Below are 54,963 nucleotides of genomic sequence, written 5' to 3'. Positions count from 1 at the left end.
CGCGTCAGCCCGAAGAGATCCGCGAGGTTCATCGCCTCATCGAGCAACGCGCGGCCGCCGCCGCCCGACTGTTCGCGCGCGAACGCGCTGAGCGCCATGATCTCGATGCGCGCCTGCCCCATGCTCATTTCGCGGGCCAGCACGGCGGCTTCGTCGAGCGCCGCGCTCGCGTCGTCCCAGCGGCGCGCGGCCAGCGCGGCACCCGCGTGCGCGGTCGCCTGCAGCAGCACGACGGGGCGCCGCCACAGCGGCCCATGCGATGGAAACTCGGCCGCGGCGATCGCATCGATCCGCTCGACGAGCGCGTGGCAGGTCGCCTCGCGATAGCGCGCCGCGTGAATGCGCACCTGTTCGGCGAGACTCGCGACCGACAGGCGCGGCAGGCGGCGCGCGACGCCCATCGCGTCGAGCGCTTCGAGCAGGTCGATCGCGCGGTGCTCGACGCCGCGCAGCAGCGCGATGCGCGCGGCGGTGCGATAGCCGAGCAGCACCGTGTCGGGCGTGCCGGAATGTTCGAGCACGTCGAGGCGGTTCGCGAGCAGCGCGGCGGCCTGGTCGACGCGGTCGGCTTCATACGCGAGCGCCGCGCACATCGCCGCGAGCATGCACGTCAGCGGATGGCGGCGCCCGAGATCGGCCTCCGCACGCGCCAGTGCCGGCGACAGCGCATCGTCGGCCAGCCGGACCTGGCCTTCGCGCAGGTAGCTCAGGCCCGTGATCAGCTCGCCCCAGCGTGCGACGTAGCCGAACCCGGCCGCCGTCTCGCCGCGCGGCGCGGCGTGCTGGAAGCGGCGCGCCTGCGCCGGTTCGCCGACGATGATCGCGCGCGCCGACAGACGGTTCGCATGCATTTGCGCGAGCCATGTCGCCGCCGGTGGCGTGAAGTCGGCCCACGGTTCGAACAGCTCGACGAAGCGATCGATTTCGTCGGCGTAATACGCGGCCGCACTGAGGATCAGCGCGCATTCGTAGCGCATCGCCGCAGGCGTGCCGGAATCCGCGAGGATACCGGCGATCTGGCGTTGCGCCTCGACATGGCGCTCGCCGAGCGCCAGCGCCCACGCCACCGCGACGCGCAGCGTCGGGCGCTTGTCGAGTTCCGCATCGGGCAGCAGCGCGAGCCAGTCAAGCACGTCGTTGATGCGGCCCTGCTTGATCGCATCCTCGAGACAGCGCTGCGCGAGCGCGTACGCCACCTCGAACTGGCCGGCCGCATACGCGTGACGGGCGGCTTCCTCGGTCATCCCGTGCGTGTCGAGCCACGCGGCCGCACGCGCATGCAGCGCGCTGCGCTCGGCTTCCGGGCCCGCGGCCAGGCGGTCACGCAGCGTGTCGCGCACGAGTGGATGCAGCCGGCACCAGTCCGAATCGTCCGACGCAATGAACAGCGGCGTGTCGCGCGCGAGCCGTGCGAGACGGTCGGGTGCGTCTGCGTCGTCGAGTAGCGCGGCGCACAGCGACGGATGCAGGCGATCGGCGACGCTCGTGCGGGTCAGGAACGCGGTGTCGTCGGCCGACAGGTTCGCGAGCAGCAGCTCGACGAGCCGGTCGCGCGTACCGTCCACGCGAGCGGCGAGCGCGTCGACCGCCTGGCGTGGGTCGGCCGAGCGCGCCATCGCGGCCATCGCGAGCTGCAGGCCGAGCGGCCAGCCGTCGACGCGTTCGAACAGCCGCGCGCACGCGTCGGCGTCGACCCGCTGCGCAAAGCGCGCGCCGACCAGCGCAATCGTCTCGTCGAGCGTGAAACGCAGCCAGTCGGGGCCCGCGAGCGTGCATTGCCCGCCGGCGAGCAGATCGCCGGCCACGTGATCGAGCCCGCGCCGCGCGGCGACCACGACATGCAGGTTTTGCGGCGCGTTGTGCAGCACGTAGGTCAGCGCATCGAGGCCGGCGGGCGGCAGCCGCTCCGCATCGTCGACGATCAGCAGCGCATCGATCGACAACTGCGCGACCTCGGCCAGCCACGCGGTCACGCCCTCCAGCGTACGCGCCGCGTCCGCCGCGCCGACCGCGATCAGGCGCCCGAAGCCGGGCCGCGCGCAGCCGGTCCGCACCGCCTGCACGAGCCCTTGCAGCAGCCGCGCCGCATCGTCGCGCTCGTCGGCCGACAGCCATACGACCGCGCGGCCGAGCGAGAGGGTTTCGCGGCGCCATTGCGCGAGCAGCGACGTCTTGCCGTAGCCGGCCGGCGCCTGCACGAGCGTGACCGGCCGGCCGTCGAAAGCGGGCGCGGCGAGGCTCAGCCGCGCGCGGGCCAGCAACTGCGCCGGCACGCGCGGCGCGGTCGTCTTCAGGACCAGTTCGGTGGGAGGCGCGTCGGCGCGATCGGGTGGGTGGGCCATCGGGGCAGCAGTCGGAATCCGGCGGTGCCGTGCGGGCCAGCGTCCGGGGTGGGTGTGGGGGGAAGGATCGGTCGAACCGCGTTCACCCGTCAATCCCCCCCGCGACGAGTGGGGCCGCACCGGCACCGCATCGATAGCATGGGTTCCGATGCATGACGAACACCACGAGGAGCCCACCCATGAAGATCGTATCGACCGGCACGCGGCGCAGCGCGCCGCTCGCCGGATAAGCGGAGCGGCACGATGTACCGCCATCTGCTCGTGACGGTCGACGGTTCGCCCGGCGGCATCGATGCGATCGGCCATGCGCTCGAGCTGGCGCGTGCGGTCGGCGCCCGGGTCACGTTCATGCTGACCGGCGCCGCGCCGGACTCGCGTTTATCCGGAGCGCGGCTGCCGGAGCACGGTGCGAAAGTGGAAGCCGCCGCGCGGGCGCAGGGGTTGTCCCATGCGATCGCGGGGGCCGGCCAACCGGGGGCCGGCCATCCGGCGGCGGCCGGCGGCGCAGCACCCGGCGTGCTGGCGGCCGAACTCGGCTGCGACCTGATCGGCGTCGCGGCGCTGCCGCACGATGCCGATGCGGCGGCCTGCGCGCAACGGCAGCACCTGCTCGCGACGAGCGGCGTGCCGGTGCTCGTGTGCACGTCGCGGCGAACGCCTGCCGAGGCGCGCGTGATGGCACGTTGCCTCGATGCGCATCGTGCGGTCGAAGGGTGGCTGCATGCGTTGATGGCCTCCGGCGCTGACTCGAACGAGCCGCAGCAGCAGATGATCGACACGCAGGATGCGCTGACATCGCTCGCCGCGCTGCAGCGCGCCCGGGTCGGCACGGCCGCCGAAGCGCGCCTCTTCGCGGCATTGCGCGTCCGTGCGGAGTGCGTCGCGGCCGAACTGGACGAACTCGACCGCCAGCGGCAGCGCGATGCGCAAGCGCTCGATGCGATCCTGCGAATCGCCGCGGAAGGGCTGCCGTCGGCCGCGTTCGACATGGCGCTCGCCCGCTATGCGCACGGCGCGTTCGAGCAGATGGGACGGATGGAAGGCGTGATTTTCCCGGCCGCGCGGCGCTATCTCGGCGACGCGGACTGGGCCGGACTGGATGAATCGCTGGCGGACGGCGCAGCCGCGACGCCGCCACGCGTGAACGAACCGAACGAACCCGACGATGCGCGACGCGCGTCCGACTGACACTTTACGGAGAACACCATGGCACATGCAGTGCGATTCCACGAAACCGGCGGCCCCGAGGTCCTGCGCTGGGAGGAAGTCGACGTCGGCGACCCGGGCCCCGGCCAGGTGCGCCTGCGGCACGACGCGGTCGGCCTGAATTTCGCCGACACGTATTTCCGCAGCGGCCTGTATCCGGTGCCGCTGCCTGCCGGCCTCGGCGTCGAGGCGGCCGGCGTGGTCGAAGCGGTCGGCCCCGGCGTGACGAACGTCGCCGTCGGCGACCGCGTGACCTACACGGGCTTCCTGAACACGCTCGGCGCGTACAGCACCGAACGGCTGATTCCCGCCGCGCCGCTCGTGCGGCTGCCGGCCGGCATTTCATGCGAAACGGCTGCGGCGATGACGATGCGCGGCCTGACGTCGGCCTACCTGCTGCGGCGCATCCATGCGTTCGCACCGGGCGACACGATCCTGCTGCATGCGGCCGCCGGCGGCGTCGGGCTGATCGTGTCGCAATGGGCGAAGCTGCTCGGGCTCACGGTGATCGGCACGGTCTCCAGCGAGCACAAGGCCGGAATCGCCCGCGCGCACGGTTGCGACCATACGATCGACTACAGCCGCGAGGACGTCGCGAAGCGCGTGCGCGAACTGACGGACGGCGCGGGCGTCGACGTCGTGTTCGACAGCGTCGGCAAGGACACCTTCGAAGGCTCGCTCGATTCGCTGAAGCGGCGCGGGCTGATGGTGTGCGTCGGCACCGCGTCGGGCCCGATCCCGCCATTCGATCCGCAGCGCCTCGCGATGAAGGGTTCGCTGTACCTGACGCGCCCGGCGCTGGCCGACTACATCGCCGATCCGGCCGAGAAGAACGACCTGGCCGGCGAACTGTTCGCCCACGTCGCGGCCGGCCGGATCCGGATCGAGATCAACCAGCGCTACGCGCTGCAGGACGCCGCGCAGGCGCACCGCGATCTCGAATCGCGCAAGACGACCGGTTCGTCGGTGTTCATCGTCTGAGGAGACGCGCATGCGAGTCGAACCCCTGACCTGCGCGATCGGCGCGGAACTGCTGGATGTGAGCCTCGCCGACGCCGTGCACGACGACGGCCTGTTCGCCGAGATCCGCGCGCAGCTGCTCCGGCATCGCGTGCTGTTCCTGCGCGACCAGGACATCACGCGCGCCGAGCACGTCGCGTTCGCGCGCCGCTTCGGCGAGCTCGAGGATCATCCGGTGGCCGGCAGCGATCCCGAGCACCCGGGACTCGTGCGGATCTACAAGTCGCCCGACCAGCCGAACGACCGCTACGAGAATGCGTGGCACAGCGATGCGAGCTGGCGCGTGGCGCCGCCGTTCGGCTGTGTGCTGCGCTGCGTCGACGGTCCGCCGGTTGGCGGCGACACGATGTGGGCGAACATGGTGCTCGCATACGAGCGCCTCCCGGAACACGTGAAGCAGCAGATCGACGACTTGCGTGCACGCCACAGCATCGAGGCGAGCTTCGGCGCGGCGATGCCGATCGACAAGCGCCTCGCGCTGAAGGCGCAGTACCCGGACGCCGAGCATCCGGTCGTGCGCACGCATCCCGAAACGGGCGAGAAGGTGCTGTACGTGAATGCGTTCACCACGCATTTCACGAACTTCCACACGCCGGCGCGCGTGCGGGTCGGGCAGGACGCGAATCCCGGCGCCGGCCAGTTGCTGCAATACCTGATCAGCCAGGCCATGATCCCCGAATACCAGGTGCGCTGGCGCTGGAAGAAGAACAGCGTCGCGATCTGGGACAACCGCAGCACCCAGCACTACGCAGTGATGGACTACCCGCCGTGCGTGCGCAAGATGGAGCGCGCGGGCATCGTCGGCGACGTGCCGTTCTGAGCGCGTCGGCCCCGTAACCGGTCCGCACCCCTGAACCACGCGCCGGGCCTGCCGCCCGGCGCGGCGGGATACGCACGCCCGTACGCCCGCAATACAACGATTTCCACTGGAGGACGACATGCAATTTCTCGACGATTCGCTGCACCCGGAAAACCAGGACAAGGTAGTCATCACGGTCGCGCCGTACGGCCCCGAATGGATGCCGGCCGATTTTCCGGAAGACATTCCGGTGACGATGGACGAACACGTACAGAAGGCCGTCGACTGCTACAACGCCGGCGCGACTGTGCTGCACATGCATGTGCGCGAGCTCGACGGCAAGGGCAGCAAGCGGCTGTCGAAGTTCAACGAACTGCTCGGCCGGCTGCGCGAGGCGGTGCCCGACATGATCCTGCAGGTGGGCGGCTCGATCTCGTTCGCGCCGGAAGGCGAGGGGGCTGACGCGAAATGGCTGTCCGACGACACGCGCCACATGCTCGCCGAGCTGACGCCGAAGCCCGACCAGGTGACGGTCGCGATCAACACCGTGCAGATGAACATCACCGAGCTGATGAACCGCCAGGACATTGCCGGCACGTCGTTGAACGAGGCCGCGTACTGGGATGCGTACCGCGAGATGACCGTGCCGGCCGGCCCGGGCTGGGTCGACGAGCACCTGCGCCGCCTGCAGGCGGCCGGCATCCAGCCGCATTTCCAGCTCACCGGCATGCACGCGCTGGAGACGCTCGAACGGATCATCCGCCGCGGCGTCTATCGCGGCCCGCTGAACGTCACGTGGGTCGGCATCGGCGGCGGCTTCGACGGCCCGAATCCGTACAACTTCATGGAATTCGTGCGGCGCTGCCCGGACGGCGCGTGCATCACGTTCGAATCGCTGATGAAGAACGTGCTGCCGATCAACACGGTCGCGATGGCGCTGGGCCTGCATCCGCGCTGCGGGATCGAGGACACGATCATCGACCAGAAGGGCAACCGGATGACGTCGGTGCAGCAGGTCGAGCAGTGCGTGCGGATTGCGCGCGAACTCGGCCGCGACATCGCGACCGGCAAGGAGGCGAAGGCGATCTACAAGATCGGCGTGCAGTACGACGGCATCGACGAGACGCTGGCGCACCTCGGGATGGCGCCGAACCGCCGGCCGGGCCAGGCGAACGTGCCGCTGCGGGCCGCCTGACGCATCGCGCATCCGGGTAAGCGGCCGTGACGGCCGCTGCCCGCCGATCGTTGTGGCGTGGCACCCACCCCTGCGCAGCGCGCGGGAGCGGACTCCGGTCAACGGAGCGGGGCCACGCAAGCCGCGCCGGAGCACGACCTCCGGCGCCGGAGGAGACACGCATGCTGATCCATCATGTCGAGCCGTCGATGCAGGACGTCGCCGCCGCCGGCCGGCGTGCGCCCGCCTATGCGTGGCTCGTGTTCGGGCTGACCGTCGGCCTGCTGCTGTCGGACTACATGTCGCGGCAGGTGCTCAACGCCGTGTTCCCGCTGCTCAAGCACGCGTGGGCGCTGTCGGACACGCAGCTCGGCTCGCTGTCCGGCGTCGTCGCGCTGCTGGTCGGGCTGCTGACGTTTCCGCTGTCGGTGCTCGCCGACCGCTTCGGGCGCGTGCGCAGCATCGTGCTGATGGCCGCGTTGTGGAGCGTCGCGACGCTCGGCTGCGCGCTGTCGACGAACTACGCGGAGATGCTCGTCGCACGCGGCCTCGTCGGGCTTGGTGAGGCCGCGTACGGCAGCGTCGGCGTCGCGCTGATCCTCAGCATCTTTCCGGCACGGCTGCGCGCGACGCTGACCGGCGCATTCATGGCCGGCGGCGCGTTCGGCTCCGTGTTCGGGATGGCGCTCGGCGGGCTGGTCGGCGCGCATCTCGGCTGGCGCTGGTCGTTCGGCGTGATGGCCGCGCTCGGCATCGTGCTGCTCGTCGGGTATCGCTGCGTCGTGACCGAACGGCGGCTCGCCGCGTATCGCATCGAACCGTGCCGGCGCCACGCCGGCGCACCGCGCGACCTGCGCGGCAACGTGCGCGCGCTGATGTCCGGGCTGTTCGCGTCGCGTTCGGTGATCTGCGCGTATCTCGGCAGCGGGCTGCACCTGTTCGTGCCGGGCGCGCTGTTCGCGTGGCTGCCGAGCTACCTGAACCGCTACTACGCGATGGCGCCCGACCGCGCGGCCGTGCTCGCGGCCGGCTTCGTGCTGCTCGCGGGCGTCGGGATGGTCGGCTGCGGGATCGTCACCGACCGCGTCGGCAAGACCGACGGCAAGCGCAAGTGGCTGACCGCGATCGCGTATTGCGTACTCACGGGCGTGTGCCTCGCGATTGCGTTCCGGCTGCCGCCCGGGTCACTGCAACTCGCGCTGATCTGCGCGGGGATGCTGGTCGGCGCGGGCGCATCCGGTGCGTCGGGCGCGATGGTCGCGAACCTGACGCCGGCCGCGATCCACGCGTCGGCGTTCGCAACGCTCACGCTCGCCAACAACCTGCTCGGCATGGCGCCGGGCCCGCTGCTGACGGGGTGGGTCGCCGATCGTGCCGGGCTCGTCGGCGCACTGCAATGGATTCCCGTCGTGCCGTTCATGGCCGCCGTGCTGTTCGCGATCGGACGCGCGAGCTACGTGGCCGATCTCGCGCGCGTCGAACGCGACCGGCGCGCGTCCCACCTTTCCTGAACGCTTCGGAGACTGCATGACCCTGACGACCACCCCCACCATCCTGATCGTGCCCGGCTTGCGCGATCACGTCGAAGACCACTGGCAGACGCACCTCGAACGGCGCCTGCCGAACGCGCGCGCCGTCGCGCCGCTCGAAGCCGACAAGCTGAGCCGCGCCGCGCGCGTCGCGGCGCTCGATGCGGCGCTGGCCGCGATCGACGGCCCCGTGATCCTCGTCGCGCACAGCGCGGGCGTGATGATTACCGTGCACTGGGCGCGCCAGGCCACGCGCAAGATCCACGGCGCGCTGCTCGCGGCGCCGGCCGATCTCGAGTCGCCGATGCCCGCCGGTTATCCGGCGCCCGATGCGATCGCCGCGAACGGCTGGACGCCGGTACCGACCGGACGTCTGCCATTTCCGAGCATCGTCGCCGCGAGCCGCAACGATCCGCTCGCGCGTTTCGAACGCGTCGAGGCGCTGGCGGCCGGGTGGGGCAGCCAGCTCGTCGATCTGGGGGAGGTCGGGCACCTGAACCCGGCGTCGGGATATGGCGAGTGGCAGGATGCCGAACAGCTGATCGGCGAAGTGGCCGCACTCGGCGCCGCCTGACTGACCGAATATTCCCGCCTTCCGCGCGCCGCGTGCCCGGCGCGCGCCCCGTCACCGTCGGGTCGCGACGCGGCCCCGAACCGATTCCATTTCGCTTCCCGCCGAGATACGACGTCTTAACACGCGGCACAATCGACACGGCACGGCTTCCCACCAGTGATTGACACGCAAATCGTCAACAACCGGAAGGTGTTTGTCAGGGAAAGTCCCGCCCCGCACGCCGTGGTTTTTTGTTGACCGACATCGTATAACGCCGTCATGATTTCCTGAAAAGAAAGGTCCCATCCACCGACCGAAGTGAGGAGACATGAACGCCACCACGATCGCTCGCCGTGTCCGCCGGATCACACTCGCCCTGGGCTTCACGCTGTCTGCCGCGGCCGCCGTTGCCGCCCCCGTCTCGTTGAACATCGTCGATGTCGCGGGCAACCTGCAGCTCACGCAGAAGGCCATCGAAGCCTTCAAGGAAAAGAACCCGAATCTCGTCTCGAACGTCACGTTCACCAACGCGCCCGCGCCGCAGTTGCCGGGCAAGATCAAGGCGATGCAGGCGGCGGGGCGTGCCGACATCGACCTCGTGCTGACGGGCACCGACGCGCTGGCCGCCGGCATCGAGCAGAACCTGTGGCAGAAGCTGCTGCCCGACGACGCGGCCGCGTTTCCCGGCGTGCTCGACAAATACGCGCCCGGCCCGCGCAAGATGCAGGATCTCGCGCAGGGCTACGGCCTCGAGGTCACCTACATGCCGGCCGGCCCGCTGCTCGAATACAACCCGGCGAAGGTCAGCGACCCGCCGAAGACGCCCGATCAGTTGCTCGCGTGGTGCAAGGCGCACCCGAACAAGCTGATCTATGCGCGCCCGGCGAACTCGGGCCCCGGCCGCACGTTCCTGATGGGGCTGCCGTACGTGCTCGGCGACAAGAATCCGCAGGATCCGATCAACGGCTGGGACAAGACCTGGGCGTTCCTGAAACAGTTGAACGACTGCGTGCCGTACTACCCGGGCGGCACCTCGGCGGTGATGAAGGAACTCGGCGAGGGCACGCGCGACATGACCGTGACCGTCACCGGCTGGGACCTCAACCCGCGCGCGCTCGGCATCGTGCCGGCCGAATTCAAAATCCAGGCGTTCGACAACATGACGTGGGTCAACGACGCGCACTACATGGTGATCCCGAAGGGCGTGCCGAAGGAAAAGCTCGACGTGCTGTTCAAGCTGATGAGCTTCCTGCTCGAACCGGCGCAACAGTCGATGACCTACGACGACGGCTACTTCTATCCGGGCCCGGCGGTGAAGGGCGTGACGCTCGAGATGGCGCCCGCGCACAGCCAGGAGGTGGTCCGCAAGTTCGGCCGCCCCGAGTACGCGAAGCTGCTCGCGGATCGCCCGCACGTGCAGCCGCTCAGCGCGCAGGCGATGGTCGCCGCGTTCCAGAAGTGGGATCGCGAGATCGGATCGCAGAAGTCGAAGTAACGCATGGACCGGCGGGCGCCGCGGCGCCCGCGTCGATGGAGTTCGCGCAATGAAGCACAGTTTCGAACGACTGCGGCTCGATGGCGTGTGCCGCAGCTTCACCAATGCGGAAGGCGCACAGGTCGCCGCGCTGAACGGGCTCGATCTCGAGATCCGGCGTGGCGAATTCATCGCGCTGCTCGGCCCGTCGGGCTGCGGCAAGTCGACCGCGCTCAACTGCATCGCCGGGCTGCAGCCGCTCACGCGCGGCGGCATCTGGCTGGACGACACGCGCATCGACGTGCTGCCGCCCGAGCGGCGCGGCTTCGGGATGGTGTTCCAGAACTACGCGCTGTTTCCGCACATGTCGGTGCTCGACAACGTCGGCTTCGGCCTCAAGATGCGCGGCGTGCCGAAGCAGGAAACGCGGCGGCGCGCGCAGCAGGCGCTCGAACTCGTGCAACTCGTCGGCCACGAGGGCAAGCTGCCCGGGCAGCTGTCGGGCGGGCAGCAGCAGCGCGTCGCGATTGCGCGCGCGATCGTGATCGAGCCGCCGCTCGTGCTGATGGACGAGCCGCTGTCGAACCTCGATACGAAGCTGCGCATCGAGATGCGCGCCGAGATCCGCCGTATCCACACGCAGCTCGAACGCGCGACGATCTATGTGACGCACGACCAGGACGAGGCGCTGTCGATGGCCGACCGCATCGTCGTGATGAAGGAGGGCGTCGTGCAGCAGGTCGCGACGCCGAAGGACGTCTACACGCGCCCGCACAACCTGCATGTCGCGCGCTTCATGGGCTATCGCAACGTGCTGCCGTTCACACTCGAAGGGATGGCCGGCGATTACGTGAGCGTCGCGGCCGGTGGCGTTCGCGTCACGGGCGTGCCGATGGCCGGCTTCGACGCGAAGGAGGTCGTGGTCGCGCTGCGCCCCGACGACATCGAGCGCGCGGACGAGGGCGGCGACAACACGTTCGACGCGACGGTCGAAACGGTCGAGTACGGCGGCCGCGATTCGCTGATCCGCGCGGTCACGCCGTTCGGCCCGATCTGGGCGCGCGTCGCGGGCGAATTCACGGAAGGCGAGTCGCTGCGGCTGCGCGTTGCGCCGTCACGCACGCTCGTCTACCCGGGAGCGCCGACATGAGCGGCGCAGTCGCGGCGCGGTTACACCAGGAGGCCGCATGAGCACGTTCGCGTCCGGCGGCACGCCGCGCGACGCGAAAGCCTGGCTCGTCACCCCCGCGCTCGCGTTCATCGTCGCGCTGTTCATCTATCCGTTCGCGTACGGCCTCGTGCTGTCGTTCCAGCCGATGAACGGCGGCGGCGCGCTCGCGAACTACGTGCAGTTCTTCACCGACACGGCGATGTGGCCGACCGTGCTCGTCACGCTGAAGCTCGCGGTGCCGGCGACACTGCTCAACGTCGGCATCGCGGTGCCCGTCGCGTTCGCGCTGCGCCGCAACTCGCCGTACCAGAAATTCGTCACGACGCTGCTCGTGATTCCCGTCACGCTCGGCACGGTGCTCGTCGCCGACGGGATGCTCACGTATTTCGGGCCGAACGGCTGGTTTCCGCAGGCGCTGCAGGGGCTGCACCTGTACACCGACGAAGTGCGCCTCACGCACAACTACTGGGGCGTGCTGCTGTCGCTGATCGTGTCGGGTTTTCCGTTCGCGTTCCTGCTTATGCTGTCGTACATCAGCGGCATCGACCCGACGCTCGCGCACGCAGCGGCAACGCTCGGCGCGAACCCGTGGCAGCAGTTCCGGCAGATCTACCTGCCGCTGCTCGTGCCGGGGCTGACGATGGCCGCATGCCTGTCGTTCGTGCAGGCGTTTTCGGTGTTTCCGTCGGCCGTGCTGCTCGGCGCGCCGGCCGGGCCCACGCGCGTGATCTCGATCGCGGCGGCGGAAGCCGCGTTCGAGAGCTACGACTATTCGCTGGCGTCGGCGATCGCGATCGTGATGGGCTTCGTGCAGTTGCTGGTGGTCGCGTCGATGCTGGGCGCGCGCCGCTTCTTCTATACGGGCGCGGTGACGGGAGGCAAGGGCTGATGGCGACCGACAACCATGCCGCGCGCACCTGGCCGCCGAAGCACGACACACCCGACGCGCCCGATGCGCGCCCCGTCGATGCGAGGAAACCGCAGAAGATGACAAGCAATCTCGCCGGCCGCGCATGGAAGGCGCTCGTGTGGGGGCTGATGGCGTTCTTCCTGCTGAACGTGATGCTGCTGATCGCGACCGTCGCGGTGAATTCGATCGCGACCCGCTGGTTCGGCACGCCGCTGCCGCAAGGCTTCACGTTGCACTGGTATGCGAAGGCGTGGGAGGACTTCCAGCTCGCGAGCGTGCTGTGGGTGACCGTCGAGGTCGTCGGCGCGGTCGTGCTGCTGTCGATCGCGCTCGGCGTGCCGGCCGCGTATGCGCTGGCGCGCGTGCAGTTTCGCGGCAAGCGCTTCGCGCTGCTGGTGTTCCTGCTGCCGCTGATGGTGCCGCCCGTCACGTACGGGATCCCGATGGCCACCGTGATGTACAAGGTCGGGCTCGCGGGCACGCTGCCGGGCGTGATCCTCGCGAACCTCGTCCCGGCGCTGCCGTTCGTGATCCTCGTGATGACGCCGTTCATCGAGCAGATCGATCCGAATCTCGAGTCCGCCGCACGCATCTTCGGCGCGAACACGTGGCGCTATTTCCGCTACGTGCTGCTGCCGCTGCTGGTGCCCGGCATGCTCGCCGCCGGGTTGCTCGTGCTGGTGCGCACGATCGGGATGTTCGAGCTGACCTTTTTCACGGCAGGGCCGAGCACGCAGACGCTCGTCGTCGCGCTGTATTACGCGGTGTTCTCGACCGGCGTGCGCGCGCCGCAGTCGATCGACGCGATGGCGATGATCTACATGGCCATCACGCTCGTGTGGGTCGTGATCGCGCTGCAGTTCGTGAGCCCGACGCAGCTCGTCAGCCGCGTGAAGCAGGAGCGGCAGTAGGCGAGGGCGATGCACGGGCACGCGATGCCGCTTGCGCCTCCGTGCAATTGGTTACAAATGGATACCGCGCACCGCGCGCGGACGTTGCAGACTACGCGGCGTTCACCCGATAACGGATACCCATGAAGTTCCATACGCTGCTGACACTCGCCGGTGCATCGACGCTGCTGGCCGCCTGCAACCTGCTCCACGACGGCCCCGGCTCGAGCGACGTCGACGCCGCGGTGCGCCGCGCGCTCGAGGCGGAAAACCACGGCGGCCTGAACGCGCTGTTCGGCCAGCCGCTGCCCGTCTCGGCCGATGTCGTGTCGGCGAAACCCGACGGCGACTGCAAGAAGCTCGGCGATCGCACCTACTCGTGCGATGTCGTGGTCACGTGGCGCAATGCCGACTACAAGCCTTCGCGTGCGAACCTGACCTTCGTGAAGGCCGCCGACGGGTCGTGGCAGACGTCCGGCGTCGACGCCGCGATCGTGACGGGCACCGCGAAATCGCTGGTCGATGAGATCGGCAAGGCATGGCCCGGCAATGCGGCGAGCGGCGCGTCGGCGCCGCAGTAAGTCGGCGGGGACATCGTTCACGCTTTCTCCCTGGCCCGATCACGCCGACACATCGACAAGCCGCCATGGCGACGCGAATCCGCATGTCCGGCCCGTGCGGCGCATTCTCCCGCGTTGAAACCCCGAACTTGCCGAATGCCGTCGCACGGTTTGCCCGCTGCGAAGGCGGGTGCCGCGCTGCGCACACCATGCCCGATCCGGAACGGATGAGCCAGTTCCGGCAACAAAATCGCGCATTGAAAACCGGATCGAAATTCCGCTGACGCGATGCCATGGCGCAACGTTCTCGATCGACGACCTTGCCCAGTCCTGCGGCTTGCAGTGCCAAGGGATGCCACCTATACATATGACTAATCGGGCGCCATATCACGGCAAGGGTGCGGCGTGTCACGGGGGACCATCACCCGTTCGAGCCAACGGGTGCCGAAGGGGGACCCAACATGGGCAAGTGCGTGTCGGCCACGCGGATGTGTTCTGATCCCGGGTCTTCGAAGGGGTTGCACGCATTCGCCCGGTGCGGCTGCAGGCGCGGTTCGCCGGTCGCTCGCCGCGCGAACGCGTTCGCGCAGGGAACGACGGTCCGCTCCGTCGAGTTCGAGCGCGGCTGTCCCGGCAGTCGGCCTATGCGCTGCGCGGGACTCGGGCGAGCGCTGGCGATCATTGCGTGCTTCTTCGCGATGACGGGCCCCGGCGCCAGCGTCGCGGCGGAACCCGGCGTGACTGACGATGCGATCCGCCTTGGCATGGTCAACGCGCAGTCGGGCAATTCCTCGGGCCTGGGACACGGGCTGCTGGTCGGCGCGCAAGCCGTATTCGACGATGCGAACGCGCACGGCGGCGTACATGGCAGGAGGATCGACCTCGTGGTCGCCGACGATCGCTACGAGCCCGACCGGACCGTGGACGACACGCTGGAGATGATCGAGCGGCGCAACGTCCTCGCCCTGTTCGGCTACGTCGGCACGCCGACGACCACCGCGGTGCTGCCGATGATCCGGGATGCGGGCATTCCGCTCATCGGCGTCTTCAGCGGCGCGACGGCACTGCGCAAGCCCGTCATTCCGGAGGTATTCAACATTCGGGCGAGCTATGACGACGAAACGCGCGTGCTGGTCGAGCATTTGATCGCGCACGATCGCGCAAAGCGTTTCGCGGTGTTCTACCAGGACGACGGCTTCGGGCTCGCGGTACTGGCGGGCACGCGGCTCGCGTTGCAGCGCCATGGCCTCGACGTCGTCGCCACGGGCACGTTTCGCCGCGGCACGACCGCGGTCGCCACGGGCCTTGCGGCCGTGCTCGGCGGCCGGCCCGACGTCGTGATCATGGTCGGGCCGTATACGCCGGTGGCCGCATTCATTCGCGCGGTGCATCGGGAAGGCCTCGATGCGCGGCTCGCGGCGGTGTCGTTCGTCGGCACCGACGACCTGTTGCGCCTGATCGGCGACGAAGGCAACGGCACGCTGATCTCGCAGGTCGTGCCGCTGCCGCGGAATGAACGCCCCGTGATCCAGGATTGCGCACGGCTGATCGCGCAGCGCTTTCCGGACGAACAGGTGGGCGTGGTGCACATCGAGGGCTGCCTCGACGCGAAGATCGCGCTGATCGGGCTGGAACGCGCGGGCCCGAAGCCGACCCGGGCAACCCTGAAGCAGGCGCTCGAATCGATTCATCATCTCGATCTGGGCGGCCTGGTGGTCAACCTGGGTGCCGACGATCACCAGGCACTGGACGACGTGTTCCTCACCGAAATCGCACACGGTCGCGTCACACCGCTGGACGCGCCGGCCAGATAACGGACCGGATGGCCGCGGGCAGGCCATCCCGATCCTGGAGGGCTGCATGGACATCAAGGCGAAACTCGTCACCAGCACCGGCCTGATGCTGCTCGGCGCGGTGGCGACTTCCCTGACGAGCCTGACCGCCGTGCACGGCATTGCATCCGGCGTGCGCATGCTGACGACGGAATCGATTCCGCAGCAGGTGCGCAGCAACGAACTGGAGCGTGCGTACGCGGAACTGGCGGTCGATTTCGGCCGGCTCGAACGGGCTCGGGACGCGTCGGAGCGCGAGCAGTCGTCGTCGGAGATCGAAACGCAATTGCAGCGGATCGCCGACATTACGACCGCCGTGCGCGCGATCGACGGGCACGGGATCGACGAGCCGTCCGCCGATATCCGGACGATGCTCGCGTCGATGAACGAAGGCGTCGAGAAGCGCCTGCGGAGCGACGCGCAGCTCGTCGCCGAACGCCAGTTCATCGAACGCGTCCAGGCACGCGGCGCCAGGCTGCTGAGCGAGGTCGCCAAGGAGACCGAGCAGCTCGACCACGAAGCCGATGCCGCGGTGAGCAGTGCGCTTGCGGCCAATTCCGCCTACAACCGGACGATTCATGCGCTCGACCAGGTCCGCCTGAACGTCAAGGACATCATCACCCTTGCCGGTCGCGTCGACGTCGCACCGAACCGATACCGGCTCGCGCCGCTGCGGGAACGCATGCAGGCGTCGCTCGACGGCGCGAGCAATGCACTCTCGACCGCGGCGCCGAACCTCGACGGCACCGCGGCGCAGGGTGCGGCGAACGCGCTCGGGCGCCTGGCGGCCGACATCCTCGACGGCAACGACGGTCTGCTCACGCTGCGCGGCGGCATGTTCGCGGCGCCGTCCGTCGCGGCACGCTACCGCGCGAAAGAGGAGCGGGTCCTGCAGTCGCTCGATGCACTCGACGTGACGCTGGCGGAGATCGCGGATCCGTTCGCGCTGCGAATCGTCGATGCACGACATCGACTCGACGAAGCCGTCGCATTCCAGCGCCGGGCGGTACGGATCGCGTCACTGTCGACCCTCGTCAATGGCGGAATCAAGGAACTCGCGGCCGACCTGCGTGCGGTCGCGCAGAGCGAAGGCACCGACCGCATCGAGCGCGGCGAAGGCGTGCGCAAGAATATCGGCGCGCTCGCCGCATCCGCCGCCGCCTTGCGCGATGCGCTCGTCGCGGACCGGCTCGGCAGCGCGAGCCGCGCACGGGAAGTGGCTGCGCTGGCGACGGAACTGGCCGGATCCGCCCGTCGCATCCTCGCGGTGAAGTCGGACGTGCTGTCCAACGACTTGGCCATGCAGCGCATCGTCGCGGACGTCGACACGACCGCGAATCGCCTCGCGGCCTACTCGGAACAGCAGGCCGTACGCGTCGATCTGCAGCAGCGCGCCGTCGTATCCGACGTCTACCGGGCCGTGACGAGCGCGTTCCTGATGATCGTGGCGGTATCGTTCCTGCTCGCGATCGGCGGCCTCGTGATCAGCCATCGTCTCGGCACGTCGATCGCCCGCCCGCTGTCGAACCTGACGCGCACGATGGCGCGCATCCGCCACGGCAACGATCTGTCGCTGCGCATGGCCCACAAAGGCCGCGACGAAGTCGCGGCCCTGATCGCCGGCTTCAACATGATGCTCGACGAAATCGAGCGGCGCGATGTCGATCTGCAGGCGGCGATCGCGACGGCCGAAGCGGCGAACTCGGCGAAATCGGAATTTCTCGCGAGGATGAGCCACGAGATCCGCACGCCGATGAACGGCGTGCTCGGCATGACCGAACTGCTGCAGCGCACGCGGCTGACGTCGAGGCAACGCAAGTTCGTCGACACCGTGTATCGATCCGGGCAGACGCTGCTCGTCATCATCGACGACATTCTCGATTTTTCGAAGATCGAGGCCGGCAAGCTGACGCTGGAGCGCATCGATTTCAACCTGCATCAATTGCTCGACGATGTCGTCGCCCTGCTGGAGCCGAACGCAGGGCGCAAGGCACTCGCGCTCGTGTACCGGCGCGCCGCCAACGTTCCGGAATGGATGCGCGGCGACCCGGTGCGCCTGCGGCAGGTCCTGACGAACCTGATGGGCAATGCGATCAAGTTCACCGAGCACGGGCACGTCGAGCTGAGCGCATCGTATGCGGAAGACGGTCGCATCGTGTTCGTGATCGCCGACAGCGGCATCGGCATCGCGCCCGATGTGTCCGCGCAGTTGTTCCAGCCGTTCCAGCAGGCCGACAGCTCGATCGCACGCAAATACGGCGGGACCGGCCTGGGGCTCGTGATTGCCCGGCAGCTGGCCGAGATGATGGGCGGCTCGCTCGCGCTCGACTCGACACCGGGAAAGGGCTCGGTATTTACCGTGACGATGCGGTTCGAGCCGGCATCCGGCGGGGGCGGCATCGCGGCCCATGCGAGATCGTCGCTCGCGGGTCTGAAGGTGCTGATCGTGGACGACAGCGAGACCGATCGCAGCGTGTTGCTCGAGCACGCGATCGAATGGCAGCTGTGCGTGGCCACGGCGATCGGCGGCGACGACGCGCTGTCGCAGTTGCGCGCGGCCGTCGCCGACGGTGCGCCGTTCGACCTCGCGATCGTCGACGTCCGGATGCCCGGCATGGACGGCATCTCGCTCGTGCAGCACATCCGCCATGATCCGTCGCTGCGTGCGCTCAGGATCATCACGCTGACCGCGTTCGAGATGATGGACAGCGTCCAGGTCGCGCGCGAACTCGACATCGCCGCGCGACTGACGAAGCCGCTGCATGGCGCCGACCTTTATGCGGCGATCGCATCGACGATGCAGGTGATGCCGCACCGCATGCCGCCGGCGGCCGATGAAGCCGGGCCGGACCCGGACAGGCCACTCGACGCAATCCCCGCGCATGTGCTGCTGGTCGAGGACAACGCGGTCAACCAGCAGATCGCGCTCGCGATGCTGGAGGACACCGACTATCGGGTCGCCGTGGCCGACAACGGCGAGCAGGCGTTGAAAATGCTGGACGACGACGCCTTCGACGTGGTTCTGATGGACTGCCAGATGCCGCTGCTGGACGGCTTCGAGGCCACGCGGCGGCTGCGACGGCGCGAAACCGAAGCCGGCGCGCCGCGCATGCCGGTCATTGCGTTGACGGCCAATGCGCTCAGCGGCGACCGCGAACGCTGCCTGGCCGCCGGCATGGACGACTATCTCGGCAAGCCGTTCCACCGCGATGCGCTGCTGCGGATGCTCGCGCGCCATGTTCGCGCCGACGCAAGCGTGCCGGCCGCCAAGAGCGATGAGGCAGGGGCGCCGGTCGACATCGAAACGGGCACGCAGGCGACGCCCGGCGCGAGCGAGACGGCGGCCGCCGGTCCGGACGATGACGCCGGCGTGATCGACCGCAAGGCGCTCGATGCATTGCGCGCGCTCCAGCGGCCCGGCCGCCCGGATGTGCTGACCCGGATCATCGATCAATTCACGGCCGACGCGCCGCGGCTGATCCGCGACATGCACGCAGCGGTCGAAGCAGGTGACGCCGATGCGCTGAAGCTGGCCGCCCATACGCTGAAATCGAGCAGCGCGAACGTCGGCGCGCACCTGCTGTCAGCCCGCTGCCGCGAGATCGAGCGTCTGGCGCGCGCTGCCGACGTGAGCGCCGCAGAGACGCTCGTCGCCGGCACGGATACGGAATTCGGGCACGCGCACGCCGCGCTGATCGCCGAGCGCGTGGACGGTTGAAGCTTGAACGATCGCCGGCCGGTCGCCGCGGCGATCGCGCGTCGGCGCAAACAGGAGGACGGTCGTGAACCAGGACAATGCCGATTTGCCGGCGATTCTGATCATCGATGACGATGCAATGACGCGCCTGCTGGTCGTGGAAACGCTCGAGCCCGAAGGTTTCCGCGTCGAGGAGGCGACGGGGCCGCAGGAGGGCATCGACGCGTTCCTGCGTTGTCGCCCCGCCGTCGTGCTGCTCGATGTCGAAATGCCCGGCGGCGACGGCTTCGACTGTTGCCGCGCGCTGCGCGCCTTGCCGGAAGGTCGCCGCGTGCCGATCGTGATGCTCACGGGCAACGACGACGACGAATCGATCGCCAGCGCGTTCGATGCCGGCGCGACCGACTTCGTGTCCAAGCCGATGCGGTGGAAGCTGCTGGGCTACCGGATCCGGTATCTGCTGCGCGCCGCCGCTGCCGTCGAAAAACTGGCGACGACCGAGGTCAGCCTCACGCACGCGCAGGCGCTCGCGCACCTGGGCAACTGGGAGTACCAGGCCGGGCGCACGGACGGCTACTGGTCGCCGGAGCTGTACCGGATTCTCGGGCTCGACGCCACACGCGCCCCGCCGACGTTCGAGCGGCTGGTGCAAGCCGTTCCGGCCGACGAGCAGCCGCTGCTCGTGCAGTCGTACACGAGCCTGCGCACCGAGGGTGTCGCATTCTCGCTCGAGCATCGACTGATTCACGAGGACGGCACCGAGCGCTACGTGCTGCACCAGGCGGAGTCCGGGCGCGATCCGAACCACGCGATCATCCTGCGCGGCATCGTTCAGGACATCACCGAGCGCAAGATGCAGCAGGGGCGTATCGAATACCTGGCCAACCACGATGCGCTCACCGGCCTGCCCAACCGCAACCTGCTCGGCGACCGGATGGAGCAGGCGATGTCGCAGGCGAGACGCACCGGGCAGCTGATCGCGGTGATGGTGCTCGACCTGGACCGTTTCAAGCACGTCAACGACAGCTTCGGCCACTCGGTCGGCGACGGGCTGCTGCGGGTCGTCGCCGCGCGCCTGACGAGTTCCGTGCGCGACGGCGACACGGTCGCGCGGCTCGGCGGCGACGAGTTCGTCGTGATGCTGGTCAACCTGTCGACGCCATCGGATGCGGATGTGATCGCCCGCAAGATCCTGGACACCTTCATCGCGCCGTTCGTGCTGGAAGGGCACGATCTGCACGTGACGACCAGCGTCGGCGTCAGCCTCTGTCCGACCGACGGCACGAACGCGGAGGCGCTGCTGAAAACGGCCGATGCCGCGCTGTACTGCGCGAAGGAACACGGGCGCAACTGCTACAGCTTCTATACCCGCGAACTGGGTGCGCGCGTGGAAGAGCAGACCATCCTGGAAAACGCGCTGCACCGGGCCGTCGCAAACGGCGAACTCGAGCTGTACTACCAGCCGAAGGTCGATCTCAAGACCGGCCAGATCAGCGGGGTCGAGGCGCTGATTCGATGGCGACGCCCGGGAATCGGCATCATTCCGCCGGACCGCTTCATCCCGATCGCCGAGGAATCCGGACTGATTCTGCCGATCGGAGAGTGGGTGCTGCGCACCGCGTGCGCACAGGCCGTCGCCTGGCAACAGGACGGGCATCCCCCGATCCGGATCGCCGTCAACCTGTCGGCGTGCCAGTTCCGGCAACAGGACGTGGCCGCCATGGTACGCAAGACGCTCCGGGAAACGGGACTGGCGCCGGCCTCGCTCGAACTCGAGCTGACCGAAAGCGTACTGATGCAGGACTGCAATACGATCGCGCACACGCTGCGCGAACTGAAGGCGCTCGGCGTCGTCCTGTCGCTGGATGATTTCGGCACCGGCTATTCGAGCCTGTCGTACCTGAAAGACTTGCCGATCGATGTCGTCAAGATCGATCGGTCGTTCCTCAGCGACGTCACCACCAGCGCGGAAGGCGCGTCGCTGACGCGCTCGATCATCGCGATGGCGGAGTCGCTGCACATGGAGACGGTGGCCGAAGGCGTCGAAACCGAAGCGCAGCTGTCGTTCCTGAACCGGCACCGCTGCCACTCGATGCAGGGCTACTACTTCAGCCATCCGGTGACCGGCGATGAAATCGCCGGCATGCTGTCGGCCGGCTCGGAACTGCCCGAACACTGCCGGCAGCGCGAACTGCTGCACCGGACGCTGCTGCTGGTGGACGACGATCGCGCCACCCTGCAGATGCTCAGGCAGGCGCTGGGCCGCGACGGCTACGAGATTCTCGACACCACCGACCCCGACGAGGCGCTCGGCCTGCTCGCCCGGCATCGCGTCGGCGTCATCGTGTCCGACTTCCACTTGCCGAGCGCGTCGGGAATCGACCTGCTGCAGCGCGTCAAGGCGTTGTACCCGGACATCGTGCGCATCCTGCTGTCGGGTTACGGCGACGGGCAATCGATCGCCAGCGCATCCGGCGACGGATCGGTCCAGAAGCTCCTGATCAAGCCGTGGGATGTCGCGCTGCTGCGCAAGCACATCGTCGAGTCGTTCCAGCGATTCGAGCACGACTCGCTGCACAACGGGCTCGGCATCGGCGCGGGGCGCCTCGGCGCGCACCGATCGCCGCTCCGGCCCGTCGGCGCGCCGGAACCGCGCGACCGGGCCTGAGCAAGGGCCACGCGAAACGGCGGGGGTGGACGGCCGTCATAAAGGGTACGACCAGGCTGACAAACGGTATGCGGCCCAGGCTATAGGGAAAACCCTTATTTCGAGATATAATCACGGCCTGAGAGATAGGTCGAACCATGCCTGAACGTTTCCAAACCCTTGAAAAATTTGTGTTTTCCCTCGTCGTGATGTCCGCGGTCGTGTGCTCGGCATTCCTCGCGTACGAGCGTCACCCCGAGATCAAGATCGCCCTGCACGAAGGCGAAGCGCTGATGCGCGAGAGCGCCAAGTACTCGGTCATCTGCTCGCCGTCCAAGGTCGATCCTTGCGTCGAGATGTCTGCTTACTGAAATTCGCGTCGATAGCGGTGCGCTGCTATCGAAACGGACGTTTCCAGAATTCGTCCCATTCAGTTTCGGACTCGTCCTATACCGTTGGCCGTCTGGATTCCTTAAAGTAGAGCCCTTCAGGCATTCAGAAACCGGCCGCAAGATAGGGCGGATGCACGAACCCGTAACGTGCCGAGTCGCTGGCGTAAGCAGCCCCCGAATTCAGCCGGCCCCGCTTCGAGCCATCGAGCGGGGCCGTTCTGTTTGCGCGGTTCAAATCACCTTCCGTTACGCCATGCGCCACGCGCGTCACACCACGTGCCGCGGCGCGCCACCCACGAACGCGGCGACGTTTTCCACGAGCTGATCGGCGAGCGCCTGCATCGCTTCGTCGCTCGCCCACGCGACATGCGGCGTCAGGATGAATGCCGGATGCGACAGGATCGCGTGGAACGGATGCGCGGCCGGCAGCGGCTCCTGCGTGACCACGTCGAACCCCGCGCCCGCGATCTGCCCCGACTGCAACGCATCGACGAGCGCGCTTTCATCCACGAGCCCGCCGCGTGCGGTATTGATCAGCAACGGCCGGCGCGCCATCCGCGCGAACGCGGCCGCATCGATCACGTGCCGCGTCGCCGGCGTGAGCGGGCAGTGCAGCGTGATCACGTCGCTGTCGCGCAGCAGCGTGTCGAGCGGCGCGTAGTCGTCTCCTGCCGCATCGCCGTGCGCCGCGAATCGCACCCGCATGTCGAGCGCGCGGGCGATGCCGGCCACCGCGCGTCCGAGCACGCCGTCGCCGACGATCCCGATCGTCGAGCCGGCCAGGTCGCGAATCGGATGATCGAAAAAGCAGAACTGCCCGCTGTCGAGCCAGCGCCCCGCGCGCACCGCGTCGCGGTACGCGACGAGGCTGCGGCGCAGCGCGAAGATCAGCGCGAACGTGTGCTCGGGCACCGTACGGACCGCATACCCGCGAATATTGCTCACGACGATGCCGCGCGCCGCGCACGCGTCGAGATCGACGATGTCGGTGCCCGTCGCGGCGATCGCGATCATCCGCAGGCGCCGTGCGTCGGCGAGCGTTGCCGCGTCGAGCCGCACCTTGTTGGTCACGACGATGTCCGCGTCGCCGATGCGCGCGGCAATCTCGTGCGCGGCCGTCCGGTCGAACGTGCGCAACGCGTGCGGGAACGGAAACGGCTTCAGCACGGTGTGCGGCGACAGCGTCGCGCGATCGAGAAACACGATCGTCGCGGGGGAGGAAACAGAAAACATGGCGGGTCTCGCTGACAGGCGCCCGGCGGGCGCGGAACGGGTTCGATTCTGCCGGCGGCGCGCGTGGCGTCGTTTGACCGTTGCGCGAGCGCGCTTTCCCGGATGGAAAGGCTGACGCAACGCCTGCGCCAAGGGCGTGACGTGCGCCTTTCCGAAACGGAAAGGCTGGTTGAGCATCGATCGATTTTCGCCGGGCGCGAACGTCGTCATGATCGCCTTCATCGACAACACGATTTCATCGGAGACAGCCATGACACGCCCCCTGGATGGCATCCGCGTGCTGGAACTCGGCCAACTGATCGCCGGGCCGTTCGCGGGCCGGATGCTCGCTGAATTCGGCGCCGACGTGCTCAAGGTCGAGCCTCCCGGGCTCGGCGATCCGCTGCGCAAATGGCGGCTGCTGCATGAAGGCACGTCGGTCTGGTGGGCCGCGCAGTCGCGCAACAAGACCTCGCTCACGCTCGACCTGCGCACGCCCGAAGGGCAGGACGTCGTGCGCCGCCTCGTGGCCGAGACCGACGTGCTGATCGAGAACTTCCGGCCCGGCACGCTCGAGGGCTGGGGGCTCGGCTGGGACGCGCTGTCCGCGATCAACCCGGGGCTCGTGATGCTGCGCGTGTCGGGCTTCGGGCAGACGGGCCCGTACCGCGACCACCCCGGCTTCGGCGTGATCGCCGAGGCGATGGGCGGCCTGCGGCACCTGACCGGCGAGCCCGGCCGCACACCGGTGCGCGTCGGTATCTCGCTCGGCGATTCGCTGTCGGCGCTGCACGGCGTGATCGGCGTGCTGCTTGCGCTGCGGCATCGCGAACAGCAGGGCGGCAAGGGGCAGGTCGTCGACGTCGCGCTGTACGAGTCGGTGTTCAACATGATGGAAAGCCTGCTGCCCGAATACTCGGCGTTCGGCGCCGTGCGCGAGGCGGCCGGCAGCAGCCTGCCCGGCATCGCGCCGACCAACGCGTACCGCTGCCGCGACGGCAAGTACGCGCTGATCGCCGGCAATGGCGACAGCATCTTCCGGCGCCTGATGGAGCTGATCGGCCGGCCCGATCTCGGCAACGATCCCGCGCTCGCGCACAACGACGGGCGCGTCGCGCAGGTCGAGCGCATCGACGCGGCAATCGGCGAATGGAGCGCGCGGCACGATCTCGACGCCGTGCTGGCCGCGCTGAACGAAGCACGCATTCCGTCCGGACGCATTTACGACGTGGCCGACATCGCGGCCGACCCGCATTACCGCGCACGCGACATGCTCGTCGATGCCGCGCTGCCCGACGGTACGCCGGTGCTCGTGCCGGGCATCGTGCCGAAGCTCGGTGCGACGCCCGGGCGCATCGAACACGCGGCGCCCGCGCTCGGCGCGGATACCGACGCGGTACTCGAATCGCTCGGTATCGATGCGGCGACGCGCGGCGACTGGCGCGCGCGCGGCGTGATCTGAGAAGCGGATACAGGAGCAGACAACATGAGCGGCCAACGCAAACGCCTCTACCTCCACGAAGTCGCGACCCGCGACGGTTTCCAGAACGAAGCAGCCTTCGTCGACACCGACGACAAGATCGCACTCGTAGACGCGCTGAGCGCGTGCGGCTACGCGAAGATCGAGGTCACGTCGTTCACGTCGCCGAAAGCGATCCCCGCGTTGCGCGACGCGGAGGCCGTGATGCATGGCATCACGCGCGCACCGGGTGTGGTCTATACGGTGCTCGTGCCGAACGTGCGCGGCGCGGAGCGCGCGCTGTCGTGCGGCGTCGACGAAGTGAACCTCGTGATGTCGATGAGCGAAAGCCACAATCGCGCGAACCTGCGGATGACGCGCGAGCAATCGTTCGCGCAGTTGCGCGACGTGATCGACGCAGTACGCGGCACCGGTGTCGCGATCAACGTGTCGCTGTCGACCGCAATGGGCTGCCCGATGGAGGGCGATGTTGCAGCCGAAGGCGTGCTCGCATGGATGCAGCGCTTCGCGGATCTCGGCGTGCACGGCTTCACGCTGTGCGATACGACGGGCATGGCGTTTCCGTCGCAGGTGCGCGACCTGTCGGCACGTGCCCGCGAGCGCTTCGGCGCGCTGCAGCTCACGCTGCACTTCCACAACACGCGCGGGATGGCGCTCGCGAATACACTCGCGGCACTCGACGCCGGGATCGACCGCTTCGACGCGTCGCTCGGCGGGCTCGGCGGCTGCCCGTACGCGCCGGGCGCGACCGGCAACGCGTGCACCGAAGAACTCGCGCACATGCTCGAACTCGACGGCTACGATACGGGCATCGATCTCGCGGCGGTGCTGGCCGCGTCGGCACGGCTGCCGGCGCTGATCGGGCATGACGTGCCGAGCCAGATCCTGAAGGCCGGGCGCCGTTCGGACCTTCATCCGCCGCCGCGCGCGGACGCCGGCGACATGCCCGCGCAGCGCGCGTTCTCATGAACCACGAACAGGAGCGAACCTCATGGCGCTGATCGACCACCTCGACCATCTCGTGCTGACCTGCGTCGATCCCGACCGGACCAGGCATTTCTACACCGAGGTGCTGCAGATGCAGCTCGAAACCTTCGGCGCGGGCCGGATCGCATTCCGCTTCGGCAACCAGAAGATCAACCTGCACGTGCGCGGCGCGGAGTTCGAGCCGAAAGCGCATGTGCCGGTACCCGGCGCGCTCGACCTGTGCTTCATCGCGTCGGTGCCGCTCGACGACGTGATCGCACACCTGAAGCGCGTCGATTGGCCGATCGTCGAAGGGCCCGTCGAGCGCACGGGCGCGACGCAGAAGATCCGGTCGGTCTACGTACGCGATCCCGACCTGAACCTGATCGAGATTTCCGAGTTGATCTGAGTGCCGGCGCACAGCCGCGCCGATCTCCCGCCGAAAACGGACAGCCGGTTTCCGCGCTCGCCGATTCCGGATAGCCGGCCCGTACCGCGCTGCGGATAATGCAGGCATCGGCGACTGAGAAGCCGCCTTCGCACCGGACGCAACGCTTGCGTCCGCGCTTCCGCAACCCGACCCAGGCAATTCACGATGACGATCCTCTATCGCGGCATGGACCGCGCGGCGCTCGACGCCGCCTATCTGAACACGAAGGTAGTGCCCGATTTCCCTGCATTGCTGGCGTCGATGCAGGCGCGCAGCGCAACGCTCTATGAAGCCGCGTCCGTCAGGCGCGACCTGCGTTACGGCGCGCAACCCGCGCAGCGTTTCGACTGGCTGTCGTGTGGTCAGCCCGATGCGCCGCTGTTCGTGTTCATTCATGGCGGCTACTGGCAGCACTGCGCGAAAGAGGATTTCGCCTACGCGGCAAGCGGGCCGCTCGCGCGCGGTTTCGACGTGATACTCGCCGAATACACGCTTGCACCGGTCGCAACGATGACCGACATCGTCGGCGAGATCGGCGCGCTGCTCGACTACCTGGCGAACGACCCCGACGGCCTCGGCACAGCGAAGCGGCCGATTCACCTGAGCGGCCATTCGGCGGGCGGCCACCTGACGGCCGTGCACCGCGCGCATCCGGCCGTCGTGTCGGCGCTTGCGATCAGCCCGCTCGTCGATCTCGAACCGATCTCGCTGTGCTGCCTGAACGACAAGCTGCAGCTCACAGCGCACGAAGTCGAAACGTACAGCCCGCTGCGCCATGTCGGGCCCGGCGCACCGACGGTCGTTGCGGTCGGCGACGCCGAGCTGCCCGAACTCGTCCGGCAGGCACGCGACTACGCAGCGGCGTGCGACGCGGCCGGCGAACGGATCGTCCATGTCGGGCTGCCCGGCATGCAGCACTTCGACGTGCTCGACGATCTCGCGAAGCCGGACGGTGCGATGCTTGCCGCATTACGGTCGATCGCGCCGCGCCAGGCGTGCCGTTTCGCGCTCACGCGGCCGGGCGTATGATCGGCGTCAGGCCGCGGCGCTGACGGCAAGCGCCGGCACGGCACTCCCAGGAAACACGACATGGTGAACCCGCTTCATTTCGATCTGCAGTCGCTGCGCGTGTTCGCGCTCGTCGCCGAGCACGGCAGCCTGACGAAAGCGGCCGAACACGGCCAGCTCACGCTGTCCGCGGTCAGCAAGCGCATCGCCGAGCTCGAAAGCGTGACGGGCAGTGCGCTGTTCGTCCGGCACGCGCGCGGTGTCGAGCTGACGCCCGCGGGCCGCGCGCTGCTCGACCATGCGGCGAAGGTGATCGAGCAGGTCAACCGGATGGCGCACGAGATGAGCGACTACGTCGCCGGCGTGCGCGGCCACATCCACGTGTGGACCAACACGTCCGCGATCGTCCAGTTCCTGCCCGCCGATCTCGCCGCGTTCCTCACCGACAATCCGGGCATCAAGGTCAGCCTCGAAGAGCGGCTGAGCCACGAGATCGTCGACGCACTCGCATCCGGCAAGGCCGATCTCGGCGTGTTCGCCGACAACGTGCCGGCCCCCGGCATCGAACGGCGGCTGTACCGGCGCGACGAGCTCGTGCTGCTCGTGCCACGCACGCACCGGTTCGCCGCGCGAGACAGCATCCGCTTCGCGGATACGCTCGACGAGGACTACGTGGGGCTCAGTGACGGCAGTTCGCTGCTCGCGCGCATGACCGACGCGGCGTTCGCGGTCGAGCGCTCGCTGAAGCTGCGGATCCAGGTATCGAATTTCGACGGCGTGAGCCGGATGATCGAGGCAGGGCTCGGCATCGGCATCCTGCCGCGCGATGCGGTGACCGGCGAGCGCGCGGCGCGGCTCGGGGTCGTGAAGCTCGACGATGCGTGGGCCACACGAACGCTGTGGGTTGGTGTGAAGGCGGGCACCGTGCTGACGACCGATATCGCGAAGCTGTTCGATTTCATGTCGGCACGGTGAGGCGGGGCTGCGTGCGCAAAGCCGGTTCGGCCCGGATTCCGGAAAACACGATCATCGGTCCACGTTCGCACCGCTTTCCAACGTTCTGTCCAATCCCTCAACAACTGGATCCGGGGCCGCTACATGAACGATTTGAACTACCGCCTTATTGTCGGCTTTGTCGTTGTCGCTCACGGCATCGCGATGTCCGCCATCATGGCATTTCGTCCGGAACGGATCTTGGCCTTCCATTGCCGATCGAGGGCCTGGCGATGGTCGTACAAATTCATTTACAACATGTCGACCGAAGATATCATGTCGGCCAGAATGATTCGAATCACCCGATTCCAGGGGTGGGTAGGGCTGGTGTTCTGTACGGTCATTATGTGGGGCTTCCTGTTTCGCTAGTAGCGAGGCGTCACCGGCTCGCGCATTCATGAGCGCCCCTTTGGGGATCGGGCGAACGTGTCACCGCAGATGACTGGCAACATATCGCCCAGGAAATCCAGCAGCCATCGAAAATGATGCGGGCGCACGCTCCCATGCCCCCGCATTCCCCCGCTCAAACCGGATTGATCTCATCCTGGCTGCGCCGCGTAGTCAGCGGCCCGAGCACACGCAGCGTGACGGCAACGATGCCAAGCGCTACCGAAATCACGCCGAACATCGCACCCGCGCCATAACTGCCGAGCACCGGCAACAACACGAACGGCAGCACACCGCTGACGATCCGCGACAGCGCATAGGTACTGCCGATCGCCGTCGAGCGCACCCGCGCCGGGAAAATCTCCGCCTGGTACACGTGATACGCGTTGCTGAACACGTTCGACGCGCAGGTCGTCAGGAATCCGAAGCCGACGATCAACGCGGTATTGCCCGAATACGCGAAGCACAGCCCGAACCCGGCGATCGACAGGATCGACACGATCACGAGCGTGCGACGCTCGATCCAGTTGAGCAGCGGAATCGACAGCAGCGAGCCGACCGGATAGCCGACGAACGACAGCGCGATGAACAGCGTGCTGTCCGTCACGTCGAAGCCGCGACTTTTCACGACCGTGCCGGCCAGCGTACCGAACCCGTAATAGCCGAAGCCCTGAAACAGGTGAAAGATCGCGAGCATCCCGTAGCGCGCGCCGTACGGTTCGCGCCGCAGCAGCGCGATGCGCTCGCCAAGCCCGAGCGGCCGTTGCGGCTCGACCGGCTCCGCGAACTGCTCGGGCACGCGCACACTGGTGCCTTCCGCGAAGCGCCGCAATGCCGCATGCGCGTCGGCGGTGCGACCCTGCGCGAGCAGCCAGCGCGGGCTCTCCGGCAGCCGGTGCTGGACGAGCAGTACGTACACGGCGCCGAGGCTGCCGATCGCGAGAATGATGCGCCAGCCGGCCACGCCGCCCACATGCAACGGGTTCAGCCACAGCGCGAGGAACCCGACGAGCGGCACCGCGACATAGGAAGTCGTATAGGCCCACGCGGCGAGCCGCCCGCGCTTTTCCTTCGGCAGGATCTCGGACAGGAAGCTGTCGGCAACCGGATAGATCGCGCCGACGCCGATGCCGGTCAGGAACCGGCACGCGACGAGCATGTCGGCATTCACCGAAAACGCACCGACCAGCGAGAATGCGCTGTACCACGTGAGCGTCAGCAGGAACGCCTTGCGCCGGCCGATGCGGTCGGCGAGGCTGCCGAGGCACATCGCGCCGAAGAACATGCCGATGAACGCCGAGGCCAGCAGCAACTTGAAATCGGTGCTCTGCCGGCTCAACCCGTATTCGTTCTGCAACGCGGAACCGATCGTGCTGACGAGGAAAATCTCGTACATGTCGAAGAACAGCCCGATGCCGATCACCCAGACGACGAACCGGTGCAACGCGCCGACGGGCAGGTCGTCCATGAAATCGCCGAGCGTGACGCGGCGGGCGGGGAGGGCCGACGCATCGGCGCCGACGCCGGCAGCGGCCGGCGGTCGTGCGGACGCGGGTCCGCCCGCGTTGCCGCCGAGATCGAGGGAATGGCTGTTCATCGTGTCTCCTGATTATCGATACGCCGTGGCGCGAGGCCCGGCCGTTCGCGACCGGCGCGATGCATCCGGTCGCACGACGTGGCGGCAGGCACCGCAAGGCCGGTGAAGGGGCGGACAGGCGGGCTGTACCGATCGTCCGACACATGGTGGGCAAATCCGCGGCACGTGATAATTGCGGATGCCTCAAGCGTCCTTTCCTGCGCAGAAAGGGTGCAGAACACGCGGCAGCCGGCATGCACGCGGCAGGCCCGTGCAGCCTGCCTGGCGCGCGGTCATGCACCGGAGCCGATTGCGCGCTCGCGCAACCGGCAGGCCGGGAAAACCATGAGACCGATGGCCTGGCCGCCGGCGCGAAAACCGCCGGCGGCCAGGCGTTCGTGCTCAGTCAGCCGGCACGAACGCCGCCCCGTAAAACACGCGCACGGGGTTGCCGCGCTCCAGCGCAAAGTGCTGCATCCGCCGCTGCCGGCGCGCATCGGACGCGTGACGGTCGGCTTCCTGCTGCAGTCGAACCTGCAGCAACTGCAGCGCCAGGCGCTTGTTCGCGTGCTGGCTGCGCTCGCTTTCCACGCGCACCGACAGGCCGGTCGCGACATGGGTCGCACGAATCGCGGAGCTCGTCTTGTTCACGTGCTGGCCGCCCGGCCCGCGCGCACGCATCGCTTCGAACCGCACGTCGCCGTCCGGCAGCGGCTGCGCGTCGGCACAGCGCGTGACGCCGATGAACCAGTTCTTGCGCGGATGGCGCAACCGGTACGGGCTCGCGCAAATCCATTGCAGCGTGCCCGTCCAGCGGTCCGCGAGCGCCTGCGCACCTTCGCCGTCGAGGTCGAGCAGCACCGAGCGCAGCGTGCCGGCGCGTTCGCCCGGCTGCGCATCGAGCACGGTGACGACGACGCGCTGCGCATCGGCTTCCGCCTGCAGGCGCCGCAACGCATTGGCCGCGGCCAGCTGGCACTCGAGCGGGCCATGCGCCGAAGAAATCTGCATCAGCATCGGCCAGCCTCCCCGGACGTCTTGTAGGTCAGCACCGGCGCGAGCCGCGCCAGCTTGCGCAGCAGCCCGGCCGCGTCGAGCGCGTCGACGACGCTGTCGATCAGCTTGTAGGCCTGCGGTGCTTCCTCGTACAGCAGTTCGCGGTCTTCGCAGATCACGTGGCTGCCGAGCGGCGTGCGCGTGAGCTGAGACGGCGTGAAGCGCCGTTCGAGGCGCCCCTTGCAATCGCCGCGGGCCCACTTGCGGCCCGCACCGTGCGCCAGCGACGCCAGGCTGGCCGCATCGTCCGACCGCACCGGCGCGACGAGGTAGCTGTAGTCGCCGCGCGATCCGGGAATGACGACCGGCCCCGCGTCGGCCGGCGTCGCACCTTTGCGATGCAGCCAGCCCGGCTCGCCGTCGACGCTCGCGCGGCTCACCAGGTTGTGGTTCACGTCGAGCACGCACCGGCCGTCGGTGCGCCAGCGCGCCAGCATGCGCCGCGCGATCAGGTCGCGATTCGCGATCGCGTAGCGCAATGCCGCGTCGTGACGCGCGAGGTACGCCGTGCACGCGGCATCCGTATCGTCGAGGCCGTTGTAGCCGTGCTCGCGCATGTGCTGCTCGAGGATCGACTGGCCGAAGCCGCGCGATCCGCTGTGCACGAGCAGCAGCAGGTGATCGGGATCGAGGCCGAGCGCCGCGACGGCATCGATGTCGTACACCGCGTCGATCCGCTGCGCTTCCGCGAAATGATTGCCGCTGCCGATCGTGCCGAGCGATGCCGCGTACGCGTGATCCGCGAACCCGGCGGCCGCAATGAGCGGCTGCCAGCTTGCATCGGGCGTGGCGTCGATCGAGCCGAGCCGGCTCGCGAGCTTCGACGCACTGACGCGCCGCACATCGAGCGCGGTTTGCCACAGCGCCATCCCGCAGCCGATATCGCCGCCGATCAGAGCCGGATATAGCCGGCCCGTCGAGAAGAACGCGGCGCCCACCGGGTAGCCGCGTCCGGGGTGAAGATCGGGCATGCCGGCGACGCGCCGCATGCCGGGGAGGGTGGCAGCGTGTTCGAGCTGCCGGATGGCCTCACCTTCGATCCAGGTGGTGGCGCAAGCGCACAACGTGATGCGCTCGCCGAGGTATTGCATGGAATTGCCCATGGAGGTTTCCGTTCGATGAAAAGGAAGAACGGCGGGCCATGGCGCAGGCAGCGCACACATGCGCTGCCCGACATCGGAAGTCGGGAAGAGGGCGGCACGACCGGATCGGAACGACCCGGCTCATCGCCGTGACGGCGATACGTGGTGCTGCTTGGCGTGAACGATGAAACGAACGGACGCGAAAAACCCGAACTACGACCCGCGACGGGAGGAGTGCTGGCGTGACGTCATGATTTTTCTCCTTGCGAGTGAGGGGTTGATCGGAATGGCGGCGACTCTAGCATGCCCGCGACGGGCGCAGCAAGCGGGTGGCGCGGCGTTGCCCATCGAATCATCGATTGATGTGGCGAAAAACACACAAATAGGAATCCGGATCATTCCCATGTCGATGGCGCGCACGACATGCCGTAGCAGGCACTCAACGCACGCCGACAACCGCTTCGGCTGTACCCGACCGCGCTTGACAGCACACATGCCGTTTCGTAGCATCCGCCTGCTTCATCCCTGAACCCTCATCGAATCGGTGATCCAAGTGCCCGCAAACATTCGTCCCTTCGCCTGATACGCCGACGACTGCCGTCCCGGCCGCGTGTCGTCCTGCCCGTTCCCGTCTGCCTCGCGGCGCCGGAACCGTGATCGCAGGGCCGCGCCCGGACACGCACTGACACCGCAACGCACACCCCATCGTTCGTTCACGTCGTCGGCTTTTTCTGATGTTTCCGGAGAAAGACCATGACGCTGGATTTCCGCGCCTACGCGCAATCGCTCGACCTCGCCCGCTACCCGCGCACGCCGCACCTCGAAGGCTCGCGCCTGCAGGACGGCGACGAAGGTCACGACCACGTTCCCTATCGCACCCTCGCGGGCGCCCATCTCGTCGTCGAGGAAAAACTCGACGGCGCGAACACGGGCATCAGCTTCAGCCCCGCGGGCGAACTGCTGCTGCAGTCGCGCGGCCACTATCTGGCCGGCGGCGGCCGCGAGCGGCAGTTCGGGTTCATGAAGACCTGGGCCGCCGCCCATGCGGGCTGGCTGCTCGACCGCCTCGGCGATCGCTACGTGATGTATGGCGAGACGATGAGCAAGAAGCACGCGGTGTTCTACGACACGCTGCCGCATCACTTTTTCGAGTTCGACGTGTTCGATCGCGCAACGGGCCGTTTCCTGTCGACACCCGCGCGTCGCGCGCTGCTCGCCGACGGGCCCGTGCTGTCGGTGCCCGTGCTGTACGAAGGCATCGCGCCGGCGCGGCTCGCGGACCTGAAGGCAATGCTTGGCCCATCGCTCGCGAAGACGCCGGACTGGCGTCGCGCGTTCGAGGAAACGGTGCGGCGGCAGGGGCTCGACCTCGCGCGTGCATGGCAGCAGTGCGATAAGTCGGAGCGCTCCGAAGGGCTCTACGTGAAGGTCGAGACGGACGACACGACGACCGCGCGCCTGAAGTGGGTGCGCCACGATTTCGTGCAGGCCATTCTCGAATCGGCGCGCCATCACTCGGAACAGCCGTTCATCCCGAATCTGCTCGCGCCGGGTGTCGACCTGTATGCGCCGCGCCCGACGGTAACGTGGACATCGATCTCCGCCGCGCACCCGAACCCATGAATGCGGAACGGCCGTGCGCCGTTTCGAGAGGAGTCTTGATCATGAAGTACGAACAACTTCAGGCACTCGTGCCTGCGCCCGGCCGGCAGCCGGACTATCACGCGTGTCTCGCGGCATTTCCCGCGCTCGAACACGCGAAAACGACACCGCAGGAGCCCGCGCACCACGGCGAAGGCGACGTGTGGACGCATACGATGATGGTGATCGATGCGCTGCTCGCGTTGCCCGAGTACCAGGCTGCGTCGCGCGCCGACCAGGAGATCGTGTTCCTGGCCGCGCTGCTGCACGACATCGCGAAGCACGGCACGACGGTCGTCGATCCCGTTACCGGCGCGATCGGCCATCCCGGCCACTCGCGCAAGGGCGCGATCGATGCGCGGATTGCCCTGTGGGATGCCGGCGTGCCGTTCGCGGTGCGCGAGGCGATCTGCCGGATGATCGCCGTGCACCAGGTACCGTTCTTCGCGATGAGCGGGTCGCGCCGTGGCACACCGGAGTTCATCGCGCGCGAGCTGTCGTGGCAGGTCAGCCTGCCGCTGCTGTGCCTGCTTGCCGAAGCCGATATCCGCGGGCGCATCTGCGACGACACGCAGCGCGTGCTCGACAACATCGAACTGTTGCGTGAACTGGCGCGGGAAGAGGGCTGCTACGGCCAGCCGCGTGCATTCGCCGACGCGCACACGGCGCTCAGCTACTTTCGCGGCGCGGACGTGCATCCCGACTATCCGCTGTTCCGTACACCGGGCTCGCGGGTCGTCGTGATGTCGGGCCTGCCCGCGTCGGGCAAGAACACGTGGGTTGCGCGGCATCATCCGGATCTGCCGGTCGTGTCGTTCGACGATGCGCGCGATGCGTTGGGGCTGCGTCATGGCCAGAACGAGGGCGCGGTCGCGCACCATGCGGTCGACGCCGCGAAGGCACTGTTGCGCGCGCAACAGCCGTTCGTGTGGAATGCGACGAACCTGTCGCCGCTGATGCGCAAGAAGACGCTCGACCTGCTGTTTGCGTACAACGCCGACGTGACGCTCGTCTACCTCGAACAGCCGCGCGCGGAACTGTTGCGCCGAAATACGCGGCGCGACACGTCGCTGACGAACCGCGCTCTAGAGGCGATGCTGCTGCGCTGGGATTTGCCACTGCCGACCGAAGCGCACGCGATGCGGTATGAAGTCTGATGCGGCAACGTCACAACACGAGCCGGTACGCCGCAATTCACCGCGGCGTACCGGCTCGCTTCGTTTCAGCGATGCATTCCGCTGCGTCGCGCAAGCGCGCAGCCGATCTGGAACAGGTTTCGGGCAGGGGATTTCATCGTGAATTCCGGCCTCAACTCGCCACGATGATGAATGTGGTGAGCGCGATCGGGAACAGGGCGAGGCCGAGCAGGCCCAACGCGCCATCGGCTGCCATCGCGATCGGCGACAACGCCAGCTTGGCGCCACGCCCGACAGCCGTCAGCTTGTCCGTCACCTTGACCTCGTACGGGCGATTGAACGCCTGCGGGACCGACGACGGCGTGACATCGTTCGGCAGATAGCGCTTGCCGCTGATCTTGCCTTCCGACTCCAGGTAGCCACCGTCCTTCTTGAAACCGTCCGCGAGCGCACGCTCGCGCACGTCGGAGCCGGTCGGCGCATCCGAGTAGTCCAGCCTCATCGTGTATTGGCCGGTGATCGCGTCGCCGTGCGCCTCGAAATCGTTGAACGCCGTGTGGATCTTGGGGCGATAGGGGGCGTTGAGCACCGTCGCAAGGCTCGGCGGCATCTCGAAGATGTAGTGATACTTCTTGCCGAGCACGACGAGCTGCTTGCCGTCCGCGGTAATCAGGAACGTCGACAAGGTTTCGTCGTATTCCGAATCCTTCATCCACGCCTTGGTGACGGGGCCGAAATTGGAGCAGCCGGCGAGCATGCCGGACGCTGCCACGGCGGGCAGCGCGAGAAATGTTCTTCTTTTCATGTGTGCTGGTTGGATATTGTTGGTTATCAGCGGAACCGCTTGAATGTCGGACGCTGCGTTCGATGAACGCGGCACCCTGACGGCCGATCATGTGGTTGCTTCGCCTGCGCATTGTAGGGCCAAAACGGCAAGCGCAGTATCCCCCGGCAAAGCGCCTCACCATCGAACGCCATCCGGCCGTGGCCCGCGCAGTTCAGCGGGCAGGTCGTCGGCCCGGTGATCGGCGGGCAGACCGGCGTCGCGCTCGGGCTGCATTCGGTGTTCTTCGTGATGGGCGCGCTGCTGGCGGCCTGCGCGGGGCTCGCGCATTGGGCGCGTGGTCGATAGCGGCTCTGGTCGGCTGAACGCGGGCTGGCGTAGGATGAGCGCAGTTACCGGTTTCGCGCCGGGAGGCGGCGACAACGTGCACCGTCGCCACAGTTGCTAACACCGCCGCACCGCACGGCGACCCATCATTTTCGACATGACGCTCACGTGACCGGTCGCGTGCAACGCACGACGAACGCGCACCGATCCGAACCTGACACACGCGCGTCGGCCCGCATCCGGCCGACGCATTTCGACGACGAATCTTGCAGGAGGCAAGCGACATGAATCAATCGACCGACAACCGGACGCTGTTGCGCACGCTCGGCATGCGCGCCCCGATCGTCCAGGCGCCGATGGCCGGCGTCAGCACGCCGGCGCTGGCGGCCGCCGTGTCGAATGCGGGCGGGCTCGGCTCGCTCGGCGTGGGCGCGACGAACGCCGACGGCGCCCGCAAGATGATCCGCGACACGCGCGCGCTCACCGACCGGCCGTTCAACATCAACGTGTTCTGCCACCAGCCGGCGCACGCCGACGCGGCCGTCGAACGCGCGTGGCTCGAATGGCTCGCGCCGGTGTTCCGCGAATACGGCGCGACGCCGCCCGCCTCGCTGTCGGAGATCTATACGAGTTTCGTCGCGGACGAAGCCATGCAGGCGCTGCTCGTCGAAGAAAAGCCGGCCGTCGTCAGCTTCCATTTCGGACTGCCGTCCGCGGACGTGATCGCCGCGCTGAAGCGCGCGGGCATCACGCTGTTCGCGTCCGCGACGAATCTCGACGAAGCACGCCAGATCGCCGACGCCGGCATCGACGCGATCGTCGCGCAGGGGATCGAAGCGGGCGGGCACCGCGGCGTGTTCGATTCGACCGCACATGACGATCGCCTCGGCACGTTCGCGCTTACGCGCCTGATCGTGCGCGAATGCGCGCGGCCGGTGATCGCCGCCGGCGGCATCATGGACGGCGAGGGCATCGCCGCCGCGCTCGCGCTCGGCGCGCAGGCCGCCCAGCTCGGCACCGCGTTCGTCGCGTGCCCGGAGACGTCGATCGACGACGGCTATCGCCGCGCGCTGCTGGGCGACGCGGCACGCCGCACGACCTTCACCGCCGCGATCTCGGGCCGGATCGCACGCGGCCTCGCGAATCGCCTGACCGCGCTCGGCGACGACCCGCGAGCGCCGGCCACGCCCGCATACCCGATCGCGTACGACGCCGGCAAGGCGCTGCATGCGGCGGCAAAGGCAACGGGTGAATTCGGCTACGGCGCGCAGTGGGCCGGACAGGCGGCGCCGCTCGTGCGGTCGCTGCCGGCGGCCGAGCTGTTCGCCGCGCTCGAACGCGAAACGCGGGCGGCGATCGAGCGGATGCAACACGTGCTGGATTGAACGCACGATTCGCGGGCAACGGGCCGCCGCCCCATGCCGGCGATCGGTGAACCGACCCCGATCGCCGCACCGATACTTCGCCGGCCACCGCAGATTTGCAAAGTTCTGTATCTGCACGAACCGCGGATACATCGCGATACAACGCAGCTCCGGGCGTCCGCTATAAAGCAGGCATGACCTCTTCGGGAGTGCACCATGTCTGCAACCTGGTTCAAAGGGTCCTGCCATTGCGGGGCCGTCAAATTCGAAGTCAGAACGGCCTTGACGCCGGCGACCCGCTGCAACTGCAGCATGTGCCGCCGGCGCGGCGCATTGATGAGCCCGATGTTCGCCGCCAGCGAACTGAAGATCGTCGAAGGCGAGGGCGCGCTGACGTGCTACCAATTCAACACGCGCACGGCCCGTCACTATTTCTGCAGCCGTTGCGGCATCTATCCGTTCCATCAGACGCGCAAGGACCCCACCTGCTGGCGCGTCAATCTCGGCTGCCTCGATGGCGTCGACCCGTATGCGATCGACGCAACGGTCGCCGACGGCGCGAGCCTCTCGGTCGTGGAGGACGCATGAAACGCTGGCTGATGATCCTGCTGTTTGCCGCGGGCGGGCTCGCGACCGAAATCGCGCATCCGGTGCAATGCACGCTGCTGTCGGTCAGCCGTACTCAGACCGGCAAGCGCCGCAGGGCCGACTGACGGCGCGCCGGTTCATCGAGAACGATTATCATGCTTCCGATAAGATCGCACGCGATATATAATGCGTCCATCTGCGGCCGTTCGCGTCGCTGGAGGATGTTCATGAAACCGACCGAAGCCCCATCCGACACTGCACCGAAGCTGTCCGAGTTCCTGTGCTTTGCGATCTACTCGACGAATCTCGCGTTCGGCAAGGCGTACAAGCCGATCCTCGAAGCACTCGGCCTCACGTATACGCAATACATCACGATCATTGCGCTGTGGGAGCAGGACAACCAGACGGTCGGCCAGCTCGGCGAGAAGCTGTTCCTCGAATCCAATACGCTGACGCCGATCCTGAAGAAGCTCGAGACGATGGGCTACCTGGAGCGGCACCGCGATCCGTCGGACGAACGCCAGGTGCTCGTCAGCCTGACGAAAAGCGGCCGCCGCCTGCGCGAGAAGGGGCTCGACATGAACCTGGTCGAAGCCACCGGGTTGAAGCCGGACGAATTCGCGAAGATGCAGAAGGCGATCGTCACGCTGCGCGGCAACCTGATCCGGTCGACCGACGAATAAACGCCCGGACACACTGCGGCCGGCACGTGCATCGTGCCGGCCGCGTCGTCATGCGTGCCCGTCGCCCAGCACCAGCAGGTTCATCTCGCGGCGGACGACGAAACCGAGGGCGAGATAGCGCTCGATCGCCACCTGGTTCGACGTGAGGACGTGCAGGAAAGGCGTATCCGAGCGCGCATCGATCTCCGCAATCAACGCTCGCATCAGGCGCGCCGCGAGCCCTTGCCGCCGGAACGCGGCGTCCACGCAGACGGCGCTGATCTCCGTATACCCGTCGACCTGCATCCGCTGGCCGGCCATCGCGGCCAGCCTGCCTTCGCTGCGAATGCCGATGTAATGGCCAAGCTCGAACGTGCGCGGGCCGAACGGGCCGGGCTGGGCGGCCGTGGTCAGCGCGAGCATGTCCGGCACGTCGGCTTCGGCGAGCGTGACGTAACCCGATTCAGGCGCCGGGTCGCGCGTCCGTTGCCAGACCATCTGCAACAGGTTCGCGCGCCGGATCACCGACAATCCCGCCGGCGGCCCGATCTCGTCCGGCGTGACCAGCGCCGCCGGCCCGTGTGCGGCGATCAGCGCGCGCAACGCGTCGAAGGATGCCGAGCTCGCGTCCTCGATCGCGGCAAACGGCGCGATGGCCGCCGGGAACCGCCATGCACGGTCGTGGCCGACCGCAAAGCGGCGCTGCCTGCCCGCCAGCGCGTTCCACACCACCTGGTCGAGCGGGTGCGCACTGCCTGGCGCGGTTCCGGTCGTTGCATCGGTCATCGGCTGCTCCTCGGTTGAAGGTTTCGACGGCACAGGATAGACCGGGATCGGGCGGGCAGGGCGCGGCCCGCACAGCGCGACTTGCCGCGGCCCGCGCTACCGCTGCCAGCGCGCCGGATCCACCCATATCGGGAACGACAGGACCACCGCCAGCCCATGTCCCCCGATTCCGGCCGTCACCTCGACCGACTCGCCGTGAGACGCGGCGATTCGCGCGACCAGCGACAGGCCGATACCGCTGCCCGGCTGCACCGTCCCCGGTACGCGATAAAAGCGTTCGAAAATCCGCTCGCGCTCGTGCATCGGCACGCCGGGCCCATCGTCCGCGATCCGCAGCCTGACCCGCGTCCCGCCCGCATCGGCAGGGACGTCGCACGTGATCTCGACCTGCCCGCCGTCACGGCCGTAACGCAGCGCGTTGTCGATCAGGTTGCGCACCGCAATCGCGATCTCGTCCAGATCGCCCCAGACGCGCACCGGTTCGACCGCGACCCGCACCGTCTGTCGGCGTGCATGCGCGGCCGCGTCGAAGTCGCTCGCGATCAGCGCAACGAGCCGCGACAGGTCTACCGGCCCGTGCTGGTCGACGCGCGACCCGGCATCCAGCCGCGCCAGTTCGAGCAATTGCCCGGAGAGCCGCGCGCTGCGTTCGACGCCCGTTGCGAGCCGACGCAGTGCTTCGTTCTTCTCCGCCAGACTGTCCGCCTGCAACGCGACTTCCGCCTGGGCCGACAACGCCGCCAGCGGCGTGCGCAACTCGTGCGCGGCATCGCCGATGAAGCGGCGTTCGGTGTCGACGGCCTGACTCAGCCGCGCGAGCAGGCGGTTGAACGACTCGACGAGCGGGCGGAGTTCACGCGGCAGCGTCACCAGCGGCAGCGGCGAGAAATCGAACGCGGCCTTGTGCTGGATCGCTCGCTGGACCTCGCGCACCGGCCCGAACGACCAGCGGATCACCCACCAGATCACGACGCCCAGCATCCCGAGCATCACCACCGTATTGAACAGGCCGAGTTGCAGCGCATTGCTCGCCTTCTCCTGCCAGGTCGTGGCCGGGCCGCCCGTCTGAACGTGAATCCGGCCCGCCGAATCCGACAGCGAATAGACCCGCCAGGTCTCGTCGTGCGCGGCGCCGCGACCGGTGCTCACCCCATATCCGTCCCGCAGGTCCGCCTTGAGCGCCGGCCCCGGTGCATCCGCGCTGTGCATCACGTTGCGGCCATCGACCCAGATCTGGAATGCGACGTCGTATTTGCCATATGCGGTGTCCGGCACCACCGCCTGGGCGTTAGCTTCGGGCAGGCGATCGATCGTATCCGGCAACGACAGGAGCAGCAGTTGCGCGGCGCTCTCGAGCATGCCGTCGCGCCAGCCGCGCTGTTCGCGCCACAGGCCGATGCCGAGAAACGCCCCCCAGCTCGCCCAGAACACGACGACCGCCGCCATCACGGTCGCGAGCAGGCGCATGCGTAGCGACTTCATGCGGGGCGCTCCCCGACGCGATAGCCGAAGCCGTGCACCGTCACGATCAGCTCGTCGCCGAGCTTGCGCCGAAGTTGATGGATGTAGACCGCGATCGTGTTGCTTTCGATTTCGCTGTCGTTGCCGTAGACGCGCGCTTCGAGCTGCGTGCGCGTGACGACGCGGCCTTGCCGCTCCATCAGCGCGAGCAGCGTGCGGTACTCGTGGATGCTGAGCGGAACCGGTTCGCCGGCGCGCGTGACTTCCTTGCGCGCCGGATCGACGTGCACGTCGCGGTAGACCAGACGCTCCGATACGCGGCCCTGGCTGCGGCGCGTCAGCGCGCGTAGCCGTGCATAGAGCTCGTCGAGCTGGAACGGCTTCACGAGATAGTCGTCGGCGCCTGCGTCGAGGCCGCGGATCCGGTCGCTCAGCTGATCGCGCGCGGTCACGATCAATACCGGCGTCGGGTCGTAGTTCGCGCGCATCGCGGCAAGCAGCGTGAAACCGGACGCGCCTGGCAGTTGCAGGTCGAGCAGCACCGCGTCGTAGTCGTGGCCGACGAGCGCGAGCCGCGCGGCCGGCACGTCGGCCGACCAGTCCGCGCGCCAGCCGTTCTGCCTGAGGCCCGCGCAAACGGCGTCGGCCAGCATGACATCGTCTTCCACCAGCAGGATATCCATCGGTTTCGCTCCTCGACTGTCGAGGTCGCCAGCCTGACCGACCGCGATTAAAAACTTCTTAAAGCCCGGGGGCCACGATGCGTGCCATTCGCCGCATTGCCGGTGCAATGCATCCGGCGTTTTATCGGGAGGCCCGCAATGACCGTGTCACGTCCTTCAATTCCGTTGCTGCAATGCAATGCGGCGCGAGGCTCCACCTGCGCGCCGTTCGGGTGCGGGCCATTCTGGCATGGAAGGTCGCGCGCGTTGTGCGCGTTGCGCGCCCGCCGCGCGGGAGCGGCGCGATGAACCAGCTCGCCACGCTCGTCCCGTTCGGCCTCGCGCTCAGCGTGGCCGGCGCCAACAGCATCGCCTGCCTCGTCGGCCTGTCGCTGATCGAGCGGCTGATTCCGGTGCTGCCGTCCCACGTGCTCCTCACGATGATCGGCGTCGCCAGCGCGCAGGGCGCATGGACACTGCCGGAAGCCATCGTCGTCACGGCGCTCGGCAGCTTCGCAGGCTGCCTGTTGCATTACGCGCTCGGCAACCTGTGGCCGGAAGACAGCGTGCTGGCCCTGCTGCGCCGCGTCGCGCCGCTGGGCAGGCTGCAGCCCGCACGAATGGACGCGCTGATCGACGGCATCCGCGCGCGGCCCACGCGGCTCGCACTCTGGTCGCAACTGGTGCCGTTCGTCCGGCTCGTCGCGCCGCCGCTCGCCGGCTTGCTGGAAACGAGTTTCGCGCGATTCGCGTCCGGCGCCGCGGCCGGCATCGCGCTCTGGAACACGCTGTTCATCACGGCCGGCTACCTGGCCGCGCAAGCGGCCGCCTAGCCCGACATGTCGTTGACCGATCGATCCCGCCTGGAGCCTGTCGATGCGAATCCCTGAATGGATGCTGTTCCTGCGTACCTGGATGCGCAATCCGCGCCGGGTCGGCGCGCTCGCGCCATCCGGCCCCGCGCTCGCCGCACTGATCACCGCCGATATCCCGCGCGACGGCGCCGCCGTGATCGAACTCGGTGCGGGCACCGGCGTGTTCACGCGGGCGCTGCTCGCGCGCGGCGTCGCGAGCGACCGGCTCGTGCTGGTGGAAGCCGATCCGGCTTTCGCGGACGCGTTGCGACATCGGTTTCCCGCGTTGCGGATCATGCAGATGGATGCGGCGCAGCTCGGCATGACAGGGGATTTCTTCGGCGGGGCGCGCGCGGATGCGATCGTGAGCGGGCTGCCGCTCGTCGCGATGCCGGTCGAACAGGCCGTCGCGATCGTTCACGGCGCGTTCGCGCGTCATCTGGCGGCCGATGGCGCGTTCTACCAGTTCACCTACGTGCCGCGCTGCCCGATTCCGGCGCGCTATCTGGAGGCCATGCGTATTCGTGCCGTCCGGGTCGGCGTCGCGTGGATGAACTTCCCGCCCGCCATCGTGTATCGCTTCGAACGCCGGATCGACAGGGCCCGACATCCGTGGCCCGGAGCACGGCCGCAGCTCGATGTGATTGCGGAGGCAACCACTTTGCGCGGCATCGATATCACCCGGTTTCCCCATGCGCCATCACGCCATTCGAGCGGCGTCGGTCCATCGGCGGATGGACGCCCATCATCGTGAACGCGTTCGGGTATGGGTTGCGGTCTGGCCGGCCGCTGGTCGCGAAAACCGCTATCGGCGTTGGCACCGCACGCTATCGAATCCCGAGCGGATGCAAACGCGCAGGGCATGTCCAATTGCAACGCTACGTTCCATCGCAGGCCGACGAGGAACGCACCGTGCTCGCGCGCCCCCGTTTCCCACACGTTGCCCGGCCTTGCGCGACGATTCCGACGCGCCATGCTCAATGGCCGAAGTAGATCGACCGCTCGGCCGTGCGAACCGCGCTGCGGCTGCCCGACTGCGTCGCACTGCCGGCGTCGCTGCCGTAACCGGACACCTGCGAATCGGCCGCGACTGCAGTGTTGTCGTGAACCCGGCGCAGCGCAGCCTGGAGATTGTCCGGATAGTTCGGGTCGTTGGGCCGGTTCGGCAGGTAGCCGGCCTTCTGCAGCGCGGCCAGTTCCGCACGCACTTGCGAGCGCGTCACGGTGCCGTCACCCGCAAACGCCGGCGCGGCAACGGCAGCCGACACGGCAACGAGAAGGGCAGCGATCAGTTGGGTCTTCATCATTTACCTCGACAAGAAAATGGAATTCAGGGGTTGCGTGTCGTGCGCCGGCCATCGGCGCCGTGCGCGGTTTCGTTCAATGACCGAAGTAGATCGAGCGCTCGGCGATCCGCGTCGCGGGCCGGCTGCCCGACTGCGTCGCGGCGACGGCATCGCCGCCGTAACCGGACGTCGCTGCCTCGGCCACGGCGGTGTCGTTCGCGTGAATGCGCGTCAGTGCGGCCTGCAGATCGTCCGGGTAGTGCGGATCGTTCGCGCGGCCCGGCCGATAGCCGGCCTGTTCGAGCTGGACGAGCTCGGCACGCACCTGCGCGCGGGACACGGCGGCTGCATCGGCGAACGCCGGTGCGGCAGCGGATGCGGAAACGGCCACGAGAAGGGCGGCGATCAATTGCGTTTTCATCATTTACCTCGACAGAAGAGAAATAGAAGACATTCAGGGTTCGCGTATCGACGATGCGTCGCGCTCAATGACCGAAATACACCGAGCGGTCGGCCACGCTGACCGCATGCCGGCGGCCCGATTGCGTTACCGCCTCGCCGTTGCTGCCGTAGCCGGACGCCTGCTCGTTGCCGGCAACCGCATCGGCTCCACGGATCTGCGTGAGGGCAGCCTGGAGATCATTCGGATAGGTGGCGTCGGTCGCGCGATTCAGCGGGTAGCCGGCCTGTTGCAACTGCGCGAGCTCGGCGCGCACCTGCGCACGCGTCACGGTGGATTCGCTGGAGAACGCCGGTGCGGCAACCGTGGCCGAAACAGCGACGAGAAGGGCGGCGATCAATTGGGTTTTCATCATTCACCTCAAAAAGAAAGAAAAGAAACAGGGCATTCGGCAAGGCGGCGCCAGGCCGCCTGGTGCATCGTTCAAGCGATACGGATGTCGACGTCGATGTTGCCGCGCGTCGCCTTCGAATACGGGCAGGTCTGGTGCGCCGCATCGACGATGCGCTGCGCGACGTCGCGATCGAGCCCCGGCACGCTCACGTTCAGCCGGGCTTGCAGGAAGTACGCGTTGCCGGCGGTGCCGAGATCCACTTCGGCGTCGACCGCGAGATCGGCCGGCAGCGTCACCTTCGCGGCACGCGCCGCAAGCTGCATCGCGCCGATGAAGCAGGCCGACCAGCCGGCCGCGAACAGTTGTTCCGGGTTGGTGCCGGTGCCGGCGCTGCCCGGCGACGACAACTGGATGTCGAGGCGGCCGTCGGCACTGCGCGCCGAGCCGTCGCGGCCGCCCGAAGTCGTATGCGTCTTGCCCGTGTACAGCACTTTTTCGATCTTGCTCATCATTTGCTCCGTCAGTTGGGTGGTTTGTTTCAGATGCGATTCGATCGCATGCGATGGAGTTTCGTCGAGACGACTCTCTCCGTCAAGCGCATTCGATTAAATCGCATGCGATATTTTGTATTTCAATGTATCTGGAACGTGTACAGCTTTGCCGGACAAGGCTTTCGGGCGATCCGCCCCCGATATTCGACGCGCGACGCATCCGGGCAGGGCAGGTGAAAACGCCCAGGAGTGGCTGGCCGCCCCGCAGGGCGGCCGATCGGTCAGGCCGGGTCGATCTCGGCGATCACGACGAGGATCACGGCCGCGTCGGCCGGCAACTGGCGTTGGGAGAAAGCCGAGCGTGCGTGGCCCGCCTTGCCGCCCAGTACCGCGGCGAACAGGTCCGACGCGCCGTCGATCACGGCCGGCTGCCCGACAAAGCCGTCAGCCGAACTCACGTGTCCCTCGACGCGCACGATCTTGCGCAGGCGCTCGAACCCGCCCAGGTGCCGGCGGATCTGCGCGAGCACGTTCAGCGCCGCGAGCCGGGCGGCATGCTTGCCGTCGTCGACGCTCAACTGTTCGCCGACGCGGCCCGTATAAGCGACCTTGCCGTCGACCAGCGGCAGTTGTCCCGAGACGAACAGCAGGTTGCCGGCTTCGCTGACGGCCGTATAGCTGCCGAGCGGGTTCGGCGGCTCGGGTAACGCGAGGCCGAGTTCGGCCAGTTTCTGTTCGACGGTCATGTCGTGCTCCTTGCGGGAAAAGGGTTCGGGCGATCGGCGCTGCCTGTGAGTCACTGTAGTCATGCGGCCGAAACCGGTAAATGTCAGCAGCGCAATTGATTCACGACGCGGTGTAACGAATCACGCCGTGCGCGTCCGCTGGTTTCTCGCGCGAGATTCATGCACACTCGGCGTCATCGCGCGCCACGCGCCGGAGACGGCAGGAATCGCCTCATGCAACGACAATTCGACGATCTGCTGCTGGGCAGCATCGAGCTGTTCTGCCTCGCCGCCGAACTCGGCAGCTTCACGCTGGCGGCGAACGCGGCGAGCGTCACGCCGGCCGCGGTCAGCCGGTCGGTCGCGCGGCTCGAGGCGCGTCTCGGCGTGCGGCTGTTCGTGCGCACGACACGCCAGATCCGCCTGACCGATTCCGGCCGCCGCTATTTCGAGCAATGTCGCGACGCGCTGTCGCAACTCGTCGACGCGGAGCGCGAGGCGACCGGCCAGCAGGCGACGCCCGCCGGCGTGCTGCGGATCAGCATGCCGACACCGTACGGGCACTATCGCGTGCTGCCGCTGCTGCCGGCGTTTCGCGAGCGCTATCCGGACGTGCGCGTCGACACCCACCTGAGCAACCGCAACATCGACTTCGCCGAGGAAGGCTACGACCTCGCGATCCGCGGCCGCGCGCCGGCCGATTCGAACCTGATCGCACGCAAGCTGGAGGATGCCGAACTCGTGATCGTCGCGACGCCCGGCTACCTGAAGCGCGCGGGCATGCCGACCGCCGTCGACGACCTGCATGCGCACGAATGCATCCAGTTCGAGCTGCCGAGCAGCGGGCGGACGATTCCGTGGCTGTTCAACGATGGATCGGAGGGGATCGACGTCGCGACGACCGGCAGTTACGGTACATCGGGCGACTACCTTGCCGGTGTGACGCTCGCGCGCAGCGGCGCGGGCCTGTTCCAGACCTATCGCTTCGTCGTCGAGCAGGATCTGCGGGCCGGCACGCTCGTGGAAGTGCTGCCCGGCCTCGGAGGGCGGTCGCTGCCGTTCATGCTGCTGTATCCGCATGCGCGCTTTTTGTCGTCGCGCGTGCGCGTGTTCGTCGACTTTCTCGTCGAGCATCTGGCGCGCGCGCCGGCCACGCAGCCGGCCGGGCGGCCGGCCGAGAAACGCACCAAACGAGCCGGCGCATCGCGCTAGGCGCGCCGGCTCGCGGTTTTGACGCCGCGGCTCAATGCCCGGCGCTCTGGCCGCCGTCGACATGCAGGATCTCGCCCGTGACGAACGGTGCCGAGTCCAGGTACAGGATCGCGTCGACGATGTCGCTCATTTCGCCCATGCGGCCGACCGGATGCAGCGACGCGAGCGTCGCGTGCGTTTCGGGCGCGTGCATCGGCGACTTGATGATCCCGGGCGACACCGCGTTCACGCGAATGCCGGCCTTCGCATACTCGATCGCGAGCGACTTCGTCGCCGCATTCAATCCGCCTTTCGTCAGCGACGCGAGCACCGACGGCACGTTGCTGTTCGCGTGATCGATCAGGCTCGTCGTGATGCTGACCACGTGGCCGCTGCCGTGTTTCTGCATCGCGGCGATCGCATGCTGCGTGACGTGGAAGAAGCCGCTCAGGTTGACGTTCGTGATCTGCGTATAGTCGTCCGCGGTGTACTGCGTGAACGGCTTCGCGATGAAGATGCCCGCGTTGTTGACGAGCGTGTCGACGCGGCCGAAGCGTTCGATGGCGGCGTCGACCACGCGCCGTGCGACGGCCGCGTCGCCGATGTCGCCCGCGACGGTGACGAGGTCGGGATCGTTCGACGGCCCGATCGAACGTGACGTTGCGACGACGCGATGGCCGCGGGCCCGGAATGCGTCGACCGTTGCCGCGCCGATGCCTTGCGATGCGCCGGTGACGATGATGACTTTGGATGCGCTCATGATTTGCCTCGATGGGTGAAGGGTTCTCGGCTTCGGTGCCGACCGGATCCGTGAATCCGATGGGCGAACTGTAGGCGCGCCGGCTGCGATCTCGAATACCCACCGCGGAGCAACAGTCTTGCGTCGGGGGAACAAATGCGGGGAGGGGTGGGGGACTGCGGTCAGGATGGCCCGTCGGGACGTGGAGGCGTGGAGTAGGCGGTCAAAGGCCGGGGACCGAGGCGCAGCGTCGCCCGGCTGCACGAGGCCGCTTCACTGTCATGTCAGCCGAAATGCCCACGATATTCGCGGCTGAACTGCCATGCGCCACCACTGCGGCGGCTGCCCGCCCAATCGGCGCTCGACGCCGCACTCAAGCGCCTCGATGCGCTGCGCGCATGTTCAAGCGTGGCGACACCTCACCGAAGGTGACCGATTTTCGTACGGCGTGATGAGCCGATTCGTCTGCCGCGGAACACGCAGTTGGATAACACAACGATGACGTCTGGATAACTTTTCTTATCACAACAGCACGATTGAGAACCAAAACTCGCCGATTCAAAAACGCGTCTGATGTCCGTCGTCCTGACCGCCCTCATGCTTCTCGCAGGTCGAACCGGGGGCAGGGAAGCAAACATTCGTCGTGCACGCCCTCAATCCGGCGCATTGATCCGCGCCAGCAGCACCGTCAACACATCGGCCGTCGCGCGCGCGACACCTTGCGAAGTCGTATCGACGAGCGCATGCGCGCATTCGCGATACAGCGGGTCGCGCAAGCGGTACAACGCGGCGAGCGTTTGCCGCGGGTCGGCCACCCGCAGCAGCGGTCGGCGCGTGTCGTCGCGCGTGCGGTGCCACAGCGCGTCCGGGTCCGCATGCAGGTAGATCACGCAGCCGCGCTCGTTCAGGCGCGCGCGGTTGCGCGGATTCAGTACCGCGCCCCCGCCGGTCGCCATGACGACGTTCGGGCGCTGCGTCAGTTCGTCGACGATGTGCGTTTCAAGCAAACGAAAGCCGCTTTCGCCGACCTGATCGAACAGCGCGGCGACCGAACGTCCGGTGCGCCGCTCGATCTCGTCGTCGCTGTCGACAAACGTCCAGCCGAGCGACGCCGCGAGCGCGCGGCCGAGCGTCGACTTGCCTGCGCCCATCATGCCGACCAGGAATGCGCGGGCGGGCAGGGCGCACGCGTCGGCCGCCGCGACGACGGTGCTCACAGGCGCCGCGCGAGCGGCCAGCCGGCCCGCGTCGCTGCACAGATCCGCCGCGCGCGCACCGCGTCCGAAAGGGTGTCGAGCGCCGCGCCGGTGGTTGCGTCGTCGGCATCGAGCAGCGCGCCGAGCACCTGCCCGTCCGGATCGCCCGCCGCAATGTGCTCGGCCGCATCCGCCGCGATGGTTTGCGGTGTGCGCTCGGGCGCCTCGTCGTGCTCGGGCCGCCGCCATCCGTTGCGCAGGTCGCGCCATCGCACGACCAGGCCGCAGAACAGCCCGCCGCCCGGCACGGTTGCGTCATCGCCCGGCGCCGCCGTGTCGCCAGGCGTCGCGCACTGCGTGACCCAGCTCGCGAACTCGAGCAGCGACGCGTCGTGAGCGAGCGTCGCCGCGTCGAGCGCGACAGTCACGCCGGCATCCCGCAACCGCCCGAGCAGCGGCCGCACGCCGTCGTGCGCGCCCCCGCATGGCTGCAGCAGCACCTCGAGTTCGTCCTCGTGACGGTCGACGAGCGCGCGGTGCCGCTCGAGCGCGGCCGGCTCGAGCAACGCCTGCGCGGCCTGCCGGACGATGACGAGCGCGCGATCGTCGCGACGCTCGACGATCGCACCGACCCGGCGCCGGGCGCGCGCCACCCCGGCGCTCACGTGCCGCCCCCGACATGGCGCGCGCGCATCACAGCGAACCCTGGAATTCGAGCACGCGTGCCTTGAACTCGTCGGGCACGGTCTGCGTCGTGTTGTTCGCGTAATCGAACATCACGTGCGTCGACATGCCGCGCGCGACGATGGTCTGGTCGTCGCGCTCCATCAGGTGTTCGAGATCGAAGCTCTTGCTGCCGAAACGCACGATGCTCGACCGGATCGTCAGGTTGTCGCCGAATTGCGCCGGTGCGAGGTACTCGCACTGCGTCTTCACCATGATGTGCGGCAGCTTCTCGCTCCGCGGCAGGCCGAGGAGATCGAACATGTAGCTGAGGTACGAATGCTGCAGATAGTCGTAATAGACGGGACTGCTCACATGCCCCATCGAATCCGTATCGCGATACTTGACGTGAATGGGCGTTTCATAATGACGCTTCGACATGGTGATTCTCCGCAATGACTGGGTTGATTTATATATTTGTTCCTGATTGGCCCGTCAGGAATTTGAAAAATTAATCGAACGCCTATCGGCACGCCACTATCAGAACGAATAGCGATCCGCCTGGATGCGCCACGTACTCCACAACCTCAGCCCGAGCACGGAATCCCGAGTTCCCGGTTGAAAATGGAAATTCCACCCTGCCAAACATCTCAAAAAAGGCTGAGCCGAAGCGTCAATTTCCGGGAATCTCGCTTATCTCTGTCATTCATAAGGTTATGAATTAGAAACTGGTAAATATGTTAGTTGCGCCCATAAAGAGCCATTCAATACAGTCGCGCTGTAGTAAAAAATCCACCGAATTATCGACAGGAGGGCAGTCCCCATGCATGCGAATACCTGGACGACGCACCGTGACGCCGTGCTGCACTTGCCGTCCCCCGCGGATCTGGCCGGCGCGCTGCAGCCTGCGTTGCACGCGTCGCGTACGGTTCATCTGGCTCGCCACGCGATCGTCGACGTGTTGAACGGCACGGACGACCGTCTCGTGGTCATCGCCGGTCCGTGCTCGGTGCACGACCCGGCCGCGGCGCGCGACTATGCGGCGCGGCTCGCGCTGCAACGCGCGCGATTCGCGGACGAGCTGGAAATCGTGATGCGCGTGTACTTCGAAAAGCCGCGCACGACGGTCGGCTGGAAAGGGCTCATCAACGATCCGCTGCTCGACGGCAGCGAACGGATCGACGCGGGGCTGCATACGGCTCGCGCGCTGCTGTGCGACATCAACGGGGCGGAGATGCCGGCGGCGACCGAATTTCTCGATCCACTGTCGCCGCGCTATCTGGCCGACCTGGTCGCATGGGGAGCAATCGGCGCGCGCACGGTGGAATCGCAGGTGCATCGCGAACTGGCGTCGTCGCTGCCGATCCCGATCGGCTTCAAGAACGGCACCGACGGCAACGTCCAGGTGGCGGTCGATGCGATGTGCGCGGCCGCGCGAGCGCATCGCTTCCTGTCGGTCGATGCGGGCGGGCGGCTATGTGCGACAGCGTCGCCCGGCAATCCGCACACGCATGTCGTGCTGCGCGGCGGGCGCGAACCGAATTTCGACGCGGCAGCCGTGAATGCCGCATGCGAGCGCATGGTGGCCGCGAAATGCGCCCCGCGCGTGATGATCGACGTCAGCCACGGCAACAGCCGCCGCCAGTTCCGCAATCAACTGGGCGTCGGCACGGCCGTCGCCGCGCAGGTCGCGGCCGGCGACACGCGCATCGTCGGCGTGCTGATCGAGTCGAACCTGATCGAAGGGCGCCAGGATCTCGTGCCCGGCATGCCGCTGCGCTACGGGCAGAGCATCACCGATGCGTGCCTGTCGTTCGCCGATACCACGCAGCTCCTCGAGACGCTCGCCTACGCGGTGCGCGCGCGCCGGCGCGGCCATGCGCCGGCGCCGGACCTCGAGTTCGCGCACGAGCCGCTGCTCGCGTGCTGCGCGTGAGCGGCCCGGCGCGGCGGAGTCAGATTGCGGCTTCGTCGTAGATCCGTGTCGCGTCGCCGGCCCACGCGTCGCGATAGCGGGCGAGCCAATGCTCGGCCTGGGTCGGCGCACCGGCGACGATCTCGTCGAGCGGCGCGAGATACACGGATTCGTCGCGACCGGCCGCGTCCCTGCGTGCCCGCGCGCGCAGGCCGCGATGCGCGATCGCCAGCGCATCGGCCGCGAATGCGCGCAACGAGCGGCCGTCGACCGATGCGCCCAGCCCGAAACGCGGCACGTCGCGACGCAAGGTCAGCAATGCGCCGCGGTCGATCACGGCGGCCAGCGTCTCGGCCTCCGACAGCGCGGCCGGATCGTACAGCAGGCCGGTCCAGAACGCGGACAGCGCGACCATCATCGCGGGCGAGCCCGCATCGGCGCCGCGCATCTCGAGATAGCGCTTGAGCCGCACTTCGGTGAAGACCGTCGTCAGATGGTCGGCGAAATCGCCGAGCGTCGGCGTGTCGCCCTCGAGGTGCGGAATGCGGCGTCGCATGAAATCGCGGAACGTCCATCCCGTCGCATCCGTGTAGCGGTCGCCGCGCCGCACGAAGTACATCGGCACGTTGTCGAGCAGCCAGCTCACGTAGCGCTCGAAACCGAAGCTGCGCGACAGGAACAGCGCCGGCGCCCCGCAGCGATCCTCGTCGGTGTCGAGCCACGTGTGTGCGCGCGTCGACAGCAGGCCGGTCGGCCGGCCCTCCGCGAACGGCGAATTCGCGAACAGCGCGGTGGCAACGGGCTGCAGCGCGAGCGACACGCGCATCTTGCGCGCCATGTCGCTTTCCGACGCGAAATCGAGGTTGACCTGCACGGTGCAGGTGCGCTGCATCATGTCGAGCCCGCGCGTGCCGACGCGCGGCATATAGCGCTGCATGATCGCGTAACGCTGTTTCGGCATCCACGGCAGCGCCGCACGCGCCAGGTGAGGGTGAAAACCCAGCGGCGCGCAACGCAGGCCGAGCGGCTCGCACGCGTCGCGGGCCGCGGCAAGGTGCGCATGGAGTTCGGCATGCGTGTCGTGCAGCGTATCGAGCGGCGCGCCCGACAGTTCGAGCTGGCCGGCCGGCTCGAGCGAGATCGCGGCGCCGTCGCGCTGGATCACGCCCACGATCCGTCCGGCATCGACGATCGGCGTCCCGTCGCCTTGCAGCCGCGCGAGCACCGCGGCGATCCCCGAGGGCCCGTCGTAAGGCACGGCCGCGTGCGTCGCACGCGCGACGACGAACTTCTCGTGCTCGGTCCCGATCCGGAATTGCGCGGCCGGCTTGCAGCCGGCGGCCAGATGATCGGCGAGCTGTTGCTCGGAGACGATCGGCGTGTGGTCCGACCCAACGGCATTCGACATCGACACTCTCCACAAGTCACATTGAGCGACCGACCGGTCGGTCACGAGTCAACTATAGCGACGTCGATGCGGGTGCTGTACTGGCAGGGGTGATAGGGGCGGGGCAAAACCGCACTGCGCTACGGTTGCCGGCGCTTCGCGAAGTAATGCGCGGGCGAATCGCCGAACGCGCGGCGGAACATCGCGATGAAGTTGCTCGGCGTCGCATAGCCCAGCGCGTCGGCGATGTTGGCGACACTGTCGCCGCTCGCGAGGCGTTCGAGTGCGTGCGTCAGGCGCGCCTGCTGACGCCATTGCGCGAAGCTCGTGCCGGTTTCCGCGACGAACAGCCGGCTCAGCGTGCGGGCGGACAGCCCGGCCCATTCGGCCCACGCTTCGAGCGTGCGGCTGTCGTGCGGCTGACCGAGGATCGCGTTCGCGATGCGCAGCAGCCGCCGGTCGCGCGGCATCGGCAGGTGCAGCGGCTCATGCGGCGCACGGCGCATCTCGTCGAGCAGCACGAGGCTGATGCGCGCCTGCTCGATGTCGAGCCGATCCTGGTCGGCCCACGACACCGCGCGCCGCACGAGCGCGCGCATCAGCTCGGTGATCGCGATCACGCACGGCTGATCCGGCATGCGCCGGCTCGCGGCCGGTGCGATCACGACGCTCCAGCCGCTCAACGCGCCGCTGATGCTGACCTTGTGCTGCTCGCCCGGCGGAATCCAGCCGGCGCGATGCGGCGGCAGCAGCCACGAACCATGCGGCGTGCGCACGTGCGCGAAACCGCTTTCCACGCAGAACACCTGGCCGCGCAAATGGCTGTGCCAGTCGACCTCGCGGGTGCCGAGCCGGTAGGTGTTGCTGCCGTCGTCCTCGCCCCAGACGGCGATCAGCGACGGGCCGTCCTCGCGCTCGCTCGGATCGGAGTCGGCGCGCTGCACGGTGCGCGGGGGAGAAGTGTCTCGGGTGGGCATGGCCGGAATTCATTATTTTTTGTCTAAACAACATTATCAGCTTTGTCCGGGGGCGTCCAACAATGCGTGTCGTGTTCAAACCGATACGAAGCAGAGGAATGCGATGCATGCAGCACTTGCTCCCTGGACACGCGATGCCGGCGCACTGCGCGCCATGTCGCGAATCGCCGTCGCCGCGGCGCTCGTCATGCTCGGCGCGTGCGCGAGCCGCGACGGGCTCGCACCGGCCGGCACGCTGCGCGGCGCCGATACGCTCGCCGCATCGCGCAGTCTCGCGCACGCACCGACCGCCGACTGGCCGGCCGCCGACTGGTGGCGCGCGCTGAACGATGCGCAACTGAGCGCGCTGATCGACGAGGCACTCGCCGGCAACCCCGATCTCGCGACCGCCGATGCGCGGGCACGCGAAGCGCAGGCACTGGTGATCGAGGCGCGGGCCGCACGGCTGCCGCACCTCGTCGGCCGCGCGAGCGCGAAGGCCGAGCGGCTGTCCGGCACCCAGTTTTCGTCGGGCGAGGGCGGCGGCTTCTTCAGCCACACGCGTGAAATCAATCTCGGCCTGAGCTGGGATCTCGATCTGTGGGGCGGCCGCCGTGCCGCGTGGGAAGCCGCGCTCGGCGAAGCGCGGGCCGCGCAGGTCGATGCGCAGGCCGCACGCGTACTGCTGTCGGTCAACGTTGCGCGCGCCTACGTGAATCTCGCGTACGCATTCGATCAGCAGGACGTCGCGCGAGCCGAATACGAGCGTGCCGACGAAGCGCTCACGCTCACGCGCCAGCGCGTCACGAAAGGCATCGACAACGTCGCGCAGCAGCGCCAGGCGGAAAGTGAAGTCGCGGCCGCGACGCGCGAGCAGGCCCGCGCCGCGCAGGCGATCGACAGTGCGCGCATCGCGCTCGCGATCCTGCTCGGCGCGGGCCCCGATCGCGGCCTCGCGCTGGTGCGGCC

53 protein-coding genes and 1 pseudogene are annotated in these 54,963 nt (G+C 67.9%); 34 read left to right on the top strand and 20 right to left on the bottom strand.

Annotated elements, in window-relative coordinates:
* On the bottom strand, positions 1-2,342 hold a 2,342-nt coding region (locus tag F3J15_RS22760; protein WP_166894204.1), incomplete at its 3' end, for an AAA family ATPase.
* 243 nt (positions 2,343-2,585) lie between these two features.
* On the opposite strand from F3J15_RS22760, the gene F3J15_RS22755 reads away from it, so the two are divergent.
* The 16 genes from F3J15_RS22755 to F3J15_RS22680 all read left to right on the top strand — a co-directional run bounded on the left by F3J15_RS22755 (position 2,586) and on the right by F3J15_RS22680 (position 22,175).
* Positions 2,586-3,530: a universal stress protein gene (locus F3J15_RS22755; RefSeq protein ID WP_166894202.1), complete on the top strand. Its 945-nt coding sequence runs from the start codon at positions 2,586-2,588 to the stop codon at positions 3,528-3,530.
* Between the two features lie 18 nt (positions 3,531-3,548).
* Positions 3,549-4,529 carry a quinone oxidoreductase gene (locus tag F3J15_RS22750; RefSeq protein WP_069247975.1) on the top strand — a complete coding sequence of 327 codons (981 nt, stop codon included), beginning with the start codon at positions 3,549-3,551 and terminating at the stop codon, positions 4,527-4,529.
* A 10-nt stretch (positions 4,530-4,539) separates the two neighbouring features.
* Complete coding sequence (locus tag F3J15_RS22745) at positions 4,540-5,388, top strand: TauD/TfdA family dioxygenase (protein WP_089445645.1); 849 nt, start codon at positions 4,540-4,542, stop codon at positions 5,386-5,388.
* A gap of 118 nt (positions 5,389-5,506) precedes the next feature.
* On the top strand, positions 5,507-6,562 hold the full coding sequence (locus tag F3J15_RS22740) for a 3-keto-5-aminohexanoate cleavage protein (protein WP_166894200.1): 1,056 nt from the start codon (positions 5,507-5,509) through the stop codon (positions 6,560-6,562).
* A 161-nt stretch (positions 6,563-6,723) separates the two neighbouring features.
* Positions 6,724-8,052: an MFS transporter gene (locus F3J15_RS22735; RefSeq protein ID WP_166894198.1), complete on the top strand. Its 1,329-nt coding sequence runs from the start codon at positions 6,724-6,726 to the stop codon at positions 8,050-8,052.
* Between the two features lie 16 nt (positions 8,053-8,068).
* Entirely contained in the window at positions 8,069-8,644 is a 576-nt protein-coding gene (locus F3J15_RS22730) for an alpha/beta fold hydrolase (protein ID WP_166894196.1), read from the top strand.
* A gap of 307 nt (positions 8,645-8,951) precedes the next feature.
* On the top strand, positions 8,952-10,118 hold the full coding sequence (locus tag F3J15_RS22725) for an extracellular solute-binding protein (RefSeq protein WP_166894194.1): 1,167 nt from the start codon (positions 8,952-8,954) through the stop codon (positions 10,116-10,118).
* Positions 10,119-10,167: 49 nt separating this feature from the next.
* Positions 10,168-11,247, top strand: a complete 1,080-nt coding sequence (locus tag F3J15_RS22720) for an ABC transporter ATP-binding protein (RefSeq protein WP_089445650.1) — start codon at positions 10,168-10,170, stop codon at positions 11,245-11,247.
* Between the two features lie 37 nt (positions 11,248-11,284).
* A complete protein-coding gene (locus tag F3J15_RS22715) occupies positions 11,285-12,157 on the top strand; it encodes a sugar ABC transporter permease (protein WP_069247982.1) in 873 nt (290 codons plus the stop codon).
* Entirely contained in the window at positions 12,157-13,089 is a 933-nt protein-coding gene (locus tag F3J15_RS22710) for an ABC transporter permease (protein ID WP_089483953.1), read from the top strand. Before F3J15_RS22715 ends, F3J15_RS22710 begins: the two co-directional genes overlap by 1 nt.
* 122 nt (positions 13,090-13,211) lie before the next feature.
* A complete protein-coding gene (locus tag F3J15_RS22705; RefSeq protein WP_043182875.1) occupies positions 13,212-13,649 on the top strand; it encodes a hypothetical protein in 438 nt (145 codons plus the stop codon).
* Between the two features lie 65 nt (positions 13,650-13,714).
* Positions 13,715-13,912 (top strand): hypothetical protein, encoded by a 198-nt coding sequence (locus F3J15_RS22700; RefSeq protein ID WP_166894192.1) that lies wholly within the window; start codon positions 13,715-13,717, stop codon positions 13,910-13,912.
* A 453-nt stretch (positions 13,913-14,365) separates the two neighbouring features.
* Positions 14,366-15,442 (top strand): ABC transporter substrate-binding protein, encoded by a 1,077-nt coding sequence (locus F3J15_RS22695; RefSeq protein WP_256978853.1) that lies wholly within the window; start codon positions 14,366-14,368, stop codon positions 15,440-15,442.
* 46 nt (positions 15,443-15,488) lie between these two features.
* A complete protein-coding gene (locus F3J15_RS22690; protein ID WP_166894188.1) occupies positions 15,489-19,178 on the top strand; it encodes a response regulator in 3,690 nt (1,229 codons plus the stop codon).
* Positions 19,179-19,242: 64 nt separating this feature from the next.
* Positions 19,243-21,825, top strand: a complete 2,583-nt coding sequence (locus F3J15_RS22685; RefSeq protein ID WP_089445654.1) for an EAL domain-containing protein — start codon at positions 19,243-19,245, stop codon at positions 21,823-21,825.
* Positions 21,826-21,962: 137 nt separating this feature from the next.
* Positions 21,963-22,175, top strand: coding sequence for a hypothetical protein (locus tag F3J15_RS22680; RefSeq protein WP_006497261.1), 213 nt, complete (start codon positions 21,963-21,965; stop codon positions 22,173-22,175).
* A gap of 288 nt (positions 22,176-22,463) precedes the next feature.
* Here F3J15_RS22680 and F3J15_RS22675 read toward each other — a convergent pair whose 3' ends face one another.
* Positions 22,464-23,429 carry a D-2-hydroxyacid dehydrogenase gene (locus tag F3J15_RS22675; RefSeq protein WP_166894186.1) on the bottom strand — a complete coding sequence of 322 codons (966 nt, stop codon included), beginning with the start codon at positions 23,427-23,429 and terminating at the stop codon, positions 22,464-22,466.
* 250 nt (positions 23,430-23,679) lie between these two features.
* Here F3J15_RS22675 and F3J15_RS22670 point away from each other — a divergent pair, with 250 nt between their 5' ends.
* The 6 genes from F3J15_RS22670 (at position 23,680) to F3J15_RS22645 (ending at position 28,654) form a co-directional block, all read left to right on the top strand.
* The gene (locus F3J15_RS22670; protein WP_166894184.1) at positions 23,680-24,870 is read left to right on the top strand and encodes a CoA transferase; all 1,191 of its coding nucleotides are present in this window, start codon (positions 23,680-23,682) and stop codon (positions 24,868-24,870) included.
* A 24-nt stretch (positions 24,871-24,894) separates the two neighbouring features.
* On the top strand, positions 24,895-25,857 hold the full coding sequence (locus F3J15_RS22665; protein ID WP_166894182.1) for a hydroxymethylglutaryl-CoA lyase: 963 nt from the start codon (positions 24,895-24,897) through the stop codon (positions 25,855-25,857).
* A 22-nt stretch (positions 25,858-25,879) separates the two neighbouring features.
* Positions 25,880-26,263 carry a VOC family protein gene (locus tag F3J15_RS22660; protein ID WP_089445657.1) on the top strand — a complete coding sequence of 128 codons (384 nt, stop codon included), beginning with the start codon at positions 25,880-25,882 and terminating at the stop codon, positions 26,261-26,263.
* Positions 26,264-26,449: 186 nt separating this feature from the next.
* A complete protein-coding gene (locus F3J15_RS22655) occupies positions 26,450-27,313 on the top strand; it encodes an alpha/beta hydrolase (RefSeq protein WP_166894180.1) in 864 nt (287 codons plus the stop codon).
* 60 nt (positions 27,314-27,373) lie between these two features.
* A complete protein-coding gene (locus F3J15_RS22650) occupies positions 27,374-28,267 on the top strand; it encodes a LysR family transcriptional regulator (protein ID WP_021159618.1) in 894 nt (297 codons plus the stop codon).
* A gap of 123 nt (positions 28,268-28,390) precedes the next feature.
* A complete protein-coding gene (locus tag F3J15_RS22645) occupies positions 28,391-28,654 on the top strand; it encodes a hypothetical protein (protein WP_166894178.1) in 264 nt (87 codons plus the stop codon).
* Positions 28,655-28,808: 154 nt separating this feature from the next.
* On the opposite strand, the gene F3J15_RS22640 is transcribed toward F3J15_RS22645, so the two are convergent.
* The 3 genes from F3J15_RS22640 to F3J15_RS22630 form a co-directional block, all read right to left on the bottom strand.
* Positions 28,809-30,269, bottom strand: coding sequence for an MFS transporter (locus F3J15_RS22640; RefSeq protein ID WP_166894177.1), 1,461 nt, complete (start codon positions 30,267-30,269; stop codon positions 28,809-28,811).
* Positions 30,270-30,650: 381 nt separating this feature from the next.
* The gene (prfH, locus tag F3J15_RS22635; RefSeq protein WP_345891575.1) at positions 30,651-31,259 is read right to left on the bottom strand and encodes a peptide chain release factor H; all 609 of its coding nucleotides are present in this window, start codon (positions 31,257-31,259) and stop codon (positions 30,651-30,653) included.
* Positions 31,259-32,407: an RNA ligase RtcB family protein gene (locus tag F3J15_RS22630; protein ID WP_166894173.1), complete on the bottom strand. Its 1,149-nt coding sequence runs from the start codon at positions 32,405-32,407 to the stop codon at positions 31,259-31,261. The genes prfH and F3J15_RS22630 overlap by 1 nt, the downstream gene beginning before the upstream one ends.
* Positions 32,408-33,139: 732 nt before the next feature.
* On the opposite strand from F3J15_RS22630, the gene F3J15_RS22625 reads away from it, so the two are divergent.
* Positions 33,140-34,009, top strand: coding sequence for an RNA ligase family protein (locus F3J15_RS22625; RefSeq protein WP_166894171.1), 870 nt, complete (start codon positions 33,140-33,142; stop codon positions 34,007-34,009).
* Positions 34,010-34,050: 41 nt separating this feature from the next.
* Complete coding sequence (locus F3J15_RS22620; RefSeq protein WP_166894169.1) at positions 34,051-35,184, top strand: AAA family ATPase; 1,134 nt, start codon at positions 34,051-34,053, stop codon at positions 35,182-35,184.
* A 151-nt stretch (positions 35,185-35,335) separates the two neighbouring features.
* On the opposite strand, the gene F3J15_RS22615 is transcribed toward F3J15_RS22620, so the two are convergent.
* Positions 35,336-35,968: a 5-formyltetrahydrofolate cyclo-ligase gene (locus tag F3J15_RS22615; RefSeq protein WP_166894167.1), complete on the bottom strand. Its 633-nt coding sequence runs from the start codon at positions 35,966-35,968 to the stop codon at positions 35,336-35,338.
* A gap of 186 nt (positions 35,969-36,154) precedes the next feature.
* Between F3J15_RS22615 and F3J15_RS22610 the strand changes: the two are divergent.
* The 5 genes and pseudogenes from F3J15_RS22610 to F3J15_RS22595 all read left to right on the top strand — a co-directional run.
* Positions 36,155-36,295: pseudogene (locus F3J15_RS22610) on the top strand (MFS transporter); the annotation flags it as partial.
* A 263-nt stretch (positions 36,296-36,558) separates the two neighbouring features.
* Positions 36,559-37,659, top strand: coding sequence for a nitronate monooxygenase (locus tag F3J15_RS22605; RefSeq protein ID WP_166894165.1), 1,101 nt, complete (start codon positions 36,559-36,561; stop codon positions 37,657-37,659).
* Between the two features lie 195 nt (positions 37,660-37,854).
* Positions 37,855-38,226 (top strand): GFA family protein, encoded by a 372-nt coding sequence (locus F3J15_RS22600; RefSeq protein ID WP_166894163.1) that lies wholly within the window; start codon positions 37,855-37,857, stop codon positions 38,224-38,226.
* Positions 38,223-38,351 carry a hypothetical protein gene (locus tag F3J15_RS38135; protein WP_256978857.1) on the top strand — a complete coding sequence of 43 codons (129 nt, stop codon included), beginning with the start codon at positions 38,223-38,225 and terminating at the stop codon, positions 38,349-38,351. The genes F3J15_RS22600 and F3J15_RS38135 overlap by 4 nt, the downstream gene beginning before the upstream one ends.
* 102 nt (positions 38,352-38,453) lie before the next feature.
* A complete protein-coding gene (locus F3J15_RS22595; protein ID WP_069247997.1) occupies positions 38,454-38,909 on the top strand; it encodes a MarR family transcriptional regulator in 456 nt (151 codons plus the stop codon).
* A gap of 48 nt (positions 38,910-38,957) precedes the next feature.
* Here F3J15_RS22595 and F3J15_RS22590 read toward each other — a convergent pair whose 3' ends face one another.
* From F3J15_RS22590 to F3J15_RS22580, 3 genes are all read right to left on the bottom strand, one after another.
* The gene (locus F3J15_RS22590) at positions 38,958-39,674 is read right to left on the bottom strand and encodes a GNAT family N-acetyltransferase (RefSeq protein WP_166894161.1); all 717 of its coding nucleotides are present in this window, start codon (positions 39,672-39,674) and stop codon (positions 38,958-38,960) included.
* 96 nt (positions 39,675-39,770) lie between these two features.
* Entirely contained in the window at positions 39,771-41,156 is a 1,386-nt protein-coding gene (locus tag F3J15_RS22585; RefSeq protein WP_166894159.1) for an ATP-binding protein, read from the bottom strand.
* A complete protein-coding gene (locus F3J15_RS22580) occupies positions 41,153-41,818 on the bottom strand; it encodes a response regulator transcription factor (RefSeq protein ID WP_089445669.1) in 666 nt (221 codons plus the stop codon). Before F3J15_RS22580 ends, F3J15_RS22585 begins: the two co-directional genes overlap by 4 nt.
* Before the next feature lie 284 nt (positions 41,819-42,102).
* Between F3J15_RS22580 and F3J15_RS22575 the strand changes: the two genes are divergently transcribed.
* Entirely contained in the window at positions 42,103-42,630 is a 528-nt protein-coding gene (locus F3J15_RS22575) for a VTT domain-containing protein (RefSeq protein ID WP_089446079.1), read from the top strand.
* 43 nt (positions 42,631-42,673) lie between these two features.
* Positions 42,674-43,405: a methyltransferase domain-containing protein gene (locus tag F3J15_RS22570; RefSeq protein WP_166894157.1), complete on the top strand. Its 732-nt coding sequence runs from the start codon at positions 42,674-42,676 to the stop codon at positions 43,403-43,405.
* 223 nt (positions 43,406-43,628) lie between these two features.
* Here the strand turns inward: F3J15_RS22570 and F3J15_RS22565 are convergent, their stop codons facing one another.
* The 5 genes from F3J15_RS22565 to F3J15_RS22545 form a co-directional block, all read right to left on the bottom strand.
* Positions 43,629-43,958: a DUF4148 domain-containing protein gene (locus F3J15_RS22565; protein ID WP_166894155.1), complete on the bottom strand. Its 330-nt coding sequence runs from the start codon at positions 43,956-43,958 to the stop codon at positions 43,629-43,631.
* A gap of 73 nt (positions 43,959-44,031) precedes the next feature.
* The gene (locus tag F3J15_RS22560) at positions 44,032-44,361 is read right to left on the bottom strand and encodes a DUF4148 domain-containing protein (protein ID WP_166894153.1); all 330 of its coding nucleotides are present in this window, start codon (positions 44,359-44,361) and stop codon (positions 44,032-44,034) included.
* 61 nt (positions 44,362-44,422) lie between these two features.
* On the bottom strand, positions 44,423-44,749 hold the full coding sequence (locus F3J15_RS22555) for a DUF4148 domain-containing protein (RefSeq protein ID WP_089445672.1): 327 nt from the start codon (positions 44,747-44,749) through the stop codon (positions 44,423-44,425).
* A gap of 71 nt (positions 44,750-44,820) precedes the next feature.
* The gene (locus F3J15_RS22550; RefSeq protein ID WP_089445673.1) at positions 44,821-45,240 is read right to left on the bottom strand and encodes an organic hydroperoxide resistance protein; all 420 of its coding nucleotides are present in this window, start codon (positions 45,238-45,240) and stop codon (positions 44,821-44,823) included.
* A gap of 263 nt (positions 45,241-45,503) precedes the next feature.
* Positions 45,504-45,968, bottom strand: a complete 465-nt coding sequence (locus F3J15_RS22545) for a RidA family protein (protein WP_166894151.1) — start codon at positions 45,966-45,968, stop codon at positions 45,504-45,506.
* Positions 45,969-46,181: 213 nt separating this feature from the next.
* Here F3J15_RS22545 and F3J15_RS22540 point away from each other — a divergent pair, with 213 nt between their 5' ends.
* The gene (locus F3J15_RS22540) at positions 46,182-47,159 is read left to right on the top strand and encodes a LysR family transcriptional regulator (protein ID WP_166894149.1); all 978 of its coding nucleotides are present in this window, start codon (positions 46,182-46,184) and stop codon (positions 47,157-47,159) included.
* A gap of 31 nt (positions 47,160-47,190) precedes the next feature.
* Here the strand turns inward: F3J15_RS22540 and F3J15_RS22535 are convergent, their stop codons facing one another.
* The 4 genes from F3J15_RS22535 to F3J15_RS22520 form a co-directional block, all read right to left on the bottom strand.
* The gene (locus F3J15_RS22535; protein WP_166894147.1) at positions 47,191-47,898 is read right to left on the bottom strand and encodes an SDR family NAD(P)-dependent oxidoreductase; all 708 of its coding nucleotides are present in this window, start codon (positions 47,896-47,898) and stop codon (positions 47,191-47,193) included.
* A gap of 632 nt (positions 47,899-48,530) precedes the next feature.
* The gene (locus F3J15_RS22530) at positions 48,531-49,094 is read right to left on the bottom strand and encodes a shikimate kinase (RefSeq protein WP_345891963.1); all 564 of its coding nucleotides are present in this window, start codon (positions 49,092-49,094) and stop codon (positions 48,531-48,533) included.
* Positions 49,091-49,738 carry a hypothetical protein gene (locus F3J15_RS22525; protein ID WP_166894145.1) on the bottom strand — a complete coding sequence of 216 codons (648 nt, stop codon included), beginning with the start codon at positions 49,736-49,738 and terminating at the stop codon, positions 49,091-49,093. Before F3J15_RS22525 ends, F3J15_RS22530 begins: the two co-directional genes overlap by 4 nt.
* Before the next feature lie 28 nt (positions 49,739-49,766).
* Entirely contained in the window at positions 49,767-50,177 is a 411-nt protein-coding gene (locus tag F3J15_RS22520; protein ID WP_166894143.1) for an acyl-CoA thioesterase, read from the bottom strand.
* Between the two features lie 382 nt (positions 50,178-50,559).
* On the opposite strand from F3J15_RS22520, the gene F3J15_RS22515 reads away from it, so the two are divergent.
* Entirely contained in the window at positions 50,560-51,672 is a 1,113-nt protein-coding gene (locus tag F3J15_RS22515; RefSeq protein ID WP_166894141.1) for a 3-deoxy-7-phosphoheptulonate synthase, read from the top strand.
* A gap of 19 nt (positions 51,673-51,691) precedes the next feature.
* On the opposite strand, the gene F3J15_RS22510 is transcribed toward F3J15_RS22515, so the two are convergent.
* Complete coding sequence (locus tag F3J15_RS22510; protein WP_166894139.1) at positions 51,692-53,059, bottom strand: glutamate--cysteine ligase; 1,368 nt, start codon at positions 53,057-53,059, stop codon at positions 51,692-51,694.
* A gap of 119 nt (positions 53,060-53,178) precedes the next feature.
* Entirely contained in the window at positions 53,179-54,015 is an 837-nt protein-coding gene (locus tag F3J15_RS22505; RefSeq protein ID WP_166894137.1) for a helix-turn-helix transcriptional regulator, read from the bottom strand.
* Between the two features lie 154 nt (positions 54,016-54,169).
* Between F3J15_RS22505 and F3J15_RS22500 the strand changes: the two genes are divergently transcribed.
* Positions 54,170-54,963 (top strand): TolC family protein (locus F3J15_RS22500; RefSeq protein ID WP_240161528.1); only part of this gene is annotated, 794 nt, incomplete at its 3' end.

The organism is Burkholderia sp. Ap-955 (assembly GCF_011753045.1).
Classification (GTDB): Bacteria; Pseudomonadota; Gammaproteobacteria; order Burkholderiales; family Burkholderiaceae; genus Burkholderia; species Burkholderia lata_D.
The sequence above is the reverse complement of the archived record's forward strand: the minus strand, read 5'-3'. Positions and strand labels throughout refer to the sequence as shown.

Excerpts from the sequence above, each read along its gene's own strand:
- F3J15_RS22755 (WP_166894202.1), top strand. The coding sequence starts at position 2,586 with ATGTACCGCCATCTGCTCGTGACGGTCGACGGTTCGCCCGGCGGCATC.
- F3J15_RS22750 (WP_069247975.1), top strand. The coding sequence starts at position 3,549 with ATGGCACATGCAGTGCGATTCCACGAAACCGGCGGCCCCGAGGTCCTG.
- F3J15_RS22745 (WP_089445645.1), top strand. The coding sequence starts at position 4,540 with ATGCGAGTCGAACCCCTGACCTGCGCGATCGGCGCGGAACTGCTGGAT.
- F3J15_RS22740 (WP_166894200.1), top strand. The coding sequence starts at position 5,507 with ATGCAATTTCTCGACGATTCGCTGCACCCGGAAAACCAGGACAAGGTA.
- F3J15_RS22735 (WP_166894198.1), top strand. The coding sequence starts at position 6,724 with ATGCTGATCCATCATGTCGAGCCGTCGATGCAGGACGTCGCCGCCGCC.
- F3J15_RS22730 (WP_166894196.1), top strand. The coding sequence starts at position 8,069 with ATGACCCTGACGACCACCCCCACCATCCTGATCGTGCCCGGCTTGCGC.
- F3J15_RS22725 (WP_166894194.1), top strand. The coding sequence starts at position 8,952 with ATGAACGCCACCACGATCGCTCGCCGTGTCCGCCGGATCACACTCGCC.
- F3J15_RS22720 (WP_089445650.1), top strand. The coding sequence starts at position 10,168 with ATGAAGCACAGTTTCGAACGACTGCGGCTCGATGGCGTGTGCCGCAGC.
- F3J15_RS22715 (WP_069247982.1), top strand. The coding sequence starts at position 11,285 with ATGAGCACGTTCGCGTCCGGCGGCACGCCGCGCGACGCGAAAGCCTGG.
- F3J15_RS22710 (WP_089483953.1), top strand. The coding sequence starts at position 12,157 with ATGGCGACCGACAACCATGCCGCGCGCACCTGGCCGCCGAAGCACGAC.
- F3J15_RS22705 (WP_043182875.1), top strand. The coding sequence starts at position 13,212 with ATGAAGTTCCATACGCTGCTGACACTCGCCGGTGCATCGACGCTGCTG.
- F3J15_RS22700 (WP_166894192.1), top strand. The coding sequence starts at position 13,715 with ATGGCGACGCGAATCCGCATGTCCGGCCCGTGCGGCGCATTCTCCCGC.
- F3J15_RS22690 (WP_166894188.1), top strand. The coding sequence starts at position 15,489 with ATGGACATCAAGGCGAAACTCGTCACCAGCACCGGCCTGATGCTGCTC.
- F3J15_RS22680 (WP_006497261.1), top strand. The coding sequence starts at position 21,963 with ATGCCTGAACGTTTCCAAACCCTTGAAAAATTTGTGTTTTCCCTCGTC.
- F3J15_RS22675 (WP_166894186.1), bottom strand. The coding sequence starts at position 23,429 with ATGTTTTCTGTTTCCTCCCCCGCGACGATCGTGTTTCTCGATCGCGCG.
- F3J15_RS22670 (WP_166894184.1), top strand. The coding sequence starts at position 23,680 with ATGACACGCCCCCTGGATGGCATCCGCGTGCTGGAACTCGGCCAACTG.
- F3J15_RS22665 (WP_166894182.1), top strand. The coding sequence starts at position 24,895 with ATGAGCGGCCAACGCAAACGCCTCTACCTCCACGAAGTCGCGACCCGC.
- F3J15_RS22660 (WP_089445657.1), top strand. The coding sequence starts at position 25,880 with ATGGCGCTGATCGACCACCTCGACCATCTCGTGCTGACCTGCGTCGAT.
- F3J15_RS22655 (WP_166894180.1), top strand. The coding sequence starts at position 26,450 with ATGACGATCCTCTATCGCGGCATGGACCGCGCGGCGCTCGACGCCGCC.
- F3J15_RS22650 (WP_021159618.1), top strand. The coding sequence starts at position 27,374 with ATGGTGAACCCGCTTCATTTCGATCTGCAGTCGCTGCGCGTGTTCGCG.
- F3J15_RS22645 (WP_166894178.1), top strand. The coding sequence starts at position 28,391 with ATGAACGATTTGAACTACCGCCTTATTGTCGGCTTTGTCGTTGTCGCT.
- F3J15_RS22640 (WP_166894177.1), bottom strand. The coding sequence starts at position 30,269 with ATGAACAGCCATTCCCTCGATCTCGGCGGCAACGCGGGCGGACCCGCG.
- prfH (WP_345891575.1), bottom strand. The coding sequence starts at position 31,259 with ATGCAGATTTCTTCGGCGCATGGCCCGCTCGAGTGCCAGCTGGCCGCG.
- F3J15_RS22630 (WP_166894173.1), bottom strand. The coding sequence starts at position 32,407 with ATGGGCAATTCCATGCAATACCTCGGCGAGCGCATCACGTTGTGCGCT.
- F3J15_RS22625 (WP_166894171.1), top strand. The coding sequence starts at position 33,140 with ATGACGCTGGATTTCCGCGCCTACGCGCAATCGCTCGACCTCGCCCGC.
- F3J15_RS22620 (WP_166894169.1), top strand. The coding sequence starts at position 34,051 with ATGAAGTACGAACAACTTCAGGCACTCGTGCCTGCGCCCGGCCGGCAG.
- F3J15_RS22615 (WP_166894167.1), bottom strand. The coding sequence starts at position 35,968 with ATGAAAAGAAGAACATTTCTCGCGCTGCCCGCCGTGGCAGCGTCCGGC.
- F3J15_RS22605 (WP_166894165.1), top strand. The coding sequence starts at position 36,559 with ATGAATCAATCGACCGACAACCGGACGCTGTTGCGCACGCTCGGCATG.
- F3J15_RS22600 (WP_166894163.1), top strand. The coding sequence starts at position 37,855 with ATGTCTGCAACCTGGTTCAAAGGGTCCTGCCATTGCGGGGCCGTCAAA.
- F3J15_RS38135 (WP_256978857.1), top strand. The coding sequence starts at position 38,223 with ATGAAACGCTGGCTGATGATCCTGCTGTTTGCCGCGGGCGGGCTCGCG.
- F3J15_RS22595 (WP_069247997.1), top strand. The coding sequence starts at position 38,454 with ATGAAACCGACCGAAGCCCCATCCGACACTGCACCGAAGCTGTCCGAG.
- F3J15_RS22590 (WP_166894161.1), bottom strand. The coding sequence starts at position 39,674 with ATGACCGATGCAACGACCGGAACCGCGCCAGGCAGTGCGCACCCGCTC.
- F3J15_RS22585 (WP_166894159.1), bottom strand. The coding sequence starts at position 41,156 with ATGAAGTCGCTACGCATGCGCCTGCTCGCGACCGTGATGGCGGCGGTC.
- F3J15_RS22580 (WP_089445669.1), bottom strand. The coding sequence starts at position 41,818 with ATGGATATCCTGCTGGTGGAAGACGATGTCATGCTGGCCGACGCCGTT.
- F3J15_RS22575 (WP_089446079.1), top strand. The coding sequence starts at position 42,103 with ATGAACCAGCTCGCCACGCTCGTCCCGTTCGGCCTCGCGCTCAGCGTG.
- F3J15_RS22570 (WP_166894157.1), top strand. The coding sequence starts at position 42,674 with ATGCGAATCCCTGAATGGATGCTGTTCCTGCGTACCTGGATGCGCAAT.
- F3J15_RS22565 (WP_166894155.1), bottom strand. The coding sequence starts at position 43,958 with ATGATGAAGACCCAACTGATCGCTGCCCTTCTCGTTGCCGTGTCGGCT.
- F3J15_RS22560 (WP_166894153.1), bottom strand. The coding sequence starts at position 44,361 with ATGATGAAAACGCAATTGATCGCCGCCCTTCTCGTGGCCGTTTCCGCA.
- F3J15_RS22555 (WP_089445672.1), bottom strand. The coding sequence starts at position 44,749 with ATGAAAACCCAATTGATCGCCGCCCTTCTCGTCGCTGTTTCGGCCACG.
- F3J15_RS22550 (WP_089445673.1), bottom strand. The coding sequence starts at position 45,240 with ATGAGCAAGATCGAAAAAGTGCTGTACACGGGCAAGACGCATACGACT.
- F3J15_RS22545 (WP_166894151.1), bottom strand. The coding sequence starts at position 45,968 with ATGACCGTCGAACAGAAACTGGCCGAACTCGGCCTCGCGTTACCCGAG.
- F3J15_RS22540 (WP_166894149.1), top strand. The coding sequence starts at position 46,182 with ATGCAACGACAATTCGACGATCTGCTGCTGGGCAGCATCGAGCTGTTC.
- F3J15_RS22535 (WP_166894147.1), bottom strand. The coding sequence starts at position 47,898 with ATGAGCGCATCCAAAGTCATCATCGTCACCGGCGCATCGCAAGGCATC.
- F3J15_RS22520 (WP_166894143.1), bottom strand. The coding sequence starts at position 50,177 with ATGTCGAAGCGTCATTATGAAACGCCCATTCACGTCAAGTATCGCGAT.
- F3J15_RS22515 (WP_166894141.1), top strand. The coding sequence starts at position 50,560 with ATGCATGCGAATACCTGGACGACGCACCGTGACGCCGTGCTGCACTTG.
- F3J15_RS22510 (WP_166894139.1), bottom strand. The coding sequence starts at position 53,059 with ATGTCGAATGCCGTTGGGTCGGACCACACGCCGATCGTCTCCGAGCAA.
- F3J15_RS22505 (WP_166894137.1), bottom strand. The coding sequence starts at position 54,015 with ATGCCCACCCGAGACACTTCTCCCCCGCGCACCGTGCAGCGCGCCGAC.